40 protein-coding genes and 8 pseudogenes (1 of these 48 cut by a window edge) are annotated in these 44,130 nt (G+C 69.3%); 27 read left to right on the top strand and 21 right to left on the bottom strand.

Annotated features, from left to right (window positions below; translation table 11 throughout):
* Window positions 1-54: 54 nt before the first annotated feature.
* The gene (locus AB0I51_RS37405; protein WP_362982838.1) at window positions 55-222 is read right to left on the bottom strand and encodes a hypothetical protein; all 168 of its coding nucleotides are present in this window, start codon (window positions 220-222) and stop codon (window positions 55-57) included.
* 116 nt (window positions 223-338) lie between these two features.
* Window positions 339-1,730, bottom strand: a complete 1,392-nt coding sequence (locus tag AB0I51_RS37400) for a DMT family transporter (protein ID WP_362982837.1) — start codon at window positions 1,728-1,730, stop codon at window positions 339-341.
* 427 nt (window positions 1,731-2,157) lie between these two features.
* Here AB0I51_RS37400 and AB0I51_RS37395 point away from each other — a divergent pair, with 427 nt between their 5' ends.
* A complete protein-coding gene (locus tag AB0I51_RS37395; protein ID WP_362982836.1) occupies window positions 2,158-2,682 on the top strand; it encodes a hypothetical protein in 525 nt (174 codons plus the stop codon).
* Between the two features lie 536 nt (window positions 2,683-3,218).
* On the opposite strand, the gene AB0I51_RS37390 is transcribed toward AB0I51_RS37395, so the two are convergent.
* Window positions 3,219-3,632, bottom strand: a complete 414-nt coding sequence (locus AB0I51_RS37390; RefSeq protein WP_362982835.1) for a hypothetical protein — start codon at window positions 3,630-3,632, stop codon at window positions 3,219-3,221.
* A 339-nt stretch (window positions 3,633-3,971) separates the two neighbouring features.
* Here AB0I51_RS37390 and AB0I51_RS37385 point away from each other — a divergent pair, with 339 nt between their 5' ends.
* On the top strand, window positions 3,972-4,184 hold the full coding sequence (locus AB0I51_RS37385; RefSeq protein ID WP_362982834.1) for a superinfection immunity protein: 213 nt from the start codon (window positions 3,972-3,974) through the stop codon (window positions 4,182-4,184).
* A gap of 674 nt (window positions 4,185-4,858) precedes the next feature.
* On the opposite strand, the gene AB0I51_RS37380 is transcribed toward AB0I51_RS37385, so the two are convergent.
* The 4 genes and pseudogenes from AB0I51_RS37380 to AB0I51_RS37365 all read right to left on the bottom strand — a co-directional run bounded on the left by AB0I51_RS37380 (window position 4,859) and on the right by AB0I51_RS37365 (window position 8,135).
* On the bottom strand, window positions 4,859-5,362 hold the full coding sequence (locus AB0I51_RS37380; RefSeq protein WP_362982833.1) for an N-acetyltransferase: 504 nt from the start codon (window positions 5,360-5,362) through the stop codon (window positions 4,859-4,861).
* Complete coding sequence (locus AB0I51_RS37375) at window positions 5,343-5,723, bottom strand: hypothetical protein (protein WP_362982832.1); 381 nt, start codon at window positions 5,721-5,723, stop codon at window positions 5,343-5,345. The genes AB0I51_RS37380 and AB0I51_RS37375 overlap by 20 nt, the downstream gene beginning before the upstream one ends.
* 135 nt (window positions 5,724-5,858) lie before the next feature.
* Window positions 5,859-6,863 (bottom strand): chitinase, encoded by a 1,005-nt coding sequence (locus AB0I51_RS37370; protein ID WP_362982831.1) that lies wholly within the window; start codon window positions 6,861-6,863, stop codon window positions 5,859-5,861.
* A 716-nt stretch (window positions 6,864-7,579) separates the two neighbouring features.
* Window positions 7,580-8,135: pseudogene (locus AB0I51_RS37365) on the bottom strand (GNAT family protein).
* Between the two features lie 632 nt (window positions 8,136-8,767).
* Between AB0I51_RS37365 and AB0I51_RS37360 the strand changes: the two are divergent.
* Window positions 8,768-9,673, top strand: a complete 906-nt coding sequence (locus AB0I51_RS37360; protein WP_362982830.1) for an NAD-dependent protein deacetylase — start codon at window positions 8,768-8,770, stop codon at window positions 9,671-9,673.
* A gap of 350 nt (window positions 9,674-10,023) precedes the next feature.
* On the opposite strand, the gene AB0I51_RS37355 is transcribed toward AB0I51_RS37360, so the two are convergent.
* Window positions 10,024-11,229, bottom strand: a complete 1,206-nt coding sequence (locus tag AB0I51_RS37355; RefSeq protein ID WP_362982829.1) for a DUF6745 domain-containing protein — start codon at window positions 11,227-11,229, stop codon at window positions 10,024-10,026.
* Between the two features lie 57 nt (window positions 11,230-11,286).
* Window positions 11,287-11,613: a hypothetical protein gene (locus AB0I51_RS37350; RefSeq protein ID WP_362982828.1), complete on the bottom strand. Its 327-nt coding sequence runs from the start codon at window positions 11,611-11,613 to the stop codon at window positions 11,287-11,289.
* A gap of 166 nt (window positions 11,614-11,779) precedes the next feature.
* Between AB0I51_RS37350 and AB0I51_RS37345 the strand changes: the two genes are divergently transcribed.
* The 6 genes from AB0I51_RS37345 to AB0I51_RS37320 all read left to right on the top strand — a co-directional run bounded on the left by AB0I51_RS37345 (window position 11,780) and on the right by AB0I51_RS37320 (window position 18,129).
* The gene (locus AB0I51_RS37345; RefSeq protein WP_362982827.1) at window positions 11,780-12,739 is read left to right on the top strand and encodes an STM4015 family protein; all 960 of its coding nucleotides are present in this window, start codon (window positions 11,780-11,782) and stop codon (window positions 12,737-12,739) included.
* 32 nt (window positions 12,740-12,771) lie between these two features.
* Window positions 12,772-13,917 carry an STM4014 family protein gene (locus AB0I51_RS37340; protein WP_362982844.1) on the top strand — a complete coding sequence of 382 codons (1,146 nt, stop codon included), beginning with the start codon at window positions 12,772-12,774 and terminating at the stop codon, window positions 13,915-13,917.
* A gap of 7 nt (window positions 13,918-13,924) precedes the next feature.
* Window positions 13,925-14,740 carry an STM4013/SEN3800 family hydrolase gene (locus tag AB0I51_RS37335; RefSeq protein ID WP_362982843.1) on the top strand — a complete coding sequence of 272 codons (816 nt, stop codon included), beginning with the start codon at window positions 13,925-13,927 and terminating at the stop codon, window positions 14,738-14,740.
* The gene (locus tag AB0I51_RS37330) at window positions 14,737-16,074 is read left to right on the top strand and encodes an STM4012 family radical SAM protein (protein WP_362982826.1); all 1,338 of its coding nucleotides are present in this window, start codon (window positions 14,737-14,739) and stop codon (window positions 16,072-16,074) included. The genes AB0I51_RS37335 and AB0I51_RS37330 overlap by 4 nt, the downstream gene beginning before the upstream one ends.
* 9 nt (window positions 16,075-16,083) lie before the next feature.
* Window positions 16,084-17,004, top strand: coding sequence for an STM4011 family radical SAM protein (locus AB0I51_RS37325; protein ID WP_362982825.1), 921 nt, complete (start codon window positions 16,084-16,086; stop codon window positions 17,002-17,004).
* 126 nt (window positions 17,005-17,130) lie between these two features.
* Complete coding sequence (locus AB0I51_RS37320) at window positions 17,131-18,129, top strand: CHRD domain-containing protein (protein ID WP_362982824.1); 999 nt, start codon at window positions 17,131-17,133, stop codon at window positions 18,127-18,129.
* A 140-nt stretch (window positions 18,130-18,269) separates the two neighbouring features.
* On the opposite strand, the gene AB0I51_RS37315 is transcribed toward AB0I51_RS37320, so the two are convergent.
* The 3 genes from AB0I51_RS37315 to AB0I51_RS37305 form a co-directional block, all read right to left on the bottom strand.
* Window positions 18,270-18,425, bottom strand: coding sequence for a hypothetical protein (locus AB0I51_RS37315; RefSeq protein WP_362982823.1), 156 nt, complete (start codon window positions 18,423-18,425; stop codon window positions 18,270-18,272).
* A 421-nt stretch (window positions 18,426-18,846) separates the two neighbouring features.
* Window positions 18,847-19,473 carry a phosphatase PAP2 family protein gene (locus tag AB0I51_RS37310; protein ID WP_362982822.1) on the bottom strand — a complete coding sequence of 209 codons (627 nt, stop codon included), beginning with the start codon at window positions 19,471-19,473 and terminating at the stop codon, window positions 18,847-18,849.
* Window positions 19,466-20,875, bottom strand: coding sequence for a diacylglycerol kinase family protein (locus AB0I51_RS37305; RefSeq protein ID WP_362982821.1), 1,410 nt, complete (start codon window positions 20,873-20,875; stop codon window positions 19,466-19,468). The genes AB0I51_RS37310 and AB0I51_RS37305 overlap by 8 nt, the downstream gene beginning before the upstream one ends.
* 930 nt (window positions 20,876-21,805) lie before the next feature.
* On the opposite strand from AB0I51_RS37305, the gene AB0I51_RS37300 reads away from it, so the two are divergent.
* Together AB0I51_RS37300 and AB0I51_RS37295 are read left to right on the top strand one after the other, a co-directional pair.
* Window positions 21,806-24,415, top strand: coding sequence for a DUF5127 domain-containing protein (locus tag AB0I51_RS37300; protein WP_362982820.1), 2,610 nt, complete (start codon window positions 21,806-21,808; stop codon window positions 24,413-24,415).
* 105 nt (window positions 24,416-24,520) lie between these two features.
* Entirely contained in the window at window positions 24,521-25,693 is a 1,173-nt protein-coding gene (locus AB0I51_RS37295) for a S1 family peptidase (RefSeq protein ID WP_362982819.1), read from the top strand.
* A gap of 282 nt (window positions 25,694-25,975) precedes the next feature.
* Here the strand turns inward: AB0I51_RS37295 and arr are convergent, their stop codons facing one another.
* The gene (gene arr / locus AB0I51_RS37290) at window positions 25,976-26,386 is read right to left on the bottom strand and encodes an NAD(+)--rifampin ADP-ribosyltransferase (RefSeq protein WP_362982818.1); all 411 of its coding nucleotides are present in this window, start codon (window positions 26,384-26,386) and stop codon (window positions 25,976-25,978) included.
* A gap of 178 nt (window positions 26,387-26,564) precedes the next feature.
* Window positions 26,565-26,690, bottom strand: a pseudogene (locus AB0I51_RS37285) (IS5/IS1182 family transposase); the annotation flags it as partial.
* Between the two features lie 7 nt (window positions 26,691-26,697).
* Between AB0I51_RS37285 and AB0I51_RS37280 the strand changes: the two are divergent.
* Both AB0I51_RS37280 and AB0I51_RS37275 read left to right on the top strand, forming a co-directional pair.
* Window positions 26,698-26,922: pseudogene (locus AB0I51_RS37280) on the top strand (helix-turn-helix domain-containing protein); the annotation flags it as partial.
* A gap of 1,006 nt (window positions 26,923-27,928) precedes the next feature.
* Window positions 27,929-29,953 carry a non-reducing end alpha-L-arabinofuranosidase family hydrolase gene (locus AB0I51_RS37275; protein ID WP_362982817.1) on the top strand — a complete coding sequence of 675 codons (2,025 nt, stop codon included), beginning with the start codon at window positions 27,929-27,931 and terminating at the stop codon, window positions 29,951-29,953.
* A 106-nt stretch (window positions 29,954-30,059) separates the two neighbouring features.
* On the opposite strand, the gene AB0I51_RS37270 is transcribed toward AB0I51_RS37275, so the two are convergent.
* Entirely contained in the window at window positions 30,060-31,811 is a 1,752-nt protein-coding gene (locus AB0I51_RS37270; protein ID WP_362982816.1) for a glycoside hydrolase family 6 protein, read from the bottom strand.
* Between the two features lie 650 nt (window positions 31,812-32,461).
* Here AB0I51_RS37270 and AB0I51_RS37265 point away from each other — a divergent pair.
* The 6 genes and pseudogenes from AB0I51_RS37265 (at window position 32,462) to AB0I51_RS37240 (ending at window position 36,325) form a co-directional block, all read left to right on the top strand.
* Window positions 32,462-33,592: a cellulose binding domain-containing protein gene (locus tag AB0I51_RS37265; RefSeq protein WP_362982815.1), complete on the top strand. Its 1,131-nt coding sequence runs from the start codon at window positions 32,462-32,464 to the stop codon at window positions 33,590-33,592.
* A gap of 97 nt (window positions 33,593-33,689) precedes the next feature.
* Window positions 33,690-33,881, top strand: a pseudogene (locus tag AB0I51_RS37260) (NPP1 family protein); the annotation flags it as partial.
* A 49-nt stretch (window positions 33,882-33,930) separates the two neighbouring features.
* Window positions 33,931-34,101 (top strand): annotated as a pseudogene (locus AB0I51_RS37255) (ankyrin repeat domain-containing protein); the annotation flags it as partial.
* A 230-nt stretch (window positions 34,102-34,331) separates the two neighbouring features.
* Entirely contained in the window at window positions 34,332-34,412 is an 81-nt protein-coding gene (locus AB0I51_RS37250; RefSeq protein WP_362982842.1) for a tryptorubin family RiPP precursor, read from the top strand.
* 115 nt (window positions 34,413-34,527) lie between these two features.
* Window positions 34,528-35,574, top strand: coding sequence for a cytochrome P450 (locus AB0I51_RS37245; protein WP_362982814.1), 1,047 nt, complete (start codon window positions 34,528-34,530; stop codon window positions 35,572-35,574).
* 130 nt (window positions 35,575-35,704) lie between these two features.
* Window positions 35,705-36,325, top strand: coding sequence for a helix-turn-helix domain-containing protein (locus AB0I51_RS37240; protein WP_362982813.1), 621 nt, complete (start codon window positions 35,705-35,707; stop codon window positions 36,323-36,325).
* 46 nt (window positions 36,326-36,371) lie between these two features.
* Here AB0I51_RS37240 and AB0I51_RS37235 read toward each other — a convergent pair whose 3' ends face one another.
* A complete protein-coding gene (locus AB0I51_RS37235; RefSeq protein ID WP_362982812.1) occupies window positions 36,372-37,079 on the bottom strand; it encodes a hypothetical protein in 708 nt (235 codons plus the stop codon).
* Complete coding sequence (locus tag AB0I51_RS37230) at window positions 37,076-37,621, bottom strand: SigE family RNA polymerase sigma factor (protein ID WP_362982811.1); 546 nt, start codon at window positions 37,619-37,621, stop codon at window positions 37,076-37,078. The genes AB0I51_RS37235 and AB0I51_RS37230 overlap by 4 nt, the downstream gene beginning before the upstream one ends.
* A 322-nt stretch (window positions 37,622-37,943) precedes the next feature.
* On the opposite strand from AB0I51_RS37230, the gene AB0I51_RS37225 reads away from it, so the two are divergent.
* The gene (locus tag AB0I51_RS37225; protein WP_362982810.1) at window positions 37,944-38,372 is read left to right on the top strand and encodes a DUF805 domain-containing protein; all 429 of its coding nucleotides are present in this window, start codon (window positions 37,944-37,946) and stop codon (window positions 38,370-38,372) included.
* Window positions 38,373-38,394: 22 nt separating this feature from the next.
* Here AB0I51_RS37225 and AB0I51_RS37220 read toward each other — a convergent pair whose 3' ends face one another.
* The gene (locus AB0I51_RS37220; RefSeq protein WP_362982809.1) at window positions 38,395-38,985 is read right to left on the bottom strand and encodes a TetR/AcrR family transcriptional regulator; all 591 of its coding nucleotides are present in this window, start codon (window positions 38,983-38,985) and stop codon (window positions 38,395-38,397) included.
* A gap of 161 nt (window positions 38,986-39,146) precedes the next feature.
* On the opposite strand from AB0I51_RS37220, the gene AB0I51_RS37215 reads away from it, so the two are divergent.
* Window positions 39,147-39,599: a DUF1801 domain-containing protein gene (locus AB0I51_RS37215; protein WP_362982808.1), complete on the top strand. Its 453-nt coding sequence runs from the start codon at window positions 39,147-39,149 to the stop codon at window positions 39,597-39,599.
* Between the two features lie 10 nt (window positions 39,600-39,609).
* Window positions 39,610-39,774, top strand: coding sequence for a hypothetical protein (locus AB0I51_RS37210; protein WP_362982807.1), 165 nt, complete (start codon window positions 39,610-39,612; stop codon window positions 39,772-39,774).
* Between the two features lie 61 nt (window positions 39,775-39,835).
* Here AB0I51_RS37210 and AB0I51_RS37205 read toward each other — a convergent pair.
* Window positions 39,836-40,159: pseudogene (locus AB0I51_RS37205) on the bottom strand (sensor histidine kinase); the annotation flags it as partial.
* A 7-nt stretch (window positions 40,160-40,166) separates the two neighbouring features.
* Here AB0I51_RS37205 and AB0I51_RS37200 point away from each other — a divergent pair.
* Window positions 40,167-40,334 (top strand): annotated as a pseudogene (locus AB0I51_RS37200) (aldehyde reductase); the annotation flags it as partial.
* A 62-nt stretch (window positions 40,335-40,396) separates the two neighbouring features.
* Here AB0I51_RS37200 and AB0I51_RS37195 read toward each other — a convergent pair.
* A pseudogene (locus AB0I51_RS37195) lies at window positions 40,397-40,566 on the bottom strand (iron-containing alcohol dehydrogenase); the annotation flags it as partial.
* 197 nt (window positions 40,567-40,763) lie between these two features.
* On the opposite strand from AB0I51_RS37195, the gene AB0I51_RS37190 reads away from it, so the two are divergent.
* Together AB0I51_RS37190 and AB0I51_RS37185 are read left to right on the top strand one after the other, a co-directional pair.
* Entirely contained in the window at window positions 40,764-40,970 is a 207-nt protein-coding gene (locus tag AB0I51_RS37190) for a hypothetical protein (RefSeq protein ID WP_043665140.1), read from the top strand.
* Window positions 40,967-41,350 carry a hypothetical protein gene (locus AB0I51_RS37185; protein WP_362982806.1) on the top strand — a complete coding sequence of 128 codons (384 nt, stop codon included), beginning with the start codon at window positions 40,967-40,969 and terminating at the stop codon, window positions 41,348-41,350. The genes AB0I51_RS37190 and AB0I51_RS37185 overlap by 4 nt, the downstream gene beginning before the upstream one ends.
* Window positions 41,351-41,541: 191 nt before the next feature.
* Here AB0I51_RS37185 and AB0I51_RS37180 read toward each other — a convergent pair whose 3' ends face one another.
* Entirely contained in the window at window positions 41,542-42,048 is a 507-nt protein-coding gene (locus AB0I51_RS37180; RefSeq protein ID WP_362982805.1) for a MarR family transcriptional regulator, read from the bottom strand.
* A gap of 115 nt (window positions 42,049-42,163) precedes the next feature.
* Here AB0I51_RS37180 and AB0I51_RS37175 point away from each other — a divergent pair, with 115 nt between their 5' ends.
* Window positions 42,164-43,297, top strand: a complete 1,134-nt coding sequence (locus tag AB0I51_RS37175; protein WP_362982804.1) for an ABC transporter substrate-binding protein — start codon at window positions 42,164-42,166, stop codon at window positions 43,295-43,297.
* A 299-nt stretch (window positions 43,298-43,596) separates the two neighbouring features.
* Window positions 43,597-44,130, top strand: partial view of an MFS transporter gene (locus AB0I51_RS37170; RefSeq protein WP_362982803.1) — the beginning only. The gene runs 735 nt beyond the window's last position; 534 of the gene's 1,269 nt are visible here — the first part of the coding sequence; its start codon is at window positions 43,597-43,599; the stop codon falls past the right edge of the window.

Here is a 44,130-nt window from a genome sequence, read left to right as displayed (position 1 = left end):
CGCCACAACAGAAACCGGCTGAACACACCAACCACAAGCCACACGGGTCACGATTCAACCGACCAGAGTGGGTCCGCGTTCAACCGCCGCCGACAACCCCAGCAGAGCGACCAACCCGGAGACAGCGAGGCCGACCAGTTCCAGCACGACGGTGGCCACCACCGGGTGGTCCCACGAGGGGCATCGGATCGAGCCGCTCCCACTGTCCTCTTCATCGGCCACGTCGTCAGAGTAGCCATCGGCAGCGCGAACGTTGCCTGATGCGGCACTAGGCAATCACCCTGGGACGCTGACCCGTCCGCACCACTGCACCGGAACGGAATCAGCGTCCCTGCACTTCAGGCGTCTGCCGATGACGTCCGAACGTCCGGGCGGCGGTCCGGGACGTGCTCGTACATGGCTCTGAGTATCGGAGCCAGCGCTTCGACGACGCGGTCGTCCTCGACCTCGCCCAACTCATGCACTGCGCGGTCGAGACACGCCCGGGCCCCGCGGAGGTCCCTGCGCGGCGGGGATAAGTGGAACCGGGCGGCAGTCAGCCACAGTCGGGCCGCCAGACCGTGGCTTCCTGCGATGGCGGCGGCCACGGCTCGGACCTCGATCCAGTGCGTGGCCTCGGAGGACTTGACGCCGTAGGCCCGGATGTCCTGGTTCTCCAAGCTCCGTATCATGGCCTCGACTTCGCCGGAACGCCCCGCCCGCGCCGCGTGCCACAAAGCGGCGTGGGGATCCTCACCAGGCAGGGAACCCAGGGCGAGGAGCGAGGGCTGCGGAAACGTGCGGGAAGCCAGCCTCCCGCCAGGTCCATCCGCCGTCGCGTCCCTGCGTCGCGCGTCCGCCACCATGGCGACGGTGACACCCAGCATGATCATCAGCAGGCCCGGCCACGCAGGCCTCACAGGCAACTGACCGAGCCACAGCCAGGCGATGAGTGCGGCTACCGGCACCTCCAGCAGAAGCATCACGCTCACCGCTGTGGCCGGCACCCTGCCGAGCGCGAAATTGAGCGAGAACAGACCGAGAAGCTGGGGAAAGATGAGCAGACCCAGCAGCGCGAGCCAAGTGTCACCGCTGAACGTGCCCAGCGGGGTGCCCGTGACCAGGCAGGCCACCAGCAGCTCCACAGTGCACACCGAGAAGCACAGCACCGAGTAGAACGGTGTACTGACATCGGGGCGGGCCTGTTCGCTGAGCGCCGTGTAGGCCGCCTGTGCGACCGCACCCGCAAGGGCGAGAGCATCACCCGCCATCGCCACGCTGCCCGCCCGCATGTCCGCGCCACTGGCAACCGCGGCACCCACCACCGCAATGGCCAGGCCCGCCCATGTAGCGCGCGGGAGCCGCTTTTTCAGAACAGTAGCGATGAGTGCCTGCCAGACCGGCTGGGTGGCGACCAGCGCGGTCGCCATCGCCACGCTCGTCATCCGTGTACTGGACATGAACGTGACGAAGTGGGCGGCCAATGCCGTTCCGGCGAGCACGCCGAAGAAGACGCCACGGCGTTGCTCCCCGCGCACGAGGAAACGCTCCCCGCGCATCACCTTGCCCATCTCACGCCGACGGATCAGCAAGAACGGCGGCCCCAGAGTGAGGAGGCCCAGCGCGTTGCGCCAGAGGGCCAGCGCCAGTGCGGGACCGGCGGCGTACGCGGTCAACGGCGCGGTCATGGAGATCGCGACGACTGCCACCAGCACGGCGGTAACGGAGAGGGCATTGAGCTTTGTGCGCATGACTAGGAGCAGCCTTCATGGTGTTGTACCGGGTTTGCTTCGGGACGAATGGGCGGAGCCGATGCGGTGCACCGTTACGGAGCCGTGAGGCCTGTGGCGTGAGCAGGCCGCGGACAAGGCACGACGGATCACCGGGGCGTACGGTTCAACGTCGAGTGGGGGCCTCATTCAGTCGTTGAGCGGGTCGACGACGTCTACGGGAGGGACCTCCTTCGGACGCCTGGCGCCGCGTGCAGCCGGTGAAAGGAGCCCGCTGGGCCACGCAGGCCGTGCATCACCGGTACCAAGTGATCGCAGTGCCACCTGGCGGGACCGACCGTGTCGGAGTCGGGACCGGTCAGTTCCACTCAGGCAAGCCTCTGGCAGTGGAGCTCCGCGACCGCCTCGGGAGACAAGGTTTCTGGGTAAGCCGCGTGGTGTCCGCTTCATGGCAGTTGCCCGGCCCTTTCATGGGTTGACCAGCAACAATGGGCCCCATGGGGTGGTTGTTGAGATCCATGTGCGACTTCGGGAAGCTGCAGGCACTGTGGAGGGTTCCTGTCCGTTCCCGTGGATCGATCAGGTCGAGGACTTCCTCGCCGAGCAGGAGGCCGCGGAGGTGTATGACGACGGTGAGGAGTACGGCCAGGCGTACGTCTTCTTCATCGCCGGGGCCGCCGAAGCAGATCTCCTGACCATCGCTTCTCGCCCGGCTCGTCCTGCAGACATCCCGAGCGGAGTGTTCGCGATGGCCACCAGCGATGAGGTGGAGGACATCGGCCTCGGGCGACGTGTTGAGCTGCCACTTGGTTGGGCCATTGCCCAACCGGGGGCCGGCCGGGCCCCGGTTATGCCGGCTGCTGACTCCTGTTCGAGTTCGTCGTCTGCCCGCGGTGCACGCAGTCCCTGGCGGCCCGGACTGTTGAGGATGGTCACTGCTTCGTCTGTCTCCAATCCGACCGGCCAGGAGTAAGCGGGTGCTGGTCGAGCGTGTCATCACAGGGTCCTCACGGCCGAGAGTGAAGCGGGTCGACCGGAGGAGACGGGGCAGCAGCAGAACGGGTTGCAATGAGACGGCAAAATCGCCACTGGCCGTCCCCTGCGTCGTACATCGGCGGGAAGAGCGCACGGCGCTCCGGATGCCGCGCGACAGGGAGAGCACCCTTGGCATGCCGTCACAGCCATGCCCGCCGCGGACGGACCGGCATCGTCGCGCTGCTGCGACCGGCGGGTTCAGGTACTCCCCGTGACTTTGCAATCGCCCTGGTCATCGGCCACGCTCCCACGCTCCACCACGACACGACTGCGGGGACTGGGTCGCATGATCGTGGTGCGAGCTCGTAGACGCAGAGTCGGCGGCTTGATCGGTCGCCGGCATTAACGGGAGCTTCGATGCGTGCACCCGGCGAAGTTCATGACGCTGCGGCAACCGGCGTATTCACAAGGTTCCTTCGACTTCGACATGGCCCGGCGCCTGACGGCGGACCATGAGATCCGCAGCGAACTGCCTCACGACGCGACGATCTGGTCGAATTCGATCGAGGTGGCCGTATTGTTCGTATAGCGAATAGCGTGCGCATTACGGAGGTTGTGCCGGGTGGTCACGGTATTCTGGTAATCGAGCATCGCGACGGTGATGTTCTTGCGTCCGCCCGAATTGATGAAGTCAGTGAAGGGCCAGCTACGGGTTGCGCCCCGGTACAGGGTGAGCTGATTGGCGCTTACGTCATCGACTCGCTCGACGTAATCGACACAGGTGCTGTCGATGAACAACGCGGAGTTGTGTTGGGTGAGCGGTCGTGCCCGTACCAGGCAGCGGTGGTGGCAGCCGCGCCGACGCTGCCGAAGCAGACGCCCAACAGCGAGCAGTGCCGTGGCGGTTGTGCCGGTCAGGAGTAGGCGGCTGCTGGTCGAGCGGATCATCACAGGGTCCTCGTGGTCGAGAGTGAAACGGGTCGACCGGAGGAAGCGCGGTAGCGGCAGACCAGGTTGCAATCAGACGGCAAAATCTCCACCGGCGGTCCCCTGCGTCGTGGGTCTGTGAGAAGAGGTCACCCACATCCCTTCGAAACCGCGCATGCCGCTGACTGACATCGTCGCGCTGCCGCGATCGGCAGGTTCAGGTATCCCCGCTACTCTGCAATCGTCCTGGGGCGGATCTGTAAGTCTGTTGATCGCGTCCCAGATACAGTTGACCCCTCGGTGCAGGCGTTTTCCTGCTTGAGTACAGCGAAAGTTTGACCAACGGAGAGGTGCGCCAGCATGGGCTGGGACACATTGCTGACCATAGTGGCCGTCGTGGTGTGCGGCGTGATTTATCTATTGCCGTCATACATTGCCTTCAATCGGCACAAAGAGAACCGCTGGCTGATCCTGGTCATCAACGTCTTTCTCGGCGGGTCGTTCATCGGATGGCTGGTGGCTCTGTACATGGCCACTCGCACGGCTGCGGTTAGGGGCATCAAGAGCGCCTAATCTCGAAGTTTCGTGACGGTCCGCCGACGGAGTCGGTGGACCGTTTTCGTGCCGAGGGCGAAGGCTGTACAGGCCCAGGGCCCGAGTGCCGCCTCGGGATGGCGCCGGGTTCCACCGCTCCGGGTGTTGTGCTGCAGTCGTAGGGGCGGGGAATCCGTTGGTCAGCCGGGGTTCGGCAGGAGTGCGAGCCGCTCGAGAGCTGTGGTGACACCCGCCTGGTCATCGCCACCGGCACTTCGGTGGCGGGCAACCTGGCCGAGGCCCATGCCTTTCGGGACACCAGATAGCGGATCGCGTCCAACAGCTGCCGGTGGCAGTAGCCCTCGGGCCGCCCACCCCGCCCCTGGAACCAGGCCGGCACCGGCAGCAACGGCCGGACGGCCACCCACTCCACATCCGACATCTCCGACGGATGCCAGCGCACCCGGTCCGGATGGTCGGCCGCGTTGCCGTACGCGTGCGCGAAACAATCGCACGACACGGCGGCCGAGTTGAAGCATGCGGGCCCGGGCGCGTACAACAACGACAACAGGGCCTCCGGGAACCACTCGGAATGGGATCGCACCCCCGAGCTACCTGGAGGCCCTGCTTTCACGCGCGGCAACCGCCGCAGTCACCCGATCGAGACTCCCGTTCGATCGACAGCCTTCGAGATCGGTACGGGCAACAACCACTTACGTGTCGGGATGCTCCGGCAGGGCGAGCCAGTCCGACCAGGAGATCTCGCGGCCGAGGAAGCGCGGCTGCTCGAACGGCCAGTCGGCAGCGATCCACTGCGGCACCAGCGCGTCGAGGGCCTGCTCGGCCTTGCTGCCCACTAGCTCGTCCACCACCCACCAGGAGATCTCGCCGTCCGCTCCGACCTTCTCCGGTGGGTCGATGTAGACACAGCCGAGCAGAGCGGTCTCCGCCGCGTCGAACAGCGCATAGTTGAAGGACTGGTGTGCGGCGATCTGCTTCTCGTGCCGCAACAGGTCGGCCTGGTCTGCCTCGTAGGTCATGGTGGCCGCGGGCCATCCCCAGGCCGGGCCGAAGATGGTCCACAGCCGCTCGCGCGAACCCATCACAGCCGGATAGTCGAGCGGGGTGTCCGCCTCCCGGATCGGCCGCAGGTGATGGCCACCGCCCGGCAGCGGTACCAGGACAGGATGGACGAAGTCATCGGGAAGCCAGCTCATGGCGCCCGACCGTAGCAGCGCGCGGCCGTCCACTCCCCTGGATTTTCCCCGTACACCGCCAGGCCCTGAAGGGGTAAAGCTGGCTGGGCCGGGGCTGGTGACGGCCGTTGAGCATCTGCTCGCGTGTTTCGGCTCGGGCTGCCCGGCGGACGGTATTGCCGCCCATGTGCAGTTCCCGGGCGATCTCCCGGATGCCGTGTCCCTGGTCAAGGAGGGCGTGGACGATCGCGTGGCGTTCACGCTGTCGGGCCTCGATGGGCGACATCTCCTTCGTCGTGTTCTCCGGCTCGGCGAAGGAGACGTCCACGATGCCGTTCGCGTCGGCGTCCGGCGGTTTGAGGCAGGCGTTGTGCCGGCGCACGCAGCCTTCCACCGCGGTGCCGAGGTTCTGCAGCCGGTGGAAGGGGTCTGCGACCTGGACCGCGTAGGGTGCTCCGGAGCGGGCGCCATCGGCGCAGGACCCGGCCCGGTCCCGGCAGATGACCTCCGAGCCGGGTCAGCGGAGCGTGCGGGTGAACTGGTACGCGCTCTGCGACGTGCCGCTGCAGGTGTCGGAAAGCTGACCATTGGTGGCGCAGGCCTTGTCCCGGCCCAGCGACCAGAAGGACAGCTCCTGGATGCCCTTGCTCGCGGCGAAGTTGGCGAGTGTGGTGGCGTTGGCGGTGGTGAACACCTCGGCGGTGGTGTCGTTCACGCCGATCATGGGGGTGTTCCCCTCCATGGCCCACAGCTGTGCGGAACTCTTGGTCGTCCAGATGCGGCCCAGTTGGTCGTGCAGTGCGGTCGCCGCGCCGGTGGCCGCCTTGCCCATGTCCATGGCCGGGCCGTAGTCCATGGTCATGATGTTGACCAGACTGACCGTCAGGGCGTTGCTCTTGGCGTTGTTCAGCAGGTTGATGGAGTTCTGCTCCAGGCCGGTCGGGTCGACCGGGAGTGTGTACTGGACGTCGAGCCGGCGCCCCGCTGTCGCGTACTCGCTCTGCAACTGCGCCAGGGCCTTGTTGCGCCGGTCGTTGGCAGCCGTGTTGTTGAGGGTCGAGCCTTCTATGTCGAGGTCGACGCGGGTGAGGTTGAGGCTGTCGATGACCCGCTTGTACTGGGCCTTGAGGGACGACACCGAGGTACAGGCGGCGCCCAGCTCGGTGCCGGAGGCGCCGCCGAAGGAGGCTATGACGTCGCCGCCGGCCGCCCTCGTGGAGTTGATGGCGGCGATCCAGGAGGGGTCGGTGATGGATGTGTCGCCGTTGAAGGTCGCGGTGCAGCCGTTTCCGGCGATGACGAAGGCGAGGGTGAAGTACTTCTGACCGGTGGCATTGCGTGCGTTGGCGAGGGCGGACGGGGAGTTCCAGGTCTCGGCGTACGGTGCCGAGTACCGGGCGGGGAAGCCGGGCCCGGGGTTCGCCGCTGTCGGGGCGGCGGATGCCGAGGGGGCGAGGACGGCTGCCGCCGCCGCACCGACGGTCACGGCAATGGCCAGTGTGGAGCTGCTCTTTCGACGCATGAGTCCTCCGAGATGCAGCACACCCGGTGCGCTGGTGGGGGTAGAGGAAGCCACGCATGTTCACGTCCATGAACGTCTTCCGTTCACATGAACAGGCTGAAGCCATTAAGGCCTAGACCAATGCACCCGTCAACCCCTGCGGCAACAACAGGCGGACGCTACGACCCTTGCACCGACGGCCAGTTGGAGACGTCAGTTGATCGCGGAGGAGGAGAGGACATACCGCGGCCCCGAGGCGATCGAAGCACTCGGGGCCACGTCTGCGCGTTGCGGGAATGGAGGGCGGTCGCCTACGCGGCGATGTGCTCTGCGGGGCTTCAGCCGGACGATCGTCCCCGCAGGCAATAGGTGAGGCCCGGGGACACTGTCCCCTCCACTCCCACGGTCCTTCCAACCACACTGCCCCACCGTGCATTCCCGGCCGACAGGACGGGGCCCGGTCGGCGACGGTGCGGCGCGAGTGTCCCTCCGAAGCGGGCGTGCGGAGACGACCTCAGCAGTGGCGGGACGACCCCGGCACTGGCGTCGCCCTCGCCCTCGCCCTCGCCCTCGCCCTCGCCCTCGCCCTCGCCGGTACGATCCGCTTCCCGTCGGCCGTGCCGTACCCGCGCCCACGACCGGGCGCCGGTGTCGTCAGGGCGGAGGCGCGGGCATCCGGCTCGTCCGAACGTCCGGACAGAAGTCGGGGTCGGAGTCGTGGTCGGGCGCGCTTGCGGTCAGGTACCAGTCCCGTTATTCGAGTCCGGCTTCCATTCCTCGGCCAGGAGCCCGAGGAGCACTTCGTCGACGAACTCCCCCATCACCCAAGCCGCCGAACGCAGCACCCCTTCGCGGACGAAGCCGTTGCGCTCGGCGGAGCTCAGCATCGTGTCGTTGTCCGACAGCGTCTCGACCTGCAGCCGGTGCAGGCCGCGGACGACGAAGCCGTAGTGGCACAGCACCGCGACCACGTCGGTGCCACAACCCCTGCCACGGGCGGAGGGCAGCAGCCCGAGGCCGATGTGAGCGATCCGGTGGTGGTCGTCGATGCCCCACAACACCGCGCTGCCGGATCAGGGTGCCGGAGTCCAAGTCCGCCACGGAGAAGGGCGCATCCCCCTGTTCCTTGTCGTCCACCGCGAACGGCGAGCCCTTGGAGCCGGGCGCGATCGGCCGCCACGGCCGACCGTCGGCCCGCGCCTGGGTGACCACGTCGTCGTGGAGCTCCGACTGCAGGATGGGGATGTCGTCCTCGTGCCGGGCCCTGAGACCGACCTTGTCACCCTTCAGCATGCGAGATTCCTGTCCGAGCGAAGTGACCCGCGGCAAACGGTCATACCGCCGCGGCGACGAGCGGTTCAGGGGGCAGTGAAGGCCGTCTGGACGATGTCGGCAAAGAGACGGCGCAGGTGCCATTGAGGAAGAGCTCGGGGCCGTGAACCGTGAGGTCGACGTCGGCGCAGCGTGGGGCGAGCGGGACCAACCTGGGCGGAGCAGTTCTCGTACGCCTCCGCCTCCTCACGAAGCCCTCCCCTCACGATCACTGTTGTCCACCTACCCGCCGGTTCGCGGCACCCGAGCACAGCGCCCGCCGGTGGGGGGACGCGGACCGGGCCGGCGGGAGTGCGGACTCCTACCGGTCACGAGCTCCCGCAAGATGTCGGTGACAACCGACACGTGGAGGCGGCAGCGCTCCAACATCCCCTGGATGTGAGCGAGTTCGACACCCGGTGCGAATGCGCCATCATCCGTGGCCGCCCGCCGCAGATCATCATCGGAATGGCCTCGGCCCCCCGCATGCGCCTGACAGCCCGGACGGCCACCCGCCGGATGTTGCTGGTACCCCAGAACTTCCTGGAGCCGTGCACGAGGAATCGTTCCTCGGCGCCGGTCCGCGCGGTCGCCGGCTTTCGTACCCTGGCGGCATGCGCATGCGTCCCACTCTCAGCTGGACCCCACCTGGGGACCTCCCTCCGGGTACCACGGATCTGGGGGTGGTCACCGACCTGCTGAGCGCCGGTGGTGTGCTGGTGCTCAGCGGCGCGGGCATCTCCACTGAGTCGGGCATTCCCGACTACCGGGGCGAGGGCGGAAGCCTGAGCAGGCACACCCCGATGCTCTACGAGGATTTCGTCGGCAGCGCCCAGGCACGGCGCCGGTACTGGGCGCGTAGCCACCTGGGCTGGCGCGTCTTCGGCCGCGCCCGCCCGAACGCCGGGCACCGGGCGGTGGCCGCGTTCGGGCGGCACGGGCTGTTGGCCGGGGTGATCACCCAGAACGTGGACGGCCTCCACCGGAGCGCAGGCAGCGAGGGCGTCGTGGAGTTGCACGGCGGCCTCGACCGGGTCGTCTGCCTCACGTGCGGCGCCGTCAGTCCGCGCAGTGATCTCGCCCGGCGGCTGGAGGAAGCCAATCCGGGCTACCGGCCGGTGGCCGCCGGCCTGAATCCGGACGGTGACGCGGACCTCACCGACGACCAGGTCGCCGGCTTCCGGCTGGTGTCGTGCGCGGTCTGCAACGGCGTTCTCAAGCCGGACGTGGTGTTCTTCGGCGAGTCCGTGGCACCACAGCGGGTCGAGCAGTGCCGTGAGCTGGTCCGGGGCGCTTCCTCTCTGCTGGTCCTGGGTTCCTCGTTGACAGTGATGTCCGGACTGCGGTTCGTGCGCCAGGCGGCCGAGGCCCACAAGCCCGTACTGATCATCAACCGGGACCCGACCCGGGGCGACGCGCATGCCGTCGCCCGCATCGAACTGCCGCTGGGGTCGGCCCTCACCGCCGTGGCCGAACGACTGGGCGTCCCGCTCGACGACCAGCCGGAAGGCGCCGGTTGATCACTCCGCTTCGGCCGAAGGCACCGCGGACGGCCGAGGCGCCGGCGCCCTGGTAGGCAAGATCGACCAGGGAGGGGACGGGGACGCCCTGGCGCTCGAAGGTTTCGATGCGGCTTACGGCGCCACTCGTGCCGCCGGACTTCCAGCGAAGGGTGAGCCCAGCGCCGACAGCATCGAGATCGCCGACGAGGCCGCAGGCGAAACGGGCCCGGTCGAGCAAGTCCGCAGCGAAGGCCTCGCCGATCCAGGCAGCCACGCGGATGCCAAGCAGCCGAGCTGCCGAGCTGCCGAGCTGTCGAGCTGTCGAGCTGTCGAGCTGTCGAGCTGTCGAGCTGTCGAGCAGCGGACTCTCAGGTCTGCCGCTCCGGTGCGTACGCACTCGCGTCCAGGCCGAAAGTCCAGGCCACCCCAGCTCTGGCCGTGCGGGTCGACGGGGGCACTCGCAGCCAGTAGGTGCGGTGAGTGCCGTCGGGTTCCGGTGTGGAGTTGAGGACCTCCACCATGACCACGGGCTCGTCGCCGGCCAGGTCGATCCGCCACAGGACGCCCGTCTCGTCGCGGTGCAGGGGGCGGGCGCCCGAATCGGCGAGGTAGCGGTCGTAGCCGTAGTACTCGAGCATCACGCGACGCAGCTCGGCGTTCTCCTCGCCCCGGATGCGTTCGGGGGTCAGCGTGGGCAGTCCGGCCACGAAGGCGGCCGGGACCGGCATGCCGCGCCAGGCGTGCAGGGCGAAGCCGTCCGGGTAGGAGAGCGCCGGGCCGGCGCCGTGGTCGAGTCGTCCCGCCTCGTCACGGTGGAGGGCGGAGGGGCGCTCCGACAGCACCGCGACCCGAGCGAACGGCCACCACCAGCCGGCGCTGCGGCACACCGCGGACAGGGCGTCGATCGGACCGTCGTCTGCGGGGAACGCCGCGAGCCACGGCGCGTCGTGCTGCCCGAGCACGGCGTCCAGGAGGAGCAGCCGGATCTCCGCGGCCTCCTTGCCGGTGTCGCTCCCGGCCAGGTCCTCGATCACGCCCGTCCGGATCCGGTCCACCAGGGTCTGCGTCGACGGCCACAGCCGTCCGCCGGTCGCCGCCCAGTGCGCCGACCACCCCGCAGGCCCCAACTCGGCGTGCAGCAGCCGCCTCGCCGCCGCCCACGGTGCACTGCGCACCGCGTCCCGTACGCTCGGGCCCCGGTCCGTCAGCTCCCGGACGAGAGCGACCGCCGCGCGCGGTGAACCCGCCCAGACCACACGCTCCGGTTCCGCGAGTCCCGCCAGCCGGTAGGCGCGCCGCACGCCCTCCTCGGCGCGCGCCCGGTCCGCGGAGCCGGTCGCCGCAGCCCACGCCCGCCACTGCGCAAGGTCGGCGGAGGGGCCGAACGACGTGCTTCCGTCGTCGAGTTGAATCCCGGCGATGCCTGGCTCCTCGACCGCCGTCGCACCCCCGACGACCGCCGCCGCACTCCCCTCACCCCCGACCACAGCCGCCGCGCTCCCCGCTCCCCCGTCCGACGCCCCGCCCCACTTCCAGTCCATCGTTCCGTCCACTCCCACGTCCGTCCCACCCACGTGCCCCTCCTCCACACCTTGCCCGGCGCTTTCGTACCGCCGATGCGTCCCGGTCCCTCAGTCGGCCACGATCCGTACGGACCCGGGCACGTACTCCCGCTGTCTGACGACCCGGAACCACCCCTTGGGCAGCGTGATCGCCGCATGCTCCTCGTGCACCACCCGGCCGCCCTGGGGCAGATGCAGCAGTAACGGCCCGTGGGGACCCGCATCGCGCACCAACTCCCCCGGCCCGACGACCGCGTGGGCGTGACCCGTCACCTCCCCCAGCGCCAGCACGAGCCGCCCGCGCCCGTCGCGCCGCTCCCGCGGGGCGTGCGCAGCGTGGGCGGGCACCGCTTCCTGCGCGATGGGCACGATCAGTACGTCTCCCTGTCGGTACATGGCTGTCCCCTCACCGCCGGGTGCGTCGTGCACCGGCCTCATGACCACGACGTTAGGCGCCACCACTGACAACGCCCCGACCGCGCCCCGCCGACGGGCACTGTCAGTGCCGGTTGGTAGAAATGCGCATCACACACCACGCACTTTTCTTCTCAGGAGCGGCCGCATGACCATCGGTGAGCACCTCGACGCGCTGTACGGGCTGCCGTCGTTCACCTTTCCCGGGCCGGACGCCCCCGGCGACCGCCTGCCCGAGCCCGATTCGGTGGCCTGGCGACTCGGCGGCAACGTGTACGACAGCGACGAGGCGTGGACCGACACGTTCGCCCGCTTCCGCGCCGCCGTCGACACGACCCGGGTCCGGGCCCTGATCATCGGCGGCTGGGAGGACGCCTACGACACCGCGCCCACGCCGATCGTCGAAGCCCTCTTGGAGGCCCGGGACGCCTTCCCCGCACTGCGCGCGCTGTTCCTCGGCGACCTGGTGATGGAGGAGTGCGAGATCTCCTGGATCCACCAGTCCGACGTCACCCCGCTGCTCAACGCCTACCCGGCGCTCGAGGAGTTCGGCGTGCGCGGCGGCACCGACCTGGAGTTCACCGCGCTGCGGCACGGTGCGCTGCGCCGGCTGGTGGCGGAAACGGGCGGACTGCCCGTCGAGGTGGTGCGCGGCATCGGTGCCAGTGACCTGCCCGCCCTGGAGCACCTGGACCTGTGGCTCGGCACGCCGGACTACGGCGGTGACAGCGAGGCCGCCGACCTGGAGCCGATCCTGTCCGGTGCCCGGCTGCCGCGCCTGCGTCATCTGGCCCTGCGCAACAGCGAGATGCAGGACGCGGTGGCCGCCGCGGTCGCCGCCGCCCCGGTGGTGGAGCGCCTGGAGGTGCTGGACCTGTCGATGGGCGTGCTGACCGACGAGGGCGCGGTCGCGCTGCTGAGCGGGCAGCCGCTGACGCATCTCAAGAAGCTGGACCTGCACCACAACTACCTCAGCGAGGCCGTCGCCGAGCGGGTGCGGCAGACGCTGGTGGCGGCGGGCGTGGAGGTCGACCTGGACCGTGGCGACGCCGACGAGGACACGGAGGACGACGGCACGGTCTGGCGCTACGTCGCCGTCGGGGAGTGACCGCGTCCGCCGCGGCCGGGCCGGCCGCCGTCATGCCGCCCGCCCGCACGGGCACCCGGTTCGCCGTGGTCGGCAACCCCGAGAACCGCAGGGTGTCCCTCTTCACGGAGGCCGTGCGCGCGGCCGGACTGCCCGCACCCCGCGTCGTCGCCTGGACGGACGTCCTGGGTGCGCGGGGAGCGGACTTCGACGCCGACGAGTTCGTCCGGGTCGACTCCCCCGGCGAGAACCCGGAGGTCGACCGGCTGCTGCGGGGTGCCACGGATCCGACCCGGGTGGAGGGTTCGGCCCGCTGGTACACGCGGTTCACCGCCGCGCTGCGCACGCTGCGCGGCGGTGTCCCCCTCGCCGACCCGGACGACCTGGCGGTGCTGTTCGACAAACGGGCGTGTCACGCCGTGCTGGACGCGGCCGGTGTGCCCGTCCCACACTCCCCCACGTCGGGTCCGCTCGGCGCGCGCGTACACGGCTGGGACGACATACGGGCGTTGATGCGCGAGCACCGGATGCCCCGGCTGTTCGTCAAGCCCGCGCACGGTTCGTCGGCGTCGGGTGTCCTCGCGGTCGAGACGGCGGGCGGCGGCCGGATCAGGGCGACCACGTCCGTCGAGACCGGTCCGGACGGCGCGCTGCACAACTCCCTGCGGGTACGCCGGTATCACGACGAGCGGGACGTCGCGCGCATCGTGGACGCGCTGGCGCCGGACGGGCTGCATCTCGAACGCTGGGTGCCGAAGGCCTCCCAGGCGGGGCGGGCCGCGGATCTCCGGGTGGTCGTCGTGGCCGGCCGGGCCACCCACGCGGTGGTGCGCACCAGTCGCGGGCCGCTGACCAATCTGCATCTGGGCGGCAGCCGCGGCGATCTCGACGGCGTCCGGCGGGCCGTCATCGCCGCGGGCGCCCGGTGGTCCGACGTCCTGGAGGTGTGCGAGCGCGCCGCGTCCTGCTTCCCGCGCACGCTGTGCGTGGGGGTCGACCTGCTGCCGGCCGTGGGCTGGCGGCGCGCCTTCGTCGGCGAGGTCAACGCCTTCGGCGACCTGCTGCCCCGGCTCACCGGACTGCCCGGCAGCGGCGCGGAGGGGCTCGACACCTACGGCGCGCAGGTGGCGGCCGTCCTGCGCGCACCGGCCGGAAACGGCCCGCGTCATCCGTACAGAACAGGAACAGCCCATGCCTGAGCCCGACATGAACGCGGTCGTCGGCGACCACGACATCCTGCTGGTCACCCTCGACACGCTGCGGCACGACGTGGCCGCCGAGCTGGCGGCCGAGGGGCGCATCCCGCACCTGGCCCGCCATCTGCCCGGCGGACGCTGGGAGAAGAGGCACGCCCCGGGCAGTTTCACGTACGCCTCGCACCAGGCGATCTTCGCCGGTTTCCTGCCCACGCCGGCCCAACCCGGTCCCCATCCACGGCTGTTCGCGGCGAGCTTCGCGGGCAGCGAGACGACCGCCGAGGGCACCTTCGTCTACGACACCCCCGACCTGGTGTCCGGACTGGCGGCGGCCGGCTACCGCACCGTCTGCGTCGGGGGCGTGGGCTTCTTCAACCGGCGCGGTCCGCTCGGCTCCGTACTGCCCGGCCTGTTCCAAGAGGCGCACTGGGAGGAGGAGTTCGGCGTCACCTCGCCGCACTCCTTCGAGAACCAGATCGACCGCGCGGAACAGGTAGTGGGCCAACTGCCCGCCGAACAGCGCCTGTTCCTGTTCGTGAACGTGTCGGCGCTGCACCAGCCCAACTGGTTCCACCTGCCCGGCGCGACCCGCGAGGCGGGAGACACGAAGGAGACCCACGCCGCCGCACTGGAGTACGTCGACCGGCACATCGGCCGGTTGTTCGCCGCCGCGAGCTCCCGGCGCCCCTGCTTCGTCATCGTCTGCTCCGACCATGGCACCGCCTACGGCGACGACGGCTACACCGGCCACCGCCTGGGCCACGAAAGTGTGTGGACCGTGCCGTACGCCCACTTCTTCCTCGACCCCGCGGAGGCCGCCCGATGACCACCGCGCAGCAGACCAGTCCCTACCAGCACTACGTGTACGCCTATCCGCACAAGACGGCCTACCGCCGCCTCCCCGACCGGCCCGCGCTGCGGGAGTTGTGGACGGTGCAGGACCGCAGCGCGCTCTCGCTGTATGTGCACATACCGTTCTGCGAGGTCCGCTGCGGCTTCTGCAACCTCTTCACCCGCATCGGCGCCCCGGACGGCCTGACCGGCGCCTATCTCGACGCCCTGGAACGGCAGGCGGACGCCGTCCGGGCGGCGCTCGGTGACGGGGAGCCGGTGCGGTTCGCCACCGCGGCGTTCGGCGGCGGCACCCCGACCTTCCTCACCGCGGCCGAGCTGGAGCGCCTGTGCGACATCGCCGAGCGGCGCATGGGCGCCGATCTGCGCGCGGTCCCGCTCTCCGTGGAGGCCTCGCCCGCCACGGCCACCGCGGACCGGCTCGCCGTCCTCGCGGAACGCGGCGCGACCCGCCTCAGCCTGGGCGTCCAGAGCTTCGTCGACTCCGAGGCGAGGGCCGCCGTACGCCCGCAGCGGCGCGCCGACGTGGAGGCGGCGCTCGGCCGGATCCGGGACGCCGGCATCCCCGTTCTCAACATCGACCTCATCTACGGCATCGACGGCCAGACCGAGCGAACCTGGCGCGACTCCCTGGACGCGGCCCTGGCCTGGCGGCCCGAGGAGCTGTACCTGTACCCGCTCTACGTCCGCCCGCTGACCGGCCTCGGCCGGCACCAGGGGGACACCGGAGCCGACCCGGAGTGGGACGCCCAGCGGCTGCGGCTGTACCGGGCGGGACGCGACCACCTCCTGGCGCGGGGCTATGTCCAGCAGTCGATGCGGATGTTCCGCCGGGCCGACGCCCCGCCCCAGGGCGCCGACGACTACGCTTGCCAGACGGACGGCATGATCGGGCTCGGCTGCGGGGCGCGCTCGTACACGTCGGCGCTGCACTACTCCTTCGACTACGCGGTCGGCATGCACGAGATCCGCGGGATCATCGACGACTACGTCACGACGGCCGACTTCGCGCACGCGGAGGTCGGCTACCGCGTGACCGGGCACGAGGCGCGCCGCCGTCATCTCCTCCAGTCCCTCCTCCAGGCCGAGGGGCTGTCCGTCGCCGACTACCGCGCCCGCTTCGGGAGTTCACCCCACGACGACTTCCGGGCGGAGCTCCACCGGCTGGCCGGGCGCGGCTGGCTGACCGACACGGCGGGCGACCTGCTCGTGCTGACCCCGCAGGGCCTGGCGCACTCCGACGCCGTGGGACCGGAGCTGTTCTCCCCCGAGGTGCGGTCCGCGATGGCCGCCTACGAACGGAAGTGACGGACCGTCATGAATCTCACCGTCCTCTACCGGGGGCCACTCGCGTCCTGCGACTACGACTGCCCCTACTGCCCGTTCGCCAAACGGCGCGACTCGACCGCCCAACTCCGCGCGGACCGGGCGGCGTTGGAGCGCTTCGCACGCTGGGCGGCGGACAGCGAGAACGACCTGTCGCTCCTGTTCACGCCCTGGGGCGAGGGACTGATCCGCTCCTGGTACCGGCGCACTCTCACCGAGCTGTCCCGGCTGCCGCACGTGCGCCGGGTCGCCATCCAGACCAACCTCAGCTGCCGGACCGGCTGGCTCGCCGAGGCCGACCTCGACACCCTCGCCCTGTGGTGCACGTACCACCCGGGCCAGACTCCCTACGACCTTTTCCTCGGCAAGTGCCGCGATCTGGCCGACCGCGGGGTGCGCTTCAGCGTCGGCGTGGTGGGCCTGCCCGCCCACCTGGCGGCAGCCCGCCGGCTCCGCGACGACCTGCCCCCGCACGTCTACCTCTGGATCAACGCGGCCGAGGGGCACACGTACTCGGACGCCGAGGCCGACGACTGGGCCGCGCTCGACCCCCTGTTCCCGTACAGCCGGCACCCGCACCGCAGCGCCGGACTCCCGTGCCGCACCGGCGAGTCCGTGATCTCGGTGGACGGCACCGGTACGGTCCGCCGCTGCCACTTCGTCCGCGACGAGCTGGGGAACCTGTACGACGGCTCCTACCGGACGGCGCTGCGCCCGCGCGCGTGTCCGCTGGCCGTCTGCGACTGCCACATCGGCTATGTCCACCTGGAGTCCCTGCCCTTGTACGACGTCTTCGCGGGCGGTGTCCTGGAGCGGGTGCCGTCCGCCCTCCCCGGGCAGGGCACGGCGCGCGCCCTGCCGCTCACGGCGCGGCCGGTGAGCGTCGTAATGTCGAGATCGTGTCCTCAGTGATGCCGTCCCTTCTCAGGCGTGTCCCAGGAGTGTCATCGGCTGAGGGATCGCCCCAGGGGCCCCGTGATGGAGGGAGAACGACCGCGGGGCAACCGCGGGTCGGCAATCACGGGGAGAACGAGACACATGATGTTCAAGCGATTCGGGACCATCGCCGCGGCCGCGATCACCGGCACCCTGCTCCTGACCGCCTGCAACGGCGTCGACGGTGCGGCCGACGCCACCGTGTCCCATCCGGCGGCAGGGGCGACGCAGGCGGCGGGTGCCATCGGCCGCTACTCCCAGAACGCGCCGGGGGCGCGGTACTTCACCACGATCCTCACCGGTGGCAACGAGGTGCCCGTCCAGGGCAAGCCGGCGGTGGGTGACAAGAACGGCAGCGCGGTGGCCCTCATGCGTATCCAGGGCGACGAGGTGTCCTTCGCGTTCGCGTGGACAGGTATCGGCACCCCGACCATGGCCCATCTCCACCAGGGTGCGCGGGGTACCAACGGCGACGTGAAGATCCCGTTCTTCATGGAGAAACTCAAGGGCGGCACGCCGTTCGTGTTCGGCACAGTGAAGGTCAAGGACGCCGACCTGCTGCGGAGCATCAAGGCGCATCCCGACCAGTTCTACTTCAACCTCCACACCGCCGAGTTCCCCGGCGGCGCGGTCCGCGGACAGGCCGTCGCACTGCCGGGCGCGGTCTCGCTGCCCGACGCCATCCGGCACTCGTCGCTGGCAGGCGTCGTCAAGGGAGCCCAGATCTACGCCTGCACCAAGCAGGACGACGGCTCCTACGCCTTCACGCAGGACAACGTCGACGCCACCCTCCAGGGCGGCATCCAGCACAGTTTCGCCAAGCAGGGCCCCGCGGGCCCGCCGCAGTGGATCGCTCCCGACGGCTCCTCGGTGACCGGCAGCGTCCTCAACAAGTTCGACAACGGCACGGGCAACATTCCCCAACTCCTGCTCCGCGCCCAGCAGACCGGCAAGAGTGAAGGCCTCCTGTCCAGGACCACCTCGGTCCTGCGGCTCAACACGGCGGGCGGCGTCGCCCCGGCCGGCACCTGCAACCCGGCCACTCGGCCCACCGCCCGCGTCCCCTACACGGCCGACTACCTGTTCCTCGCCACCAAGTAACACCCAGCCAGCCGGCCAGCCCGAACACCACCAGGCGATGCGAGTCCCCCGCGGACTCGCATCGCCGCGTGTTTCCGACAGCCGACACCGCACGTCCCGGCACGACACGTCCGTACCAGAACATCCACTCACGCCCCACGTCATACGACGTCCTCGACCTCGGGCCCGACACCCTCCTCCGAACCGGCCGAGGAGGCCATCGCCACGAAGAAGGCGGCGGTCCCGGGCAGGCTCGCCCCTTCGGCTCGTGAAGCCGCGAAGTCCTCCGGGTTCTGCCAGGTCACGCTGTCCAGCAACTCGCCGTCCGGGAGGCGGACCAGACGGGCCCCGAGGAACCGGCACGATCAGCCCGGAAGACCCTTCCGCATGACGTCGTTGTCGGCCACGCCCAATCACTTCGCTGTCGGATTCTGCGACGCTCAGGAGACATAAATCCGAACACGCGGCCCTGCTGCTCATCGCTCAGGTCGCCGGGAGAACGCCATGCCCCGGTTGACCCCAGGGCACCCACAGCGCGACCACCGCACAGGGGTCGGACGGCTGCGGGGGCGAAGTGTGCGGCGATGCGCGTTCCACTGCGACCGACCGCTCGTCCTCTCCGGGTGGCGAGACCCATCACGGCACGGGATTTGAACGCGTCCAGCGACGGGGTGGGGTGATCCCAGGTTTCGGGAAGTGCCTGCCGTTCGGGCACCCGGGCGCCCGGACCACAGCCCGTCACCGGGCCAAAAAGCCACAGGTCAGCCCCCTGGCGCCACGGCCACCCGAGCCGTCCCAGTGTGAGGCCGCCGCGATGACGGCTGCAGCCGCGCCCGTTCCGAGTACGGCGCCGGCGACGACGTCGCCCGGATAGTGCACCCCGGTGTGGACGCGCGAGTAACCCACGGCACAGGCCAGCAGGCCGAGAGGGACCGTGACGGCCGGGAACGCCGAACCGACCGCCGCGGCGAAGGCGACGGCCGAGGCCGTGTGACCGGAGGGGAACGAGGCGGATGCCGGCATGGGGACGTGCCGGCCGGGGAAGGGCGAGTCCTCCGCACGGTGCGGGCGTGGCCGCCGCACAAGACGCTTCCCGAGCAGGTTGGCCGTGGTGGACGCGACACCGACCGCCGCAACGCCGAGCACCGCGGCGCGGCGGGAGCCGCCCGGCCGCAGAGCCAGGCCGGCGGCGACCAGGAAAGAGATCTTGGAGTGGTCGGCCGCCGCCGACAGCCGGCGAAGCGCCGAGTCCAGCATGGGTGTGCTGGTGACTGTCACGGTCTCGTAGAGCGCCTGGTCGAGGCTGGCGAGATCGCGCAGCAGGCCCTGCGGTACTCGTAGTGGACTGGGGCGACGCTCAATCATCGCTCTGCTCCTGGTTCCTGTCGCGTGCGGGGGCTGCTCGGTCGTGGCTCTCGCGTTCGTGGGGCGAGCGGTCGAAGGCGAGGCGCAGGACGCGGTACCAGTCGACGGCCGGTGCCACGTACGGTGCCCCGGGACGTTCCCGTGGCACGCGCACACGCAGGGCGCCGGGCCGTATGGTGCACACGACGGGCGGAGGCAGGACGAGTGGCTCGCCGTCCACGGCCACCGGGACGGTCTCCTCGTCGGACTCCACGACGACGCTGCGGGACGTCAGGGTCGTGATGCCGCTGGCCCGCTCCCCCAGCAGCGCCAGTTCGGCAGCCTGTACCGCACCCCCGACGCGGACCGCGATCACGCCGAGCTCACCTGTGTCGAGCCGTTCCCTGCGGCCGCCGGTGAGAGGGTCCACCCGTGCGTAGGGGTTGTTGCTGACCAGCACCGCCTGTGGGGCCTCCAACCGCTCTTCGTCGGTCCGGGCACTGAGTTCGGCACCCGCCTCGCCTGCCAACAGGTCCGGCAACTGGTCGAGCGCGGTGACCGCTTTGGCGTCCCGGTAGTCGGGGCTCTGCACGATGTGCGCGTACGTACCGAACGAGGCGGTGTTGACGAACGGCCGGCCGGAGATGTCGCCGAGGTCGACCCGGAGTTCCACACCGTCCGAGAGCGCCTCCAGGCTGCTCACCGGATCGTCCCGGTCCAGGCCGAGATCCATCGCGAAGTGGTTGCGGGTGCCGGCCGTCACGACCATGAACGGCAGACCGTGTTCGGCCGCCACTCCCGCCACCAGCGCCTGGGTGCCGTCACCACCGGCCACACCGAGCAGGTCCGCTCCCTCGGCAACAGCCTGCCGGGCCAGTGCCACCGGATCCGGATCCGTGTCGAGGTCGAGCAGGATCACCCGAGCGCCCAGTGCCTCGGCCCGCTCCACGAGTCCGTACCTGCCGACCTTCCCGCCCCCCGACTTCGGATTCATGATCAGTACAGCCCTGCGGGGCGGGCGGACCGTGCGGGTGTGCATGCCGTGCGGCTTGCGCAGCCGGCGCAGGGCACTCCTCGCGCAACCGAGCGCGGCCGTCCACGCGGCGAGGGCGACCACCGCGACCACCCACAGGCCCGACACGGCGTACAGCACCAGGACACCGACAGGTGCGATGACCGCCAACAGCGCACCGAGGAGCCTGGCCAATCCACGGTGCGCCAACGCCCACCACAGACCCGCACCCGCCAGTCCGAGGCCCGCCAGGCCCAACAGCAGAATGAACCCATGACCGGTACCGGCCACCACCACGGCCACTGCTCCGGCGATACACAGCAGAGCGAGGCGGGCCAGGCCTCGCGCCGCACCGAGACCCGTGTCGGGTCCTTGGCGCTCCGTCTCGCGCGTCGCTCCGCTCTCGTTCAATGTCACCTCCCGGTCATGCCTGAGGCGGACGGTCGCCGGCACGGCGAGGGCTCCGTCCGCCCGCCGCTCCGGCGACTCCTGTCGGTGTCCATGAAACGTACGCGGTGTGTCCCGCCTCGTCCTCGACCGGGCGCGACCGGCAGCGCGGGCTCACGCCGCGAAACCGACGGCGGTGACGTGTTGGTCCGCCCAACCGGCCGCCGATGACCACGACACGGCTCCCGCGCAGCGTGTCCGGGGCGCGGTCCCGGCCCCCTCAACAACAGGGCCCTCGAAGCGCGGCCCCATCTCCCCCGACACCGCGAGCGAGCCCATCGTTTCCCGGCCTCATCGCCCCCCCCACGCCCATCAGTGACCGACCAAGCCCTGCCGACATACACCCCAGAGTGGATCAAGACTACAGGCCCGGATACGCGACCCAATCGGACACCGGATCCGACACTCCGCCCCGCCAGATCGAGTGGACCCGAGGTCCCCATGCCCGGCGGACCGATCATGGGCACTGACCGACATCGGCACCACACATGAGGGGACGTTCCTCAGCTCTTCCACGCCTCCGTCCGCGCACCCACAGTGCAACACCGCCTCAAGAGCCGCGACAGCCACGCGCCCTCCCCGAGGGAGATCATCGAGCCCGTCGACACCTCCCCGCCCCTGGCCGGAATACATCGGGTCCTGAACTCCCCCGCGAGGGGCGGGTGTTGCGCGAGGGCTGGACAGCGGTCCCGAGGAATGCTGTCATCCCTCAATACCGCACTTTCCGTCAGGGGAAAGCGAGTTGGCACAGCACCCGCTTACGGCGGCCCGCCCCCACGCATCGGGCCGTCTGCCCTCGGCGCTGTTGCACGAAGCATGTTCTGCCGTGACACCTCGTCAGCATGGCGCGCTGACAACGATGTCGAACGCTCGTTGCCCGCCGAAGGAGCCCCCATGCCCCACCCCGAAGACGACAACCGCCCCCTTCCCGCCTCCGAACCGGCCCCACCGTCCAGACGTGACCTGCTGCGCTGGGGAGGAGTGGCCGCCGCAGGTGTCCTGGGCACCCTCGGCATCGACGGGTCGGCCGCCCATGCCGCCCCCTCCGCGGCCGAGGACGCGACGTCGACATTCAGCCCACTGCGCCCGCCCGCCACCCCGCTCGCCGTGCGGTCCCCGTACCTGACCACCTGGCTGGCCGGAGACAGCCTCGCCGGCACCTGGCCCACCTTCTGGAACGGGCGGATCACCGCGCTGGCCGGCATCGCCCGGATCGACGGCACCCCCTATGTGTTCCTCGGTGCCCCGGCGCTCCCCGGCGGCCCGCCACTCGGCACGATGACACAGACGTCGCTGCAGCTCACGGCCACCCGGTCGATCTTCACGCTCACCGGGGGCGGTGTCACGCTGACGGTCACCTTCTTCTCCCCCGTGGACCTCGGCAACCTGCAACGCCAGTCGGTGCCGCTGAGCTACATCAGCGTCCAGGCCGCCAGCAGCGACGGAGCGAGCCACACCGTCGACGTGCACGTCGACGCCTCCGCAGAGTGGGTGCACGGCGACAACGCCACCCAGGTCACGTGGGCCAGCCAGACGACCGGCAGCATGACCGCCCTGACCTGCCGGCCGGCCCCCCCGGCGGAGCTGGCCGAGCACAACGACCAGGCGTCGTGGGGTTCGCTGGTGCTGGCCGCCCCCACCGTGAAGGGGCTGACCTGGCAGATCGGCCAGGACACCGTCGTACGGGCGGCGTCCGCCGCGAACGGGACGCTGGCCGGCACCTCCGACACCGCCCAGCCCCGCGCGATCAACGACCGTTGGCCCGTGCTGGGCCTCAACCAGAATCTGGGCACCGTCACCGCGTCCGCCCCGTCGGCGGTGTTACGGATCGTCGTCGGCCATGTGCGCACCCCGGCGGTGAGCTACCTCGGCACCGGTCTGAACCCGTGGTGGACGCACTACTGGAGCTCGTGGACCGCGATGCTCGACTGGTTCGAAGGCGACCGCGCCGCCGCCCTGTCCGCCGCCGTCGTCTTCGACAAGGCCGTCCACGACGATGCCGTCAGCGCCGCGGGCGGCGGTGACACCGGTGAACGCTACGCCGCCGTCTGCGCCCTGGCCGTGCGTCAGGCCGTGGCCGGGACGGAACTCGTCGACCGCAACGGCTCGCCGTGGGCGATGCTCAAGGAGATCTCCTCCAACGGCAACTTCTCCACCGTCGACGTCCTCTACCCGGCCTCCCCCGCCTACCTGCACCTCTCGCCCGCGTATCTGCGGCTGCTGCTGGAACCGCACTTCGACTACGCGGAGAAGGCGGGCTGGCCCAAGCCGTACGCCGAGCACGACCTCGGCTCCAGCTACCCGAACGCGACCGGGCACCTGGACGGCAACGAGGAGGCCATGCCGATCGAGGAGTCCGCCAACATGCTGATCATGGCGGCGGCCGTGGCCCAGCGCCTTCCGGCGGCCGACGCGGCCTCCTTCGCGACCACGCACTACGCGATCCTGCGCCAGTGGGCCGAGTACCTGGTGGCCAACACCCTCGACCCGGAGAACCAGAACCAGACCGACGACTTCACCGGCTGGATCGCGCACAGCGCCAACCTCGCCCTCAAGGGCATCATCGGCGTCGGCGCGATGAGCGTGGTGGCGAAGGCGGCGTCAAACGCCTCCGACGCGTCGCACTACGAGGCCCTCGCCCGCGGCTACATCAGTCGGTGGGTCACCCTGGCCCAGGACTCCTCGGGCACCCACCTGAAACTCGCCTACGACCAGGACGGCACCTGGAGCCTGAAGTACAACGGCTACGCGGACCGCCTGCTGGGCGTGGGCCTGGTGCCCACCGGAGTGGCCGCGCAGGAGGCCGCCTGGTACCTCTCCAAGGCGGGCACCTACGGCGTGCTGCTCGACCCGCGCAACGACTACACCAAGACCGACTGGGAGATGTGGACCGCGGCCTGGCTGGCCGACCACCCCGACACGCGCACCATGCTGATCAACGGGGTCTACGGCTTCGCCAACAGCACGCCGTCGCGAGTGCCGTTCACCGACTGGTACGTCGTCGCCACCGGGGCCCAGCGAGGCTTCGCCGACCGCCCCGTGATCGGCGGTGTCCTCGCTCTGCTGAACGCCCCGGCGGGCGACTCCGTCTCCTGGAAACGTATCCAGAACAAGAACTCCGGCAAGCTGCTCGCCGTCAGCGGCATGTCACTGGCCGACAGCGCCGAGGTCACCCAGTACGAGGACAACGGCACCGCCGACCACCTGTGGACCGTGGTGGACAACGGCGACGGCACCGTCAAGATCTACAACCGCAACAGCGGCAAACTGCTCGCCGTCCACGACCAGAGCACCGCCGACGGCGCCCACGTCCAGCAGTACAACGACAACGGCACCCAGGACCATCTCTGGCGGTTCGTCGACAACGGCGACGGCTGGATGAAGATCGTCAGCGTGCACAGCGGCAAGCTCATGGCCGTCGACGGCGCCTCGCAGGCCAACGGTGCCCAGGTCACGCAGTGGAACGACAACGGAACCGCCGACCATCTCTGGCGGCTCACCTGACCCGCCCCCACGACTGACATGGGCACACCACAAACCACACACCGGAGACCGACGCCCCACCGATCCACGCCTTTTCCGCCCCGCACGGAAACGAAGGAGCGTTCCATGAGAAGCCCCACGAAACTCTGCCTGGGCCTGTCCGCCCTGCTGACCCTGGGCACCGGAGCCCTGGGCCTGACACCCGCCGCCGCGTCGCCGCCGCAGCCGACATCGGCCCAGGTCCTCTCCCCCGGCCTGACCACCGCCCTCCAACGGGACCTCGGACTGACCGCGTCGCAGGCCAGCACCAGGCTGGCGCAGGAAGCAGCCGCAACGAAGCTCGCACCCCGGGCCGAACGGGCGGCGGGGCAGACCTTCGGCGGCTCCTGGTACGACGCGGCGCACGGCACCCTCGTCGTCGGGCTCACCAACACTGGTGGTACCGCGGCCGATTCCGTACGGTCCACCGGCGCCACCGTCGTACGAGTCGCGCACAGCGCACACACCCTCGACGCCACGAAAACGGCACTCGACAACGTTGCCAGGTCGGACGGCGCCCCCACGGCCGTCCGCAGCTGGCACGTCGACCCCCGCACCAGCACGGTCGTGGCAGAGGTCAGCACGGGAGCCGAACACAGCGCGGCCGTAACAGAGTTCCTGGCCCCGGCACGCAAGACGGGACTGCTCACCGTCCACAGCGTCGCCACGGAACAGCAGCCGCAGACCTTCGCCGCGGGCACCGTCGGCGGCGACCCGTACTACATCAACGGCAACACCCGCTGCTCCATAGGATTCTCCGTCGTCGGAGGATTCGTCAGCGCCGGACACTGCGGAACACCCGGCAGCTCGGTGGTCGGCTGGGACGGCTCGGCGATGGGCACCTTCGCCGGCTCCTCCTTCCCCGGCAACGACTACTCGTACATCCGGATCGGCAACGGCTGGTGGACCGTTCCGGTCGTGCTGGGCTGGGGCACCGTCAGCGATGTCCTGGTCCGCGGCTCCGCGGTGGCTCCGGTCGGCTCATCGGTCTGCCGCTCCGGCTCGACGACCCACTGGCACTGCGGCACCGTCCTCACCCAGAACGAGACCGTCAACTACAGCCAGGGATCGGTCTACCAGCTGACCGGTACCAGCGTCTGCGCCGAGCCCGGTGACTCCGGCGGCTCGTTCATCACCGGCGACCAGGCCCAGGGCGTGACCTCCGGCGGCTGGGGCGACTGCACCGGCGGCGGCCAGACCTGGTTCCAGCCGGTCAACGAAATCCTCAGCACCTACGGCCTGACACTCGTGACGGCCTGACCCGCCGAGCAATCCCCCTACGGCCGGGCTGCGGAGACACAGCGTCACGACGCCATCAGGCCGGGCACGGCCGTCCGGCTCCCTCAGAGCCGGGCGGCCGTTGGTTGCACTTCAGGTTCAACCCCTGCCCTGCCTGCCTCCGGTGGAGTGGCCAGAGCCGTTTCCGACGAGGCCGCCGAAGGCTCGCCGAGAGGGAGTCCACGGCAATTCGAATGAGCCGGCAGCCGGAGCCGCCTGCTTGACCTCGGGTGAAAATGGCCTCACGGCCTTGCGGGACACCCTTCAGTTGATGATTTCGGCGCGATCATCCACACGGATCGCGGCCAGCCGGTTCCGCCACATCTTGAGAGCCTCGGGCGTCAGGCGCGTCCAGTCGGAGACCTCGCCGACGATCCGGAGCGGTTCTCTGCTGCGATAGGAGCGGGTGGGATTGCCGGGGAACTTCTTGTCGGTGACGTTTGGGTCGTTCTCGAACTCCCCGGTCGGTTCGACGGCATACACGCGCGGGGCCCCGTCACCGGCGGCGAGTTCGGCGGCAAGTCCCGCGCCGTCACGCAACGCGGTGAAGTAGATGTGGTTCATCACGATTTCGGGCCGATAGTTGGAACAGAAGCCAGCGGTGAGATGATCTCCGACCTGCAGCTCTGCCTTCGTGCCGTGGAAAAAGGGCCCCTCGTCCAACACCTCGTCCATCGCACCAGGCTATCAACCCAAGCCGTCGTGACGGCGAGCCGTCCAGGACGGCTCGGAACGCCGTGATCACGGCAGCCAGCAGCAAAATCACATGGTGCGGGATTCTCGGCCCACCCGGTTGTTCGTGTTCAACGGCAGGACTACGGCTACGGGAACTCCGGGCCTTGAAGACCGTGTCCTACGTGGCGAGGCGGACGAGGCGTTTGTAGCAGCGGAGGGCGCCGGCGAGGCCGAGAAGGGCCAGGCAGTTGAGGGGATTGCGCTCGTGGCGGGCGCTGAGTCTGCGGTAGCCGGACAGCCACGACGTCGGCGCCCTGGAAGCGCAGCGTCTGCCCTCCCGCACCGACGAACCGGTCGCGCGAATCGCATGCCGACTGGGTTTCTCCGAACCCACCAACTCCGGAAAGTTCTTCACCCGCCACACGAACACCACCCCCGGCGACTTCCGCCGTACCCACCAAGGCCCCCGGCGAGCCCCGTACCGGTCCCCTGCGGGCCTCCCGGACCGGGGCCTTCACTACCGTCGTGAACCCTGACCGTCCGGCCCTCACAACCACGACCTGTTCAGTCGGACTTCTGAGCGATTGTTTCGATTCAGCCGATGGCCGACTTCTCGACGGCGCGTCTTCACGCGGCGGCTTTCCAGGTGGTTCGCCGGCGCGGGTCCAGCTTCGAAGTACCGCGCCGACCCGGTATCCCCTCCGAACAACCTGCAGGAAGGGGCCACCCACCTGTCGCCTGAAGCGTCGGTGAGCCTCCGGGCGGCCTCGCGGCGCCGTCGAAAACTTTCTTTATCCGGGCCGAATGATGCGAGAGGTATTGACGCCCATCACGGGCCATCTACTATCCACAACGTCCGAACCGCCGACGAATGTTCGACATGACGAATGGCGTCAGTCGGTGGAGTCACGCACACCGCGCGAGCCGGCAAGGCAGCACGTCGGTACACACCCGATCGCAGTGCACCAGCCAGAACGAGGTGTTTGTCATGACTCGATCAACCTCTGAGTGCCGCAGAAGACGGGGAACGGCCATCACGCCATCCGTCACCACCGCTCTCCCCTACCCGCCGGCAGTCACGTACCTCGCCGGCCCCCACGCTGCACCACTCCCCCGGAGCACCGGTCCTCCCCTCGAACCACCTGGTCGGCCGGGGATCGCGCGGCTGCGTCAGAGGCATCATCCGGGCATCCTCGCCCGCCTACCGCCCGAGCAACAGGACGTTCAACCGGCTTGTCCGGACCTGCTGCGCACGCACGTCCGTCCGGAACACCCGCATCCCCCTCGCCCGCCCCCGCCCACGGGCGCCCTGGGTGTGCCGTATCCGAGTCCCGACGACACCGACTCGATCGTCGACAGCGGGCCCGAACACGACCGGTACCGGCACGGCTTCCACGCCACGAGCGCGCACGCCCCGGGGGCCAGCCAACCCGCGCGCCAAAGCCGGCATCCCCGCGAGATGTCCCGCCTCGCCGTGCGCACCACGTCACACCGCAACCCGCACCCGCACCCGCACCCGCACCCGACCGTACGAGGAGAACCGTGAACCTTCTGCGTAGACTCGGCCTGCGTCAGACCGCGGCCCTGGGCCTGCTGGCCGCCACCACACTGGTGGCGGCGGGCCATGCCACCGCCGCTCCCACCGCCGTCCGGGCCACCACCCTGGGCGCCCAAGCCGCCCAGTCCGGACGGTACTTCGGGACCGCCGTCGCGGCCGGCAAGCTCGGCGACGGGACGTACGCGACGATCCTGGACCGCGAGTTCAACATGGTCACACCCGAGAACGAGATGAAGTGGGACACGACGGAACCGTCCCGCGGCTCGTTCAACTTCAACCCCGCCGACCAGATCGTCAACCACGCGACCGCCCACGGGCAGCGCCTGCGCGGACACACCCTCGTCTGGCACTCCCAACTGCCCGGCTGGGTCAGCGGTATCACCGACGCGAACACCCTGCGGACCGTGATGAACAACCACATCACCGGCGTCATGAACCACTACAAGGGCAAGATCTACGCCTGGGACGTGGTCAACGAGGCGTTCGCCGACGGCAGTAGCGGCCAGCACCGCAGCTCGGTCTTCCAGAACCTGCTCGGCGACGGCTTCATCGAACAGGCCTTCCGTACCGCCCGCGCGGCCGACCCGGCGGCAAAGCTCTGCTACAACGACTACAACATCGAGAACTGGAGCGACGCCAAGACCCAGGGCGTCTACCGCATGGTGCGCGACTTCAAGTCGCGTGGCGTTCCCATCGACTGCGTCGGATTCCAGGCCCACTTCGGCACCGGCGGGCCGCCCGCGAGTCTCCAGACCACGCTGTCGAACTTCGCCGCGCTCGGAGTGGACGTACAGATCACCGAACTCGACATCGCGCAGGCGGCCTCGGGCGCATACACGAACACCGTCAAGGCATGCATGAACGTCGCCCGCTGCACCGGCATCACGGTGTGGGGCATCCGGGACAGCGACTCCTGGCGTACCGGCCAGAACCCGCTGCTGTTCGACAACGGCGGCAACAAGAAGCCCGCGTACAACGCGGTGTTGTCGGCTCTGGGAGGCACTGCCACCACGGCCCGCAGCGCCACGCCCCCAAGCCCCACGGCAGCGGCCGCACTGCCGTCCTCCTTCTCCTGGAGCTCCAGCAGCGCCCTGATCGCCCCGAAGTCGGACGCGACGCACACCATCGCCGGCATCAAGGACCCCTCGGTCGTCTACTACAACGGCAAGTACCACGTGTTCGCCAGCACGGCGAGCGCCTCCGGGTACAACCTCGTGTACCTGAGCTTCAGCGACTGGTCCCAGGCGGGCTCCGCCACGCACTACTACCTCGACCGCAGCGCCATCGGCACGGGATACCGCGCGGCTCCGCAGGTGTTCTACTACGCGCCGCAGCGCCTGTGGTACCTCGTCTACCAGACCGGTAACGCCTCGTATTCGACCAACGCGGACATCAGCAATCCCAATGGCTGGAGCGCCCCGCGGAACTTCTACTCCTCGATGCCGCCGATCATCGCGCAGAACATCGGCAACGGGTACTGGGTCGACATGTGGGTGATCTGCGACAGCGCCAACTGCTATCTGTTCTCCTCGGACGACAACGGGCACCTGTACCGCTCCCAGACGTCCGTCTCGCAGTTCCCCAACGGTTTCACCAACACCGTCATCGCCGCCCAGGACGCCAACAAGTACGCCCTCTTCGAGGCGAGCAACGTGTACAAGGTGCAAGGCACCAACCAGTACCTGCTCCTTGTCGAGGCCATCGGCTCGGACGGACGACGCTACTTCCGGTCCTGGACCTCCAGCGGTCTCGCGGGCTCGTGGACCGCGCTGGCCGCCTCCGACAGCAACCCGTTCGCCCGGGCGAGCAACGTCACCTTCCCGGCCGGTGCCTGGACGAAGGACATCAGCCACGGTGAGATGATCCGCGCCGGCTACGACCAGACGCTGACCATCCCCGCCTGCAAGCTCCAGTACCTCTACCAGGGCCACGACCCGGGCGCGAGCGGCGACTACGACACTCTGCCGTGGCGGCTCGGCCTGCTGACACAGACCAACTCCGCCTGCTGACCGCTCCCGGACGATCCCGCTGCCCGTGCGGCAGGGGATCCGCCGGGATCCGTCCCTCGGCAAGGCCGACGGACGGATCCCGGCGGTCACCCACCGCGTCAGCAGGTCACGACAACGGCGGGTACGCGTTCTGGATCAGCTGCTGGAACTGGGCGGAGAACCAGTGTCCGGCCAGCGGCGAGTTGGGCAGCGCGCCCGTGGGGTTGTTGCCGTTGCGCGCGTTGCCGCCGTACGTCGGGTCGCACATCCGGTCGAATCCCTTGCCCTCGTCGTTGGGGACGGCCGCGCTGTTGCCGTCGGACTCCCCCGGCGGCTTGACCCACACGTAGGCGTCGATGCCGGCGGCCGGAGCCGCTGTCGGCCGCTCCCCGATGCCTGCCCCGCTCTGGTTGCACCAGTTGCCGGCGTGGATCCGCCGGTCGACGCGGCTGCTGTCGACGTAGCCGTCCACAGTGGTCGGCGCCCCGGGACCGGTGGGCCGGGCGGTCCCACCCCAGCCGTTGCGTGAGGTGTCGATCAGCATGCCGAGTCCGGAGTCGAATCCGGACGCGACGAGCTTGCTGCGCAGTGCCTGGGCGAAGGACTGCTCGTCCACGTACTGGTTCCAGTCCACCCACTTCGACTGGCGTACGGTCTGGCCGTTCACCGTGTCGGTGACCTTGAGGTACGGCTCCTTGGTGGGGCTGTAGTTCGCAGTGTTGACGATGAAGCCGGCCACGTCGTTCACGCTCGCGCCGTTCGACGTCGCGACCTTGTGGAACTCCTGCACCGCGGGATCGAGATTGCTGTCCCAGCCGAGCCAGCCGTGGTGGGCGGCGTCGATGTAGTTGTAGACGTTGGGGATGGCACCCAGCTTGTCCAGGGCGTAGCCGACGCCCTTCTCGTAGTTGCCGTTGGACTTCATGGTCACGCAGGCGTCGGTGGTCGTGGGGGTGCCGCCGGCGTTGGTGACCAGGTTGGGCAGCGAGTCGGGCTCGATGACGGTGGCGACCCGCAGGCCCGCATACTTGGCGTCGGACAGGATCGACGCGATGGGGTCGATGTACTGGGACTTGTACTTGTCGAGGTCGTTGGGTCCCAGCTCGCCGTTGGAGGCCAGGGCGGCGCAGTCGCGGCCGGGCAGGTCGTAGATGACGAGCTGGACGACGAGATCGCCGGAGCCCTTCTGCTTCAGTGCCTCGTCGAGGTGGGCGCGCAGGCCCATGCCACCGCTCACACCGTTGATCGCGGCGATGCGGTCGAGCCAGACGGCGGTGGGCTGATCGGCGATGCGGCTGCCGCCCGGTTCGGCGGCCGCCTTGGCGGACCACTCGGGGTTCACGTACACCTTGGCGCCGGTGTAGGGGTTGTCGGCACGGCTGCCGGTGTCGCCTCCTCCGGTGCCACCACCCGTACCGCCGCCAGTGCCACCTCCGCTGCCGCCACCAGTGCCGCCACCGTTGTCGACGTTGCAGGCGACGCCGTCGAGCGTGAACGTCGCGGGCACGCTGTTGGTGCCGCTGTAGGAGCCGTTGAACCCGAAGCTGACCGAGCCTCCACTCGCGAGAGGGCCGTTGTAGCTCTCATTGGCGGCGGTGACGTCGGCACCGCTCTGGCTGAGCTTCGTGTTCCAGGCGTTCGTGACCTTCTGGTTGCCGGCATACGACCACTTCACCGACCAACTCGACTTGGCAGCCGTGTTGTTGGTGATGGTGACGGCGGCGGTGAAGCCGGTGTCCCACTGGCTCTGCACCTTGTAGTCGACGGTGCAGGGGATGGACGAGGTGGCGGCGCCGGCCTGGCCGACAAGGAACGCCGACCCCGTCGTCCCGGCGACCAGCGCCACGGCGACGAACAGCGATGTCCTGCTGTGACTCATGTGCGGGTGCTTCCTTCTCTCGTGGTGGACCTGTGGACGAAGACCGCGCGAACGGTCGCGCGAACCCCTGCCCGGGGCACGCGTGGCGTTGCGGTGATCAGTGAGCTGGTACGTCCGGTATCGCCTCGAAGACAGCGCCGTCCGGCCGGCGTTTCGGGGCCTCCGTCGTACTGGGAGGGGACGCCCGGTCAGGTGCAGGGGCGCCCGGTCGTGCGCGAACGCGCCGACCACCGACTGGGATTGCCCACGGTTCGAGGAGTGACTTCATGCCCGGCGTCTCGTGGTGGGCCTCCTGCACACCGGCAGCATCGACGCGGTTCGGGGTTTCGTCCCCGGGTTTGGCGACCGTCACGGTGCGGAGAATGTGCGGCGCTCGCGAAGTACGGCGGGGCACTCGCGGATCGGTCGACGGCGCTGCCCCGGAGTGCGCATGCCCGGTACACGCGGCCATGGTTGCCCGGACTGGGAACACCTGGTGGAACGGTGCGCGAGAGCGCGTCGCTGACTAAAAGTACCGAATGCGGGGGGTGTCGCATGAGCGAGTCCTTACAGCTTGGCGCGCCGCTACGGACGCGTCACTGATGGAACCGCTCCCACTGGTGGGGAGGAGCACCACCCCACCACCCCCCATCCCTCTGAAGAGGATCCGCATGCGTCCTTCACCGCACCATGCCCGCAGCGCGCGTGGACTGCTCGGCGCGCTGCTCACCTCGCTCGTCTCGCTCGCCGCACTTCTGACCACAGCGTCGGTGGCACAGGCCGACACCACGATCTGCCAGCCCTTCGGCACGACGACCATCCAGGGCCGCTACGTGGTCCAGAACAACCGCTGGGGCACCAGCGCCACCCAGTGCATCACCGCGACCGACTCGGGGTTCAGGATCACCCAGGCCGACGGATCCGTCCCCACGAACGGCGCTCCGAAGTCGTACCCGTCCGTCTACAACGGCTGCCACTACACCAACTGCTCCCCGGGCACCAACCTTCCCGCCCAGCTCAGCACCGTCTCCACCGCGCCGTCGAGCATCTCCTACAGCTACGTGAACGACGCGGTGTACGACGCCGCGTACGACATCTGGCTCGACCCCACGCCCCGCACCGACGGAGTCAACAGGACCGAGATCATGATCTGGTTCAACAAGGTCGGATCCGTCCAGCCCATCGGCTCCCCGGTCGGCAACACCACCGTGGGCGGGCGCGACTGGCAGGTGTGGTCCGGGAACAACGGCTCGAACGACGTGCTGTCGTTCGTCGCACCCTCGGCGCTCGCCAGCTGGTCCTTCGACGTCATGGACTTCGCCCGGCAGGCCGTGTCGCGCGGACTCGCGCAGAACAACTGGTATCTGACGAGCGTTCAGGCCGGGTTCGAGCCCTGGCAGAACGGCACCGGTCTCGCCGTGACCTCGTTCTCCTCCGCCGTCAACACGGGCTCCTCCGGCGGCTCGGGCAACTCCGGCGGCTCGACAGCCTGCAAGGTGGGATACGCGACCAGTGTCTGGCAGGGCGGCTTCACCGCCGACGTCACCATCACCAACACCGGCTCCTCCCCCCTCAGCGGCTGGAATCTCATGTTCACCCTTCCCTCGGGGCAGCAGATCACCAATGCCTGGAACGCGAACCTGCCTTCGTCGTCAGGAACTGTCACAGCGAGCAACATGGCCTACAACGGCGAGGTCACGGCCGGTGGACAGGTGACCTTCGGGTTCCAGGGCACCGCTGACGGAACCTTCGCGAAGCCCTCCGACTTCAAACTGAACGGGAGCGCCTGCACCGCCGCGTGACACACCTTCAGCCTCCGGGGTCCGCCCGTGATCCCGCCACGCCGACCGGCGGGCCCCGGAGACCGCAGGGAACACCCCTTCCCGCAAGGAAGTTCCCCTGTCGGGCAGCGCCTCCGCGGGCGTGTTGCAGAACCTTCCCGAGAGCGCCGCCACGTTCCAGAAGTACTTCGGGCCCGTCTACGACTACGACTACGACACGGACTCGTGCTATCCGGCCGCCGTCATCGACCCGGCCGGCAACCTCAACGGCGGCCTGAAGCCGACCGGATCCATCACCGGCCAGTGCCGACTACTGGACACCCGCGCGTCGGGCGGTCGAGCAGGAGGATGCAGCGGCCCTGGCCGGATTGCTTGCCGCCGACTCCGATCCCGATGAGGTCTTCAGCAACATGACACTGCTGACGCACTCGATCGATGTCGAGGGTGACCGCTCCCTGCGAAGTGGGCAGCGCTTCACTGTGCACACCACGGCCGTGTTGCCGGCCTTCGGGGCTGATCCGAAGCTCGCACCTGCGCTCGTAGCAGGTCCTTGGCTCAACAGAGGGTAGGGCGGCGAACGCCCGCACGCAGCCGACGGCGGCCAGGCGGTGCTGTCGGTTCGCCACCTCGCCTCACTGAGGACCTGTCAACTGACACTAACGGGGCAGGAGTTGACAGCGACGCGGATTAGTCACGGCGGTGGCGGGGAAGGGTTCCGCCGTTCCTGAGATTTCTTCGCGCATCGAAAAGAGGTCCTGTGATGAAGCTTCTCTTCGCCGTCCGCAACAAGGTCGCCGCTCGCAAGAGCCTGAAGGCGAGCGCCTGGTACCTCTGGTACTGAGCCTGATCTAATCGTCCCGGCCGGACACCTCCTGACATCGTTGTCCCGCGTCCTGGCGGCTTTGTGGGACGCGGGACAACGATGTCTTCCCACCGCCGACAGCCCCGGAGCGCCCATGTCCCTGTCGTCCGTGCCGAGAGCGCGCGCCACCGAGTTCGCCCCGCGTCTGGCCGCCCTGCTGCGAGACCATCCCGGTCAGGACGTGTTCCGCCTGGAGCCGGACACCGTCGGGGTGGCCGGCCCCGAGGTCGCCGAGCGCATTCTGGCCGCACGTCGCGCCACGGAAACCGAGCGACCCACGTTCAAACCGCTGCACGGACGCTCCATCACCAAGACCGAGGCTTCGGCAGTCACGCAAACCATCGGCCGTGACGTCCGTGCCGCGCTCACCGGGCCGCTGCCCGAGGACGTGGACCTGTCGGGTTCCTGGCCGCTGACCGGACACCTCTTCCTGCGCGACCTGATCCTCGGCGGCGATCCGTACCGGCTGCGGATATTGATGAGCCGCAACCTCGAACTCACCCCGAAACTCACCTGGTCCGTCATCTCCGTCGGAGCCGCGTTGCCGGGCTGGCCCCGCCCCACGCCCCGCCTCACAGGGCTGGCCGCCCGCGCGGCCGAGACGGTCGGTTACCAGAACCGCCGCTACGCGATGGGGATCTACCGGCGCGCCGCCGCCCCGGTCTGCTTCACGGTCTCCACATTGGTGGCGAACGCCCTATGGCTCGGCCATCCCTTCGAGGACGGCATGCCGAACCGGAACATCATCCAGGAGTCCCTGCGGCTGCTCCCGCCCTCCTGGAACATTCTGCGCAACGCATCTCCCGAGTACCCGGCCATCGACGACCGGATAGGCGAGGGCGACGACGTTCTGGTGCTGCCCCTGCTCCTCCACCGTGATCCCGCGCTCTGGGACGCCCCGGAATGCTTCCGCCCGGAACGCTGGAACGACCTCGATCCGGACACCGCCCCCGGCTATCTGCCCTTCGGCCACTCCTCCGAGCGCTGCTGGGGGCGGCACATGGTGATGCCGCTGGCCGAGTTGCTGCTCGACCTCGTCCGTACGTCCGGCCTGGAGGTGGACCGGGACCAGCGCGTCGGCAAGGTGCCGCTGCTCGGTCTGCTCGGCGTCGAGGACGTACGGCTGACGAAGCGTGCCTGACGCCCCCGGGAGTGCCTCCATGTCCTTCGTCGGGCGAGGCGTGGGGCTCTGCGAGCCCTCGTCGGCGGCTGGGCCGCGCTGTCGACAGCGAGTCCAACAAGGTCGCGGACGACAAGCCGGCTTCCGCCGGATGTCACAACGGCTGGTCGAGGTTGAGATCGAACTCGCGCCGCTCGGCACGTACCGGCTCCTGAACCTCCCGCCACACCACCTCGCGAAGACGGTGATCGACCCTGCCCAGATCAGGGGAGCGGGCTGGGCTTCGAACGCCACCGAACAGCTGGCCGCCGCATCGCGGTGGCCCGGCCGCTGGCGAATTCTCGACACCCTGCTCACCCGGCGACTTTGCAGCGAAACGCCCAATTCACCTGCCGCCGCCCAGGCATGGAGACTGCTGTGTGATCGTGGCGGCGCAGTGTCCTTGCGCGAGCGGACCCTGGCCATCGGCCTCGGACAACGCCACGGACAAGGACTGCTGCGCGACCACATCGGGCTGACTGCTCAAACACTCGCTCGCATCATCAGGTTCCGCAGCGCCCTGGCCGTGGCATCGACCGACCTGAACTCGCTCGCCGGCCTGGCGGGATACCACGACCAGTCCCACATGAACCGAGACTTCCGAGCCCTGTCGGGGCAGACACCACGAGAACTGCTCGACATCATGCGCCGAACACCAGCACGGCACCGCGTCGGGCGCATCCAAGCCTTCAACGACTTCGGTCTCCGCGACCCGGAAGGGCGCCCCACATGACGGATGCCTTCCCTGAACTGCCTTTCCCACAGGAGGAGTTGGCCACTCACCTGCCGGGGTCAAGTCGCTGGGCGAGGTCGTGGGCCATGGCGCTGGTGAGGTCTCCGTCGTAAGCGCCGACGATCTCGACACGGCCCACGGTGATCGAGTGGGCCGCGATGGGGGCGCCCCAGAGTCTGCCGTCCACGACGATGGCGAACTGGTTGCGCGGGGCCGGGGCCGACGCGAGGGAGCCGGTCAGCGTGGCGAAACGGGTCCGGTCGGCGGCCGTGAGGGTCACCTCCACCTGCCAGCTGCCGTCGACGGTGCCCTTCTCGGCCGTCGCCGCGGAGACGCGGACGTCGCTCATGCCGCCGGCCGAGTCGGCGTGAATGCACATCGCCGGGTGGGTCTCGGTGCGGTGCACGGTATAGCCGCCGCCGGCCGGTGTGCAGGCCCGCTCTGTCGCCGAGGTGACCGGCAGGAGAGAAATCGTGGACGCCTTTGTGGCGCCTCGTCCTTCGGCGGGCTGCACCGCGTGGGCGCGCAGCGGGTCGTCGCCCGCGACAGCCACCCAGGCGGTGGCAACCGCTGCGGCGAGGGCAACCCCGACACCGGCGCGCGCTAGCCGCTGCCGCCGCCGGGCGACCCGCAACGCGCCGTCGGCCAGGCCGACGAGATGGGCGCCGGCGTCACCGTCGCACTCCCGGACATGGGTGTGCAAGGTGTGGTGCAGCAACGTTTCGTGCAGCAGCTCCTCGGTCGAGTCGTTCATGCGGTCACGCCCCTTCCGGAGGCATTGGAGGAGGCGGACGGCCCTGCCTCGGCCAGGGTGGTGCGGAGCATGACGAGGGCCTTGCGGGTCTGACTGCGGACCGTTCCCTGAGCGACGCCCAGGATCGCGGCGATCTCGCTGTCGGGCCGGTCCTCGAAGTAGCGCAGCACGATCACCGCACGCTGACGCCTGGGCAGCCGCCGCAGCGCGGTCATGATGTCCTGCCGCTGGACGACGGCGTCGGCCCCGTTGGCGCCCTGTGCGGACGGCTGGTCCGGCACGGAGTCCGTGACCGTCTCCCACCCCCAGTTGAGCAGCCGGAAGCGATCCACCTGGGCGTGGTAGAGCGCGCGGCGCACATAGATCTCTGGCTGTTCCCGGTCACGAAGCTTGGACCAGCGTCGGGCCGTGGAGGCAAGCGCGGTCTGGAGCAGGTCCCGGCCCTGTTCCCAGTCCCCGGTCAGCAGGTAGGCCGTCTGCAGCAGCGATCTCGACCGCGCCGCCACGAACTCGTGGAACTGGCGTTCCTCGTCGGCGTTCAATGCGCCCTCCCTCGTTCCCCCGTAAAGACGGGTACGGACACGCAAACGACTGCCCTGCCGCACCAGCTTTCTCCGCCTCGTCCACCGGACAGCAACGCCGAAGGCCATGGAAGGACGCCGGCACGCCAGGCCGTGGAGGGAGGAACCCGGAGCTGCAGGCGACGGACTTCAGGCCGAGCGGCGTGCTGGTTCCGATCTTGGGGAAGGTCGGCGAGACAGTGAGCATCACCGAGGGCGTGCGGAACACCGGGCCGGGCCGGGCCGGATGGACCTCAGTTGGACGCCAGCAACCTCGACACTTTCGTGGTAACCACGGGCCGTTGTGGAACTGCACACCGCACGAGGCCGCCGCAATGCGCTGCACCTACGACGTCGTCGGCACGGACTCCAGGCCGGGCGACTTGGAGATCTGCCCCCATCTCTCAGGTTCCAGTTCTGGTGGTTCTCGGCGCTGTACATGGGAGCCGCCGCCGTGGTCGGCGGGGTCAGTTTCGCGATCGAGGCTCCGTTTCTCAGCGCCTTCCTGCTGCCGTTCCTCGTGCCGATGCCGAGCGTCTCCGTCCGCTGGTTGCACGACACCGGTAAGTCGGGGCGGGGAATGCTCATCGCCCTGATCCCGGCCGCCGGTCCCATCGTCTACCTCCTGGGCATGGCGGTGGACGGCGCCCCCGGCACCAACTACTGCCGTATCAGACAACCTTCGCCCTGTTGTGCGGTTGTGACCTGCACGTTCCTCGGATCGGGAGAGTAGGTCCGACTTGTGCGGTCGAGTCCTAATTGCTGGTTCCGTAGGCGGCCATGAACATGTCCAACAGTGCGTCGACCGCGTCCTCGTCGATGGGGCGGGTTGACAGCAAGCTGCGGTAGTACAGCGTGCCGCACAGCACCTCGGCGGCGAATTCCAGATTCGCTTCCGCGGTCAGTTCACCGGTGCGCTGTGCGCGGGTGATTCGGTCGAGGGTGCTCTGCTCGACGGTGACCAGAAATCGTTCGTGCAGGGTCGCCCGCAGCATCGGATCGGCCTGCGCCTCGGCGATGACTGCACGGTAGACGGGGCCGATCGGCGGGCTCGAGAGGGCAAAGCCCGAACGCAGGAACTGTTCGCGCAAATCCGCACGGACGTCCCCGGTGTCACGGTAGTCCAAGTCGCTGGTCCACACGCGACTGAGCGCGTCGAGAAGCAGCGCCGCCATGGACGGCCAGCGTCGGTAGATCGTGTGTTTTCCGACTCCAGCCCTTCGGCCGACCGCCTCCATGCTCAGGCCCGCATATCCGACCTCCGCAGCCAGGTCCAGGGTTACCTGCAGCAGCTCTTCGGTGCGCGCGGCGCCTCGGCGCCTCGGCGTGGCGGGCGGGTCGATCATGCCGCCATCCTAACGGCACATGGCGTGCCGTTGACAACGTCGAGGGCTGCGCGCAGTATTCAGACTCGATCGGCACGTCGCGTGCCGATGTCGGAGTGGCGGCACGTCGCCGCCCACGCGCCCAAGATCCAGCACATCAGACCCTCAAGGGGAGATCTGCCATGAGCAGCACCGAAAGCAGCACGCACGAGGGATTCACGGCCGAGGAGCGGGCCGCGATGAAGGACCACGCCCAAGAGCTGAAGACTGCAGCCCGCCGCAGCTCGCGCGCGGACAAGGCGGCGGAGGCGGAGCGGGACGTGCTCGTGAAGATCGCCGAGATGCAGGACTCGGACCGGATCATGGCTGAGCGGGTCCATGCCGTCATCACAGCCAGCGCCCCAGCCCTCGCGCCGAAGCTCTGGTACGGGATGCCCGCCTACGCGCTGGACGGCAAGGTCGTGTGCTTCTTCCAGAGCGCGGAGAAGTTCAAGGCACGCTACGCGACGCTCGGGTTCAGCGACCAGGCGAAGCTGGATGAGGGAACGATGTGGGCGGCCGGTTTCGCCCTGACCGAGGTTACGGCCGAGGTGGAGGCGCGGATCGGCGTACTCGTGAAGCAGGCGGTGAGCTAAAGCGCGCCCGTTGACCGGGCTGGGCCCGTGGCACCTTGGCGTGCTCGTCGGCCCGCTCGCCGTTCTGCTGTGCGCCAGCACCATCGTCATGTTCGACCCCGACATGATGATCACTGGCGACGACCAGGACGGCTACCGGGCGGCACCCGCGTCGCATGCAACCGACTCCTCCTAGCCCTCGCGGTAGGTGTCCTGGTCGGTGATCGGCCGGTTCGCCAACACCCTTACGCGCGAGGTCAATAGGGTTCCTGCCCCGGGCCGGCCGCGGGCAGGACCAGGCGGAAGAAGCAGCCGCGGCCGGGGGCCGTGTCGAGTTCGAGGCGGCCGCCGTGGCCCTCGGCGATGGTCGCGGCGATGGCCAGGCCGAGGCCGCTGCCGCCGGGCATGCGGGAGCGGGCGGGGTCGGCGCGGTAGAAGCACTCGAGGACGAGCTCGGCGTCCACCGGTTCGAGGCCCGGCGCTTCGTCCGCCACCTCGATCACACCGACCGGCAGGCCCTCCGGCAGCGGCGGTGAGGCGGTGGGGCGTCCGGGCCGGGCCGTGCCGCCGGTTCCAGGGCCCGCCCCGGTCGGCCCGGACGACCCGCCGTACCTGCGTCTGGTCCGCAGAATGCTCAAGGGGCAGGTGTCCGCGTGCCCACCCTTCGGGATGGGCTTCGTCGACGTGCGCGACGTCGCGGATCTGCACCTGCGCGCGATGACCGATCCGGCAGCCGCCGGCGAACGCTTCCTGGCAGGTGAACCGACGCCGCCATCGGCGCCGCCCAGTGCGCACGCCGCTCGCGCCGTGACCTCCCGAGCAGCGGCGGCGTCGTACATGGCCGCGTACGGCAGCACCACCGTGTGGGTCTCGGCGTGGGGAAGGTCGAACGCCCGCCGAGCACATGGCAGAGCTTGTGGTGCAGCGACATCGACAGCGGCCCCGGGCAGGTTCCGCACTGCCACGCCTCGTGCAACGCCTCGCCTCGCGGGAACGACGGATTCCTCCGGACCAACCAGTCGGCCCTCTCCTACCGGGCCGACGGAAGCCGTCTGTTTCAGCACACGCCGCAGCAGGTGACGGCCTCACTGAAGAGCTTGGGCGACTTGGGTTCTGCCTCTCCCCCGCCTCCGGCATTGCAGAGTTCGGTACCACGTGGGGTACCGAGCGCGGTACCTTGGATTCATGCCTGCACTCAATGTGGAATTCACCGAGGACGAGATGGCGCGGCTGCGCGAGCGGGCAGCTTTGACGGGCCGGAGTCTGAAGCAGCACGTGCATGATGTGACGGTCCAGGAGGCCGACCGGCTCGCCTTCGTGGAGGGGGCTGTCGAGGAAGCTGCCCGGGTGCTGCCCGGCGTCGTGGCCCGGTTCCCCGAAGGCCAGCGGTGAGCCCGATCATCCGCGTCGATGTCGGCTGGGTCCTGCAGATCCAGTCGGCGATCTCCCCGCTGAACGTGCCCATCGCGGACTGGGGCGCCCTGGGGTTCATGGCCGACCGGCACACCTTCGAGCGGGAACGCGGTGTCCTCTACTACGAGGAGCCCGCATCCCGGGCCGCGACCTTCCTGCACACCGCACTGCTGCTGCGGCCCTTCACCGACTACAACCTGGTCATCGGCTGGGCCTGCGCCAGCCAGTACATGCACGTCTCCGACCAGCCCCTCCGGGCCAAGGACGACGACCTGCACGAACTCGCCCAGGCCGTCCGAGCGCAGGAAGCCGACCTGCGCACGATCGCCCAACGGCTGGAGTCCTGGCGCACCCAGTGATGTACAGGACCCAGCACACGGAACATGCGGAAGCTCCGTGAAGCGTCATGACCTCAGCGATCAGCTCCGGAACAGACCTGACAGGGGCTGTGGCGTAGACCGGCGGACGCTCCCGATCACATCGACAGTTCCCGGCATGGGCGACCCCCATGACTGCCCGTCCGGCTGCTCGCCCGTATCGTGGTCCGCCCCTACCGGCGACGCCAGGGCAGCGCCTCTTCATCGTCCCGGGCCGCGTCCACATGTTGCAGTGCGGCGTTGATCGCCTCGCCGATGTCCGCGAACTGGCGGACCTGATCCGGCGTCAACGCGTCGAAGATCGCATGTCGTACGGCCTCGACATGGCCGGGTGCCACCCGTTCCAGGAGCTGCCGCCCTCCCTCGGTGAGCACGGCGAGCTGGTTGCGCCGGTTCGCGGGGTCGTCGCGGCGGTCCACGTAGCCGGCCTGCTGGAGGCGGGTCACTGCATGAGTGAGCCGGCTGCGGGTGATCCTCAGTCGCTCGGCCAGCTCCGACATGGTCAGAGCCTGGTCCGGGAGCGAGGAGAGGTGGGCGAGCAGGGTGTAGTCGGCGTGCGTCAGCCCCGCGTCGCGCCGCAGCTGGCGGTTCAGGTGGTCGGACAGGTGAGTGGAGAACTCGACATAGGCGAGCCAGGCTCGCCGCTCCTCGGCGTCCAGCCAGCGTGGCGTAGTGGGCATGGTCACATCCTACCGATCACTGTTTGAACCTTCAAACTAACCGACGTAGCGTGCTGCACATCGCAACGTTTGAAACATCAAACGATTGCCTGCAAAGGAAAGGCAGCACAACGCCATGCAGCACAGGAACAAGCTGATCGGCGCGGCCATCGCCACCGCCCTGGCCCTCACCGCCGTCACCACGACCGCCATGGCCGACACCCCCACGCACCGGCCCTCCACCGCGAGCGAGCAGGACCAGCTCCAGACGCTCCACAAGGCGGCCAGGGTCGAGGGCGGCAAGGTCACCGTCTACATCGGCGGTGACGCCCCCGGCCAGTGGGACAGCCTGGCCGCCGCGTTCCACCAGCAGTTCCCGGACGTCCGACTGCACCTGGTCACCGACCTGAGCAAGTACCACGACGCCCGCATCGACAACCAGCTCGCCACCGGCCACCTCGTCGCCGACGCCGCGATCCTCCAGACCACCCAGGACTTCGACCGCTGGAAGAAGCAGGGCGACCTGCTCAAGTACAAGCCGGTCGGATGGGACAAGGTCTTCCCCAACGCCAAGGACAGGGACGGCTACTACACCGGCGTCTTCTACGGCGCCTTCTCCTACCTCGTCAACACCAAGCAACTCCCCACGAGGGAAGGCGACTTCAAGGCCACCGACCTGCTCAAGCCCGCCTTCGAGAACAAGCTGATCCTGACCTACCCCAACGACGACGACGCCGTGCTCTTCGGCTACAAGCAGATCGTCGACAAGTACGGATGGAACTACCTGGCCCAACTGGTCAAGCAGAACCCCAAGTTGATCCGTGGCGTCCCGGGATCGGCCGCCGGAGTGGCGAGCGGCGACTACCTCGCCTCCGTCGCCGTCGGCGGGGACACCCGCCCCAACGGCACCCAGGTCTTCTCCGACTCCGAGCGCTTCAACTCCTGGGCCCAGCGCGGCGCCGTCTTCAAGAACGCACCCCACAAGGCCGGCGCCAAGCTCTTCCTCAGCTGGCTCGACTCCCAGGCCGTACAGAAGAACGCGATCGCCACCTGGACCTGGTCCGTCCGCAAGGACGTCGCCCCGCCGGCCGGCCTCAAGCCCCTGGCCTCGTACAAGAACACCGACCCCGACGCCTTCGCGAAGTTCATGAGCGACCGCGCCGCCGTCGAGCGCTTCCGCTCCCAGGTCGAGCTCTACTTCGGTCAGGTCAAGGGCGCCGACCCCGGCGACCCCGACGGAACTCTCGGCCGTACGCCCGGAGCGTTCTGACCCCTGCTCAGACCGGACCCGGAGCGGTTCCACCACGGGAACGAGGGTGGAACCGCTCTGCGGCATGCCCTGGTGACACCCGGGGTGTACGGACAGCTCATCCATGGTGTGGATGAGCGGGATAGCGGATTCGGATCGCGGAGAGGATGGCGACCGGGGGCCCGACGACCCATAGTCGTCCCTACCCGCACGCTGCTGTCCGGACCAGTCGGCCGGTGTGCGGCCGTCCCCGGCATGCCGTGCGTCGTCGGCGCCCGTTTCAGGCATGCCCGCTCCCGTACACCGTCCCTGGAGTCGCCATGCCCGGTTCCGTTCCGCCCCCGTCTCCCACCGCGGTCGGCGATGCCCCTGCGTCCTCCGTCCCCGTCTCGGGCCCGGCTCATCTGCTGCGTGTGACCCTGCTGATGGCGGGCAGCTGCCTGCCGATCCTGGGGGCGGTGCTCATCGCCCCGGTGCTGCCGAAGATGCAGGACCACTTCGCGTCCGTGCCGGGAGCCAAGGCGTTGGTGCCGCTCGCGCTGACCGTTCCGGCTCTGGCACTGGCTGTATTGGCCCCGTTCGCCGGCGTGATCGTGGACCGGTTGGGCCGCAAGCGGCTGTTGATCGTGGCGACCCTGCTGTACGCGGTGTTCGGCACCGCGCCGCTCTGGCTGGACTCGCTGGGGGCGATCATCGCCAGTCGCGCCCTCGTCGGTGTCACCGAGGCCGCGATCATGACGTGCTGCACGACACTGATTGGCGACTACTACTCGGGTCACCGGCGGGTGAAGTACCTCGCCCTGCAGACCACGTGCGCCTCCGCGTCGGCCACCGTCTTCTTCGTGCTGGGCGGA

Source organism: Streptomyces sp. NPDC050549 (assembly GCF_040655035.1).
GTDB lineage: Bacteria > Actinomycetota > Actinomycetes > Streptomycetales > Streptomycetaceae > Streptomyces.
The sequence above is the reverse complement of the archived record's forward strand: the minus strand, read 5'-3'. Positions and strand labels throughout refer to the sequence as shown.

What these genes read in the sequence shown, in the direction of transcription:
- AB0I51_RS37380 (WP_362982833.1), bottom strand. Translation starts at nt 5,362, where the DNA reads ATGAGCTGGCTTCCCGATGACTTCGTCCATCCTGTCCTGGTACCGCTG.
- AB0I51_RS37245 (WP_362982814.1), top strand. Translation starts at nt 34,528, where the DNA reads ATGTCCCTGTCGTCCGTGCCGAGAGCGCGCGCCACCGAGTTCGCCCCG.
- AB0I51_RS37250 (WP_362982842.1), top strand. Translation starts at nt 34,332, where the DNA reads ATGAAGCTTCTCTTCGCCGTCCGCAACAAGGTCGCCGCTCGCAAGAGC.
- AB0I51_RS37350 (WP_362982828.1), bottom strand. Translation starts at nt 11,613, where the DNA reads ATGTACCGACAGGGAGACGTACTGATCGTGCCCATCGCGCAGGAAGCG.
- AB0I51_RS37320 (WP_362982824.1), top strand. Translation starts at nt 17,131, where the DNA reads ATGATGTTCAAGCGATTCGGGACCATCGCCGCGGCCGCGATCACCGGC.
- arr (WP_362982818.1), bottom strand. Translation starts at nt 26,386, where the DNA reads ATGGACGAGGTGTTGGACGAGGGGCCCTTTTTCCACGGCACGAAGGCA.
- AB0I51_RS37300 (WP_362982820.1), top strand. Translation starts at nt 21,806, where the DNA reads ATGCCCCACCCCGAAGACGACAACCGCCCCCTTCCCGCCTCCGAACCG.
- AB0I51_RS37390 (WP_362982835.1), bottom strand. Translation starts at nt 3,632, where the DNA reads ATGATCCGCTCGACCAGCAGCCGCCTACTCCTGACCGGCACAACCGCC.
- AB0I51_RS37240 (WP_362982813.1), top strand. Translation starts at nt 35,705, where the DNA reads ATGTCACAACGGCTGGTCGAGGTTGAGATCGAACTCGCGCCGCTCGGC.
- AB0I51_RS37270 (WP_362982816.1), bottom strand. Translation starts at nt 31,811, where the DNA reads ATGAGTCACAGCAGGACATCGCTGTTCGTCGCCGTGGCGCTGGTCGCC.
- AB0I51_RS37385 (WP_362982834.1), top strand. Translation starts at nt 3,972, where the DNA reads ATGGGCTGGGACACATTGCTGACCATAGTGGCCGTCGTGGTGTGCGGC.
- AB0I51_RS37345 (WP_362982827.1), top strand. Translation starts at nt 11,780, where the DNA reads ATGACCATCGGTGAGCACCTCGACGCGCTGTACGGGCTGCCGTCGTTC.
- AB0I51_RS37180 (WP_362982805.1), bottom strand. Translation starts at nt 42,048, where the DNA reads ATGCCCACTACGCCACGCTGGCTGGACGCCGAGGAGCGGCGAGCCTGG.
- AB0I51_RS37360 (WP_362982830.1), top strand. Translation starts at nt 8,768, where the DNA reads ATGCGCATGCGTCCCACTCTCAGCTGGACCCCACCTGGGGACCTCCCT.
- AB0I51_RS37295 (WP_362982819.1), top strand. Translation starts at nt 24,521, where the DNA reads ATGAGAAGCCCCACGAAACTCTGCCTGGGCCTGTCCGCCCTGCTGACC.
- AB0I51_RS37330 (WP_362982826.1), top strand. Translation starts at nt 14,737, where the DNA reads ATGACCACCGCGCAGCAGACCAGTCCCTACCAGCACTACGTGTACGCC.
- AB0I51_RS37220 (WP_362982809.1), bottom strand. Translation starts at nt 38,985, where the DNA reads ATGATCGACCCGCCCGCCACGCCGAGGCGCCGAGGCGCCGCGCGCACC.
- AB0I51_RS37395 (WP_362982836.1), top strand. Translation starts at nt 2,158, where the DNA reads ATGGCAGTTGCCCGGCCCTTTCATGGGTTGACCAGCAACAATGGGCCC.
- AB0I51_RS37215 (WP_362982808.1), top strand. Translation starts at nt 39,147, where the DNA reads ATGAGCAGCACCGAAAGCAGCACGCACGAGGGATTCACGGCCGAGGAG.
- AB0I51_RS37310 (WP_362982822.1), bottom strand. Translation starts at nt 19,473, where the DNA reads ATGATTGAGCGTCGCCCCAGTCCACTACGAGTACCGCAGGGCCTGCTG.
- AB0I51_RS37340 (WP_362982844.1), top strand. Translation starts at nt 12,772, where the DNA reads ATGCCGCCCGCCCGCACGGGCACCCGGTTCGCCGTGGTCGGCAACCCC.
- AB0I51_RS37265 (WP_362982815.1), top strand. Translation starts at nt 32,462, where the DNA reads ATGCGTCCTTCACCGCACCATGCCCGCAGCGCGCGTGGACTGCTCGGC.
- AB0I51_RS37370 (WP_362982831.1), bottom strand. Translation starts at nt 6,863, where the DNA reads ATGCGTCGAAAGAGCAGCTCCACACTGGCCATTGCCGTGACCGTCGGT.
- AB0I51_RS37235 (WP_362982812.1), bottom strand. Translation starts at nt 37,079, where the DNA reads ATGAACGACTCGACCGAGGAGCTGCTGCACGAAACGTTGCTGCACCAC.
- AB0I51_RS37175 (WP_362982804.1), top strand. Translation starts at nt 42,164, where the DNA reads ATGCAGCACAGGAACAAGCTGATCGGCGCGGCCATCGCCACCGCCCTG.
- AB0I51_RS37325 (WP_362982825.1), top strand. Translation starts at nt 16,084, where the DNA reads ATGAATCTCACCGTCCTCTACCGGGGGCCACTCGCGTCCTGCGACTAC.
- AB0I51_RS37400 (WP_362982837.1), bottom strand. Translation starts at nt 1,730, where the DNA reads ATGCGCACAAAGCTCAATGCCCTCTCCGTTACCGCCGTGCTGGTGGCA.
- AB0I51_RS37190 (WP_043665140.1), top strand. Translation starts at nt 40,764, where the DNA reads ATGCCTGCACTCAATGTGGAATTCACCGAGGACGAGATGGCGCGGCTG.
- AB0I51_RS37335 (WP_362982843.1), top strand. Translation starts at nt 13,925, where the DNA reads ATGAACGCGGTCGTCGGCGACCACGACATCCTGCTGGTCACCCTCGAC.